60 protein-coding genes and 1 riboswitch (1 of these 61 running past the window's edge) are annotated in these 56522 nt (G+C 69.7%); of the genes, 52 read left to right on the forward strand and 8 right to left on the reverse strand.

What is annotated here, in order from left to right; genetic code table 11:
* The first annotated feature begins 129 nt into the window (after positions 1 to 129).
* From AB0A95_RS22765 to truA, 40 genes are all read left to right on the forward strand, one after another.
* Positions 130 to 4017, forward strand: coding sequence for a DNA-directed RNA polymerase subunit beta' (locus AB0A95_RS22765; RefSeq protein ID WP_357557762.1), 3888 nt, complete (start codon positions 130 to 132; stop codon positions 4015 to 4017).
* Between the two features lie 94 nt (positions 4018 to 4111).
* Entirely contained in the window at positions 4112 to 4480 is a 369-nt protein-coding gene (locus AB0A95_RS22770; protein WP_357080828.1) for a hypothetical protein, read from the forward strand.
* Between the two features lie 687 nt (positions 4481 to 5167).
* Positions 5168 to 5539 carry a hypothetical protein gene (locus AB0A95_RS22775; protein WP_357557822.1) on the forward strand — a complete coding sequence of 124 codons (372 nt, stop codon included), beginning with the start codon at positions 5168 to 5170 and terminating at the stop codon, positions 5537 to 5539.
* A 496-nt stretch (positions 5540 to 6035) separates the two neighbouring features.
* Positions 6036 to 6410, forward strand: a complete 375-nt coding sequence (gene rpsL, locus AB0A95_RS22780; RefSeq protein WP_007465318.1) for a 30S ribosomal protein S12 — start codon at positions 6036 to 6038, stop codon at positions 6408 to 6410.
* Between the two features lies 1 nt (position 6411).
* Positions 6412 to 6882 (forward strand): 30S ribosomal protein S7, encoded by a 471-nt coding sequence (gene rpsG / locus AB0A95_RS22785; RefSeq protein WP_030489583.1) that lies wholly within the window; start codon positions 6412 to 6414, stop codon positions 6880 to 6882.
* Between the two features lie 74 nt (positions 6883 to 6956).
* Entirely contained in the window at positions 6957 to 9053 is a 2097-nt protein-coding gene (fusA, locus tag AB0A95_RS22790; RefSeq protein WP_357557763.1) for an elongation factor G, read from the forward strand.
* A gap of 212 nt (positions 9054 to 9265) precedes the next feature.
* Positions 9266 to 10459, forward strand: coding sequence for an elongation factor Tu (tuf, locus tag AB0A95_RS22795; RefSeq protein WP_110563098.1), 1194 nt, complete (start codon positions 9266 to 9268; stop codon positions 10457 to 10459).
* Positions 10460 to 10809: 350 nt separating this feature from the next.
* Positions 10810 to 11118, forward strand: a complete 309-nt coding sequence (rpsJ, locus tag AB0A95_RS22800) for a 30S ribosomal protein S10 (RefSeq protein WP_007073037.1) — start codon at positions 10810 to 10812, stop codon at positions 11116 to 11118.
* Between the two features lie 11 nt (positions 11119 to 11129).
* Entirely contained in the window at positions 11130 to 11795 is a 666-nt protein-coding gene (gene rplC, locus AB0A95_RS22805; RefSeq protein ID WP_357557764.1) for a 50S ribosomal protein L3, read from the forward strand.
* Positions 11792 to 12442 carry a 50S ribosomal protein L4 gene (gene rplD / locus AB0A95_RS22810; RefSeq protein WP_357557765.1) on the forward strand — a complete coding sequence of 217 codons (651 nt, stop codon included), beginning with the start codon at positions 11792 to 11794 and terminating at the stop codon, positions 12440 to 12442. The genes rplC and rplD overlap by 4 nt, the downstream gene beginning before the upstream one ends.
* Positions 12439 to 12741 carry a 50S ribosomal protein L23 gene (gene rplW, locus AB0A95_RS22815; RefSeq protein WP_007465304.1) on the forward strand — a complete coding sequence of 101 codons (303 nt, stop codon included), beginning with the start codon at positions 12439 to 12441 and terminating at the stop codon, positions 12739 to 12741. The genes rplD and rplW overlap by 4 nt, the downstream gene beginning before the upstream one ends.
* A 12-nt stretch (positions 12742 to 12753) precedes the next feature.
* Positions 12754 to 13593 (forward strand): 50S ribosomal protein L2, encoded by an 840-nt coding sequence (gene rplB / locus AB0A95_RS22820; protein ID WP_357557766.1) that lies wholly within the window; start codon positions 12754 to 12756, stop codon positions 13591 to 13593.
* A gap of 12 nt (positions 13594 to 13605) precedes the next feature.
* A complete protein-coding gene (rpsS, locus tag AB0A95_RS22825) occupies positions 13606 to 13887 on the forward strand; it encodes a 30S ribosomal protein S19 (RefSeq protein WP_007465299.1) in 282 nt (93 codons plus the stop codon).
* A 41-nt stretch (positions 13888 to 13928) separates the two neighbouring features.
* Positions 13929 to 14387 (forward strand): 50S ribosomal protein L22, encoded by a 459-nt coding sequence (gene rplV, locus AB0A95_RS22830; protein WP_007465297.1) that lies wholly within the window; start codon positions 13929 to 13931, stop codon positions 14385 to 14387.
* On the forward strand, positions 14387 to 15256 hold the full coding sequence (gene rpsC / locus AB0A95_RS22835) for a 30S ribosomal protein S3 (RefSeq protein WP_007465294.1): 870 nt from the start codon (positions 14387 to 14389) through the stop codon (positions 15254 to 15256). Before rplV ends, rpsC begins: the two co-directional genes overlap by 1 nt.
* Positions 15257 to 15259: 3 nt before the next feature.
* Positions 15260 to 15685, forward strand: a complete 426-nt coding sequence (gene rplP / locus AB0A95_RS22840; protein WP_053653940.1) for a 50S ribosomal protein L16 — start codon at positions 15260 to 15262, stop codon at positions 15683 to 15685.
* Entirely contained in the window at positions 15685 to 15921 is a 237-nt protein-coding gene (rpmC, locus tag AB0A95_RS22845; RefSeq protein ID WP_007465283.1) for a 50S ribosomal protein L29, read from the forward strand. Before rplP ends, rpmC begins: the two co-directional genes overlap by 1 nt.
* Positions 15918 to 16196 carry a 30S ribosomal protein S17 gene (gene rpsQ, locus AB0A95_RS22850; RefSeq protein WP_030489590.1) on the forward strand — a complete coding sequence of 93 codons (279 nt, stop codon included), beginning with the start codon at positions 15918 to 15920 and terminating at the stop codon, positions 16194 to 16196. The genes rpmC and rpsQ overlap by 4 nt, the downstream gene beginning before the upstream one ends.
* 97 nt (positions 16197 to 16293) lie before the next feature.
* Positions 16294 to 16662 (forward strand): 50S ribosomal protein L14, encoded by a 369-nt coding sequence (rplN, locus tag AB0A95_RS22855; RefSeq protein ID WP_007073026.1) that lies wholly within the window; start codon positions 16294 to 16296, stop codon positions 16660 to 16662.
* On the forward strand, positions 16659 to 16979 hold the full coding sequence (gene rplX / locus AB0A95_RS22860; RefSeq protein WP_007465276.1) for a 50S ribosomal protein L24: 321 nt from the start codon (positions 16659 to 16661) through the stop codon (positions 16977 to 16979). Before rplN ends, rplX begins: the two co-directional genes overlap by 4 nt.
* Positions 16979 to 17545, forward strand: coding sequence for a 50S ribosomal protein L5 (gene rplE / locus AB0A95_RS22865; protein WP_110563094.1), 567 nt, complete (start codon positions 16979 to 16981; stop codon positions 17543 to 17545). The genes rplX and rplE overlap by 1 nt, the downstream gene beginning before the upstream one ends.
* 1 nt (position 17546) lies before the next feature.
* The gene (locus AB0A95_RS22870; protein WP_007465272.1) at positions 17547 to 17732 is read left to right on the forward strand and encodes a type Z 30S ribosomal protein S14; all 186 of its coding nucleotides are present in this window, start codon (positions 17547 to 17549) and stop codon (positions 17730 to 17732) included.
* Between the two features lie 116 nt (positions 17733 to 17848).
* Positions 17849 to 18256 (forward strand): 30S ribosomal protein S8, encoded by a 408-nt coding sequence (rpsH, locus tag AB0A95_RS22875; protein ID WP_007465270.1) that lies wholly within the window; start codon positions 17849 to 17851, stop codon positions 18254 to 18256.
* A 16-nt stretch (positions 18257 to 18272) separates the two neighbouring features.
* Positions 18273 to 18815, forward strand: coding sequence for a 50S ribosomal protein L6 (gene rplF, locus AB0A95_RS22880; RefSeq protein ID WP_266246314.1), 543 nt, complete (start codon positions 18273 to 18275; stop codon positions 18813 to 18815).
* The gene (gene rplR / locus AB0A95_RS22885) at positions 18812 to 19201 is read left to right on the forward strand and encodes a 50S ribosomal protein L18 (RefSeq protein ID WP_151488126.1); all 390 of its coding nucleotides are present in this window, start codon (positions 18812 to 18814) and stop codon (positions 19199 to 19201) included. Before rplF ends, rplR begins: the two co-directional genes overlap by 4 nt.
* Positions 19202 to 19234: 33 nt before the next feature.
* Positions 19235 to 19849 carry a 30S ribosomal protein S5 gene (gene rpsE, locus AB0A95_RS22890; RefSeq protein ID WP_007465263.1) on the forward strand — a complete coding sequence of 205 codons (615 nt, stop codon included), beginning with the start codon at positions 19235 to 19237 and terminating at the stop codon, positions 19847 to 19849.
* Positions 19849 to 20031 (forward strand): 50S ribosomal protein L30, encoded by a 183-nt coding sequence (rpmD, locus tag AB0A95_RS22895; RefSeq protein WP_007465262.1) that lies wholly within the window; start codon positions 19849 to 19851, stop codon positions 20029 to 20031. The genes rpsE and rpmD overlap by 1 nt, the downstream gene beginning before the upstream one ends.
* Complete coding sequence (rplO, locus tag AB0A95_RS22900; RefSeq protein WP_357557767.1) at positions 20031 to 20474, forward strand: 50S ribosomal protein L15; 444 nt, start codon at positions 20031 to 20033, stop codon at positions 20472 to 20474. Before rpmD ends, rplO begins: the two co-directional genes overlap by 1 nt.
* A 234-nt stretch (positions 20475 to 20708) precedes the next feature.
* Entirely contained in the window at positions 20709 to 22037 is a 1329-nt protein-coding gene (secY, locus tag AB0A95_RS22905) for a preprotein translocase subunit SecY (RefSeq protein ID WP_357253566.1), read from the forward strand.
* The gene (locus AB0A95_RS22910; RefSeq protein WP_007465256.1) at positions 22038 to 22691 is read left to right on the forward strand and encodes an adenylate kinase; all 654 of its coding nucleotides are present in this window, start codon (positions 22038 to 22040) and stop codon (positions 22689 to 22691) included.
* Positions 22692 to 22783: 92 nt separating this feature from the next.
* Entirely contained in the window at positions 22784 to 23635 is an 852-nt protein-coding gene (map, locus tag AB0A95_RS22915; protein ID WP_357557768.1) for a type I methionyl aminopeptidase, read from the forward strand.
* Between the two features lie 155 nt (positions 23636 to 23790).
* Entirely contained in the window at positions 23791 to 24378 is a 588-nt protein-coding gene (locus tag AB0A95_RS22920; protein ID WP_357557769.1) for a DUF1707 domain-containing protein, read from the forward strand.
* A 299-nt stretch (positions 24379 to 24677) separates the two neighbouring features.
* Entirely contained in the window at positions 24678 to 24899 is a 222-nt protein-coding gene (infA, locus tag AB0A95_RS22925; protein ID WP_007073013.1) for a translation initiation factor IF-1, read from the forward strand.
* 91 nt (positions 24900 to 24990) lie between these two features.
* The gene (gene rpmJ / locus AB0A95_RS22930; RefSeq protein WP_043965539.1) at positions 24991 to 25104 is read left to right on the forward strand and encodes a 50S ribosomal protein L36; all 114 of its coding nucleotides are present in this window, start codon (positions 24991 to 24993) and stop codon (positions 25102 to 25104) included.
* Positions 25105 to 25369: 265 nt separating this feature from the next.
* Positions 25370 to 25750 (forward strand): 30S ribosomal protein S13, encoded by a 381-nt coding sequence (gene rpsM, locus AB0A95_RS22935; RefSeq protein WP_030329917.1) that lies wholly within the window; start codon positions 25370 to 25372, stop codon positions 25748 to 25750.
* A gap of 89 nt (positions 25751 to 25839) precedes the next feature.
* Positions 25840 to 26247 carry a 30S ribosomal protein S11 gene (gene rpsK, locus AB0A95_RS22940; RefSeq protein WP_030329919.1) on the forward strand — a complete coding sequence of 136 codons (408 nt, stop codon included), beginning with the start codon at positions 25840 to 25842 and terminating at the stop codon, positions 26245 to 26247.
* A 13-nt stretch (positions 26248 to 26260) separates the two neighbouring features.
* Entirely contained in the window at positions 26261 to 26887 is a 627-nt protein-coding gene (gene rpsD, locus AB0A95_RS22945; protein ID WP_007465229.1) for a 30S ribosomal protein S4, read from the forward strand.
* Positions 26888 to 26985: 98 nt separating this feature from the next.
* A complete protein-coding gene (locus tag AB0A95_RS22950; protein ID WP_007465227.1) occupies positions 26986 to 28008 on the forward strand; it encodes a DNA-directed RNA polymerase subunit alpha in 1023 nt (340 codons plus the stop codon).
* Between the two features lie 33 nt (positions 28009 to 28041).
* Positions 28042 to 28599: a 50S ribosomal protein L17 gene (rplQ, locus tag AB0A95_RS22955; protein ID WP_357557770.1), complete on the forward strand. Its 558-nt coding sequence runs from the start codon at positions 28042 to 28044 to the stop codon at positions 28597 to 28599.
* Between the two features lie 68 nt (positions 28600 to 28667).
* Complete coding sequence (truA, locus tag AB0A95_RS22960) at positions 28668 to 29498, forward strand: tRNA pseudouridine(38-40) synthase TruA (RefSeq protein WP_357557771.1); 831 nt, start codon at positions 28668 to 28670, stop codon at positions 29496 to 29498.
* Between the two features lie 24 nt (positions 29499 to 29522).
* On the opposite strand, the gene AB0A95_RS22965 is transcribed toward truA, so the two are convergent.
* Positions 29523 to 30602 (reverse strand): hypothetical protein, encoded by a 1080-nt coding sequence (locus tag AB0A95_RS22965; RefSeq protein WP_357557772.1) that lies wholly within the window; start codon positions 30600 to 30602, stop codon positions 29523 to 29525.
* A gap of 103 nt (positions 30603 to 30705) precedes the next feature.
* Between AB0A95_RS22965 and AB0A95_RS22970 the strand changes: the two genes are divergently transcribed.
* Genes AB0A95_RS22970 through AB0A95_RS22980 form a run of 3 tightly spaced genes read left to right on the forward strand, consistent with a single transcriptional unit; the run spans position 30706 to position 34030 of the window.
* Entirely contained in the window at positions 30706 to 31311 is a 606-nt protein-coding gene (locus AB0A95_RS22970) for a methyltransferase (RefSeq protein ID WP_357557773.1), read from the forward strand.
* A gap of 40 nt (positions 31312 to 31351) precedes the next feature.
* Positions 31352 to 33031 carry an ATP-binding cassette domain-containing protein gene (locus AB0A95_RS22975; protein ID WP_357557774.1) on the forward strand — a complete coding sequence of 560 codons (1680 nt, stop codon included), beginning with the start codon at positions 31352 to 31354 and terminating at the stop codon, positions 33029 to 33031.
* Between the two features lie 36 nt (positions 33032 to 33067).
* Positions 33068 to 34030: an aldo/keto reductase gene (locus AB0A95_RS22980; protein ID WP_357557775.1), complete on the forward strand. Its 963-nt coding sequence runs from the start codon at positions 33068 to 33070 to the stop codon at positions 34028 to 34030.
* Between the two features lie 248 nt (positions 34031 to 34278).
* Here the strand turns inward: AB0A95_RS22980 and AB0A95_RS22985 are convergent, their stop codons facing one another.
* Complete coding sequence (locus AB0A95_RS22985) at positions 34279 to 34806, reverse strand: hypothetical protein (protein ID WP_357557776.1); 528 nt, start codon at positions 34804 to 34806, stop codon at positions 34279 to 34281.
* A 71-nt stretch (positions 34807 to 34877) separates the two neighbouring features.
* The gene (locus tag AB0A95_RS22990) at positions 34878 to 40712 is read right to left on the reverse strand and encodes a ThuA domain-containing protein (protein WP_357557777.1); all 5835 of its coding nucleotides are present in this window, start codon (positions 40710 to 40712) and stop codon (positions 34878 to 34880) included.
* A gap of 311 nt (positions 40713 to 41023) precedes the next feature.
* Positions 41024 to 41133: riboswitch (TPP riboswitch) on the forward strand.
* Here AB0A95_RS22990 and thiE point away from each other — a divergent pair.
* The 7 genes from thiE to thiC all read left to right on the forward strand — a co-directional run bounded on the left by thiE (position 41128) and on the right by thiC (position 47214).
* A complete protein-coding gene (gene thiE, locus AB0A95_RS22995; protein WP_357557778.1) occupies positions 41128 to 41754 on the forward strand; it encodes a thiamine phosphate synthase in 627 nt (208 codons plus the stop codon). It overlaps the preceding riboswitch by 6 nt.
* Positions 41751 to 42959: a glycine oxidase ThiO gene (gene thiO, locus AB0A95_RS23000; RefSeq protein ID WP_357557823.1), complete on the forward strand. Its 1209-nt coding sequence runs from the start codon at positions 41751 to 41753 to the stop codon at positions 42957 to 42959. Before thiE ends, thiO begins: the two co-directional genes overlap by 4 nt.
* Entirely contained in the window at positions 42950 to 43150 is a 201-nt protein-coding gene (thiS, locus tag AB0A95_RS23005) for a sulfur carrier protein ThiS (RefSeq protein ID WP_357557779.1), read from the forward strand. Before thiO ends, thiS begins: the two co-directional genes overlap by 10 nt.
* Positions 43147 to 43926 (forward strand): thiazole synthase, encoded by a 780-nt coding sequence (locus tag AB0A95_RS23010; protein ID WP_357557780.1) that lies wholly within the window; start codon positions 43147 to 43149, stop codon positions 43924 to 43926. Before thiS ends, AB0A95_RS23010 begins: the two co-directional genes overlap by 4 nt.
* A 134-nt stretch (positions 43927 to 44060) precedes the next feature.
* Positions 44061 to 44822 carry a thiamine phosphate synthase gene (locus AB0A95_RS23015; RefSeq protein ID WP_357557781.1) on the forward strand — a complete coding sequence of 254 codons (762 nt, stop codon included), beginning with the start codon at positions 44061 to 44063 and terminating at the stop codon, positions 44820 to 44822.
* A complete protein-coding gene (gene thiD / locus AB0A95_RS23020; RefSeq protein ID WP_357557782.1) occupies positions 44819 to 45604 on the forward strand; it encodes a bifunctional hydroxymethylpyrimidine kinase/phosphomethylpyrimidine kinase in 786 nt (261 codons plus the stop codon). Before AB0A95_RS23015 ends, thiD begins: the two co-directional genes overlap by 4 nt.
* Before the next feature lie 17 nt (positions 45605 to 45621).
* The gene (thiC, locus tag AB0A95_RS23025) at positions 45622 to 47214 is read left to right on the forward strand and encodes a phosphomethylpyrimidine synthase ThiC (protein ID WP_357557783.1); all 1593 of its coding nucleotides are present in this window, start codon (positions 45622 to 45624) and stop codon (positions 47212 to 47214) included.
* Between the two features lie 196 nt (positions 47215 to 47410).
* Here the strand turns inward: thiC and AB0A95_RS23030 are convergent, their stop codons facing one another.
* The 4 genes from AB0A95_RS23030 to AB0A95_RS23045 all read right to left on the reverse strand — a co-directional run bounded on the left by AB0A95_RS23030 (position 47411) and on the right by AB0A95_RS23045 (position 53021).
* Complete coding sequence (locus AB0A95_RS23030; protein WP_357557784.1) at positions 47411 to 50899, reverse strand: hypothetical protein; 3489 nt, start codon at positions 50897 to 50899, stop codon at positions 47411 to 47413.
* A gap of 78 nt (positions 50900 to 50977) precedes the next feature.
* Positions 50978 to 51286 (reverse strand): cupin, encoded by a 309-nt coding sequence (locus AB0A95_RS23035; RefSeq protein WP_088987605.1) that lies wholly within the window; start codon positions 51284 to 51286, stop codon positions 50978 to 50980.
* Entirely contained in the window at positions 51283 to 52233 is a 951-nt protein-coding gene (locus AB0A95_RS23040) for an LLM class F420-dependent oxidoreductase (protein WP_357557824.1), read from the reverse strand. The genes AB0A95_RS23035 and AB0A95_RS23040 overlap by 4 nt, the downstream gene beginning before the upstream one ends.
* 2 nt (positions 52234 to 52235) lie before the next feature.
* Positions 52236 to 53021, reverse strand: coding sequence for an ABC transporter ATP-binding protein (locus AB0A95_RS23045; RefSeq protein ID WP_357557785.1), 786 nt, complete (start codon positions 53019 to 53021; stop codon positions 52236 to 52238).
* Positions 53022 to 53290: 269 nt separating this feature from the next.
* On the opposite strand from AB0A95_RS23045, the gene AB0A95_RS23050 reads away from it, so the two are divergent.
* Together AB0A95_RS23050 and AB0A95_RS23055 are read left to right on the forward strand one after the other, a co-directional pair.
* Complete coding sequence (locus AB0A95_RS23050; protein WP_357557786.1) at positions 53291 to 54319, forward strand: ABC transporter substrate-binding protein; 1029 nt, start codon at positions 53291 to 53293, stop codon at positions 54317 to 54319.
* A 101-nt stretch (positions 54320 to 54420) separates the two neighbouring features.
* Positions 54421 to 55281: an ABC transporter permease gene (locus AB0A95_RS23055; protein ID WP_357557787.1), complete on the forward strand. Its 861-nt coding sequence runs from the start codon at positions 54421 to 54423 to the stop codon at positions 55279 to 55281.
* A 112-nt stretch (positions 55282 to 55393) separates the two neighbouring features.
* Here the strand turns inward: AB0A95_RS23055 and AB0A95_RS23060 are convergent, their stop codons facing one another.
* Positions 55394 to 56522, reverse strand: the 3' portion of a protein-coding gene (locus tag AB0A95_RS23060) for an ABC transporter substrate-binding protein (RefSeq protein ID WP_357557788.1). The gene runs 50 nt beyond the window's last position; only the last 1129 of its 1179 coding nucleotides appear in the window; the start codon falls outside the window, past its right edge — the gene reads right to left on this strand; its stop codon occupies positions 55394 to 55396.

Genomic DNA, 56522 nt, shown 5'->3' on the forward strand with positions numbered 1-56522 from the left:
TGGCGTCGGCGGCACCGGGACCAGGCCGTCAGCGCTTCGCGGCCCAGAAGACGTAGACCGCCCCGTACGGCACCCGGCCCCCGACCCCACCCGAGAATTAGCAGTACAGACGACGACATAGGGGACATAGTGCTCGACGTCAACTTCTTCGACGAGCTGCGCATTGGTCTCGCCACCGCCGACGACATCCGTCAGTGGTCGCACGGCGAGGTCAAGAAGCCTGAGACGATCAACTACCGCACCCTGAAGCCGGAAAAGGACGGGCTCTTCTGCGAGAAGATCTTCGGTCCGCAGCGGGACTGGGAGTGCTACTGCGGTAAGTACAAGCGCGTCCGGTTCAAGGGCATCATCTGTGAGCGCTGCGGCGTCGAGGTGACTCGCTCCAAGGTCCGTCGTGAGCGGATGGGGCACATCGAGCTCGCCGCTCCGGTGACCCACATCTGGTATTTCAAGGGCGTGCCGAGCCGGCTGGGTTACCTGCTGGACCTCGCCCCCAAGGACCTCGAGAAGATCATCTACTTCGCCTCGTACGTCGTGACGAGCGTGGACGCGGAGTCGCGTCACCGCGACCTCTCGACGATCGAGAACGAGATCCTGGCCGAGAAGCGGCAGTCCGAGAACAGCCGCGACTCGGAGATCGAGAAGCGGGCCGCCAAGCTCGAGGCCGACCTGGCCGAGCTGGAGGCCGAGGGTGCCAAGGCGGACGTCCGGCGCAAGGTCAAGGAGGGCGGAGAGCGCGAGATGCGCCAGATCCGCGACCGGGCCCAGCGCGAGATCGACCGCCTGGACGAGGTGCTGGACACCTTCCGCAAGCTGGAGCCGAAGCAGCTGGTCACCGACGAGCTGCTCTACCGCGAGCTGCGCGACCGGTTCGGTGAGTACTTCACCGGTTCGATGGGCGCGGAGGCGATCAAGGCGCTGGTCCAGAACATGGACCTCGACGCCGAGGCCGAGAGCCTGCGGGAGACCATCCGGTCCGGCAAGGGCCAGCGGAAGATCCGGGCGCTCAAGCGGCTCAAGGTCGTCGCGGCGTTCCTGAACACCCGCAACTCGCCGCTCGGCATGGTGCTGGACTGCGTCCCGGTCATCCCGCCGGACCTGCGCCCGATGGTGCAGCTCGACGGTGGCCGCTTCGCGACCTCGGACCTGAACGACCTGTACCGCCGCGTGATCAACCGGAACAACCGCCTCAAGCGGCTGATCGACCTCGGCGCGCCCGAGATCATCGTCAACAACGAGAAGCGGATGCTCCAGGAGGCCGTCGACGCGCTGTTCGACAACGGCCGTCGCGGCCGGCCGGTCACCGGTCCGGGTAACCGCCCGCTCAAGTCGCTGTCCGACATGCTCAAGGGCAAGCAGGGCCGGTTCCGCCAGAACCTGCTGGGCAAGCGCGTCGACTACTCCGGCCGTTCGGTCATCGTGGTCGGCCCGAAGCTCAAGCTGCACCAGTGCGGTCTGCCCAAGCAGATGGCGCTGGAGCTGTTCAAGCCGTTCGTGATGAAGCGGCTTGTCGACCTCAACCACGCACAGAACATCAAGTCCGCCAAGCGGATGGTCGAGCGTCAGCGCCCGGTCGTGTGGGACGTGCTGGAAGAGGTCATCGGCGAGCACCCGGTGCTGCTCAACCGGGCGCCGACCCTGCACCGCCTGGGCATCCAGGCCTTCGAGCCGCAGCTGGTCGAGGGCAAGGCGATCCAGATCCACCCGCTGGTCTGCACCGCGTTCAACGCCGACTTCGACGGTGACCAGATGGCGGTGCACGTGCCGCTGTCCGCCGAGGCGCAGGCCGAGGCACGGATCCTGATGCTGTCGTCGAACAACATCCTCAAGCCGGCCGACGGCAAGCCGGTCACCATGCCCACCCAGGACATGGTCATCGGTCTCTACCACCTCACCCACCTCACCGCCGGTGAGAAGGGCGAGGGCCGGGCGTTCAGCTCGGACGCCGAGGCGCGGATGGCCTTCGACAACGGCGAGCTGCACCTCCAGGCGCCGGTGAAGATCCGCCTGCGTGCCGTGGTCGGTGTCGACAACGGCGCTGGCGCCGAGGCGTGGACCGCCCCGGAGGGCTGGGTCGAGGGTGACCCGCTGACCGTGGAGACCACCCTGGGTCGGGTGCTGTTCAACGAGACGCTGCCGCAGGGCTACCGCTTCGTGAACTACGAGATCCGCAAGGGTCAGCTCTCCGCGATCGTCAACGACCTCGCCGAGCGCTTCCCCAAGGTGGCGCTGGCCGCCACCCTGGACGGGCTCAAGGAGGCCGGTTTCCACTGGGCCACCTGGTCCGGCGTGACGATCGGCATGGAGGACGTCATCGCGCCGCCGCGCAAGGCGGAGATCCTGGCGCGGTACGAGAAGGAAGCCGACCAGATCGACAAGCAGTACCAGCGTGGTCTGATGACCGCCGAGGAGCGTCGCGGCGAACTCATCACGATCTGGACCAGGGCGACCAACGAGGTCGCCAAGGAGATGGACACCGCGCTTCCGCAGGAGAACCCACTGTGGAAGATGATCAATTCGGGTGCCCGCGGTAACCTGCTCCAGCTCCGCCAGATCGCCGCGATCCGTGGTCTGGTGGCCAACCCGAAGGGCGAGATCATCCCGCGGCCGATCAAGGCCAGCTACCGGGAGGGTCTGTCCGTGCTGGAGTACTTCATCTCCACGCACGGTGCCCGTAAGGGTCTCGCCGACACCGCGCTGCGGACCGCCGACTCGGGTTACCTGACCCGTCGTCTGGTGGACGTCTCGCAGGACGTCATCATCCGCGAGGAGGACTGCGGCACCGACCGGGCGATCCCGATGCAGATCGGCGAGAAGCTCGACGGCAAGCTCGTCGTCCACACCCACGCCGAGACCAGCGTGCACGCCCGGACCCTGGCCGACGACATCAAGGGGCCGGACGGCACCGTGGTGGCCGAGCGCGGTCAGGACATCAACTCCATCGGGGTCGACAAGATCGTCGCCGCCGGCGTGGAGACGGTCCGCGTGCGCAGCGTGCTCACCTGTGAGTCCAAGCTGGGCGTCTGCGCGGCCTGCTACGGCCGGTCGCTGCCGACCGGCAAGTCGGTCGACATCGGCGAGGCGGTCGGCATCATCGCCGCCCAGTCCATCGGTGAGCCCGGTACGCAGCTGACGATGCGTACCTTCCACACCGGTGGTGTCGCGGGTGAGGACATCACCCAGGGTCTGCCGCGTGTGCAGGAGATCTTCGAGGCTCGGGTCCCGAAGGGTAAGGCGCCCATCGCCGACACCCCCGGTCGGATCCGGATCGAGGACGGCGAGCGCTCGCGCAAGATCATCGTGGTGCCGGACGACGGCAGCGAAGAGATCGTCTACGACAAGATCTCGAAGCGGGTCAAGCTCCGTACCCACGACGGCGGTCACGTCGCGGTCGGCGAGAAGCTGACCGAGGGCACCATCGACCCGCACGAGCTGCTGCGGATCATGGGTCCGCGGGCGGTCCAGGTCCACCTGACCAGTGAGGTCCAGGAGGTCTACCGCTCGCAGGGTGTGCTCATCCACGACAAGCACATCGAGATCATCATCCGCCAGATGCTCAAGCGGGTGACGGTCATCGACTCCGGCTCGACCGAGTTCCTGCCGGGTGTGCTCGTCGACCGGGCGCTGTTCGAGTCGGAGAACCGCCGGCTCGTGTCGGAGGGCGGCGAGCCCGCCGCCGGTCGTCCGGTGCTGATGGGTATCACCAAGGCCTCGCTGGCCACCGACTCCTGGCTCTCGGCGGCCTCCTTCCAGGAGACCACCCGGGTGCTGACCGACGCTGCGATCAACTCGCGCAGCGACTCGCTCGTCGGCCTCAAGGAGAACGTGATCATCGGAAAGCTCATCCCGGCCGGTACGGGCATCAGCAAGTACCGCAACGTCCGGGTCGAGCCGACCGAGGAGGCCAAGGCCAAGGTCTACTCGATGACCGGGTACCCGGAGACCGACTACGGCTTCGGGCCGGCCAGCGGGCAGGCTGTGCCGCTTGACGACTTCGACTTCGGGTCGTACCGCTAGGCACCAAGCGCACGACGAGGCCCCCGGTATCCGCCGGGGGCCTCGTCGTGTCCGGACCCACCCAGCCCTGGTCCGAGTTCGGCATGATGGGGGGATGACGACCGCACCCGGGCAGGTGTCCGTCGCGCAGCAGGGGCTGCGCCACCCGCTGGACCCGGATCCGGCCCGTGCCACGAAGGCTCGGGCGGTTTTCGCTCTCGGGCTGCTCGGCCTGCTGACCGGGTTGTTCATCGGCGGGGTGGTGCCGGCGACCGTGGCACTGCAACTGGCCCGGCAGGCGCGCCGTGAGGCGTACTCCTCCGGGGGTTTCCTGACCGGCGGCGTCTGGCTGCGGCGGGGGGAGCGGATGGCGTGGGCTGGTCTGGTCCTGGTCGCGGTCAGCGTGGTGGCCATGGTGGTGATCGGCGTGGTGCGGTTGGCCGGCTCGCCGTTCGGCCACGACTACCCGGCGAACATGGACTGAGCCACCGCGCCCGGCGCGGGTGCCGGCGCTCTCGGCGGTAGCCTGGCCGGTGTCCGTCGCGCGGGGGTGGCGGCCTTTCGACAGGAGGACCTCGTGACGGATCCGGCGCGGCCCCCTGCGGACGAACCGGCCGACCAGCCGGCTGCGCCGGCTCCGTCCGAGCCGACTGACTGGGCGCAACCGGGCCCGAGCAGCGAATTGCATCCCCTAACGCCCACGCCGGAGTGGGGCAGGCCGCACCCCGACTGGGGTACGACGGGTCCGTCCGGCTCCGGTCAGCCCGACCCGGTCTCCGGGGTGCCCACCCCGACACCGCCGGGGTGGGGTGCGCCGGCGTCCGCGCCTGCTGTGCCGCCGCCGTCGTCCGGGGCGGGCGCGGCGCCGGGTTGGGGTCCGCCGCAGCCTGGGCCTGGTGTGCCGCCGGGTTGGGGTCCGCCGCACCCGGGGCCTGGTGTGCCGCCGGGTGGGGGTCCGCCCTCGTCTGGGCCTGCTGTGCCGCCCGGGTGGGGTCCGCCGCCCTCTGGGCCTGCTGTGCCGCCGGGGTGGGGTGCGCCGCAGTCCGGGCCTGGTGTGCCGCCCGGCTGGGGTGCGCCGTCCGGTCCCGCGCCCGTCGGGGCGGGAATGCCGGGCCGTCCGGTGCCGCCGCCCACCGACGAGCAACGCCGGCCGCCGAAACGGGTGGAGTCGGTGCCCGGTACGCCGTTCGGCATCGTGCACCTGGACGTGGCACCGGTCACGTCCGGGTTGGCCATCGGGTCGCTGGTGGCCGGGATCGCGTCGGTCCTGGTGTCGCTGTTGGTGATCTGCTTCGGGGTGGCCTTCGCGAACGACGGCGGGGCCTGGGCCTCCGGCGCGTTCGCCGCACTCGGGTTGCTGGCCGGCGTGGCGGCGGTCGTCACCGGCCTGCTGGGTCGGCGGCAGATCCGCCGTCCGGCCGCGCCCCCCGCGGTCCGGTTCACCGGTCGAGGGCTCGCGCTGGCCGGGATCAGCTGTGGCGGGGCGGGAGCGCTGCTCAGCCTCCTGGGTCTGGGCCTGGCGCTGCTACTGGCCCTGACCTGAGGTAGGTCGCCGTTCGACCGGGCTCTCGCCCCCTGGTCGCTGCCCCACTCGGGGGCGACGGGTGGTTCCGCGGGGAAGCCGGTACACTTGTGTTCGTAGGTGCCCATCGCGGGCGACGGGGCAGAACGAGATTCGGCCGGCGGGTGTGCGACAGCCGCCGGGCCCTTCCGTTTTGACCTGGGCGGTTGTGGTAGGTACTCTTTCCCCTTGTGCCCGGGCATGCCCGGGCAACTCGTGCGTGCGCTGTTTCCGGATCCCGGGCGGCGGCACGGCAACGCAAGGATCCGGGGCGGGGCGACCCGCGTGCCGGTGACACAAACCCGATCGCACGCGCAAGCGTCCGCAACGGGACCGTGGGCAGGGCGACACGCCCGACCGCGGGTGCCGGGGTCTCCGTAAGGTGGCCCTGGTCGGAATGTAGGAGAGCCGGTCAGCAGGCCGGTTAACGAGCAGACGGCGCGGCCGCGAATGCGGCCGAAGGGAGCGGAGAAACCCGGTGCCCACCATTCAGCAGCTGGTCCGAAAGGGCCGTCAGGCCAAGACGACCAAGACCAAGACCCCGGCGCTCAAGGGGTCTCCCCAGCGGCGCGGCGTGTGCACCCGCGTGTACACCACCACCCCGAAGAAGCCGAACTCGGCGCTGCGCAAGGTCGCTCGTGTGAAGCTCAGCAGCCAGATCGAGGTGACCGCCTACATTCCGGGCGTCGGTCACAACCTGCAGGAGCACTCGATCGTGCTCGTCCGCGGCGGCCGGGTGAAGGACCTCCCCGGCGTGCGTTACAAGATCGTTCGCGGCTCGCTGGACACCCAGGGTGTCCGCAACCGCAAGCAGGCGCGCAGCCGTTACGGCGCGAAGAAGGAGAAGAGCTGACATGCCGCGTAAGGGACCCGCTCCGCGGCGGCCACTGGTCGCTGACCCGGTGTACAACTCGCCGCTGGTCACCCAGCTGGTGAACAAGATCCTGCTGCGCGGCAAGCGCCAGCTCGCCGAGACCATCGTGTACGCGGCCCTCGAGGGCTGCCGCGAGAAGTCCGGCACCGACCCGGTCGTCACCCTCAAGCGGGCGATGGACAACGTCAAGCCGACCCTCGAGGTGCGCAGCCGTCGTGTCGGTGGCGCCACCTACCAGGTGCCGGTCGAGGTCCGCCCGACCCGGGCGACCACCCTGGGCCTGCGCTGGCTGGTCACCTACTCCCGCGCCCGGCGCGAGAAGACCATGGTCGAGCGGCTGATGAACGAGCTGCTGGACGCGAGCAACGGCCTCGGTGCCGCCGTCAAGCGGCGCGAGGACACGCACAAGATGGCCGAGTCGAACAAGGCCTTCGCGCACTACCGCTGGTAACACCCTGGTTCCGGCGCCTCCGGGCGCCGGAACCGCCACCAGTTGAGTCGAGACGACGATAAGTAGGGATTGAAGTGGCCGCCGCAGACGCGCTCGCCAAGGTACGCAACATCGGCATCATGGCGCACATCGATGCCGGTAAGACCACGACCACCGAGCGAATCCTGTTCTACACCGGCATCACGTACAAGATCGGTGAGGTCCACGAGGGCGCTGCCGTCATGGACTGGATGGAGCAGGAGCAGGAGCGTGGTATCACCATCACCTCCGCTGCTACCAAGTGTGAGTGGAAAGACCACACGATCCAGATCATCGACACGCCCGGTCACGTCGACTTCACGGTCGAGGTCGAGCGGTCGCTGCGGGTCCTGGATGGTGCGGTCGCGGTCTACGACGGTGTCGCCGGCGTGGAACCGCAGACGGAGAACGTCTGGCGGCAGGCCGACAAGTACAACGTCCCGCGGATGTGCTTCGTCAACAAGCTCGACCGGACCGGCGCCGACTTCTTCCGCTGCGTGCAGATGATGATCGACCGGTTGAACGCCACCCCGCTGGTGCTCCAGATCCCGATCGGGCTCGAGGGCGACCACATCGGTGTCGTCGACCTGATCGGCATGCGCGCGCTCACCTGGCGCGGGGAGACCCAGAAGGGTGAGGACTACGCGGTTGAGGAGATCCCGGCCGACCTGGCCGACTCCGCGGCCGAGTGGCGCGAGAAGCTGATGGAGACCCTCGCCGACGTCGACGACTCGGTGATGGAGAAGTACCTGGAAGGCGAGGAGGTCTCCGTCGAGGAGATCAAGGCCGCCATCCGGCGTGCCACCATCGCCGGCAAGGCCAACCCGGTGCTCTGTGGCTCGGCGTTCAAGAACAAGGGCGTTCAGCCCATGCTCGACGCCGTTGTCGACTTCCTGCCGTCGCCGCTGGACGTTCCGGCCATCGAGGGCACGGCTCCCGACGGCGAGACCCCGCTGCTGCGTAAGCCGTCCAACTCGGAGCCGTTCTCCGGCCTGGCGTTCAAGATCCAGACGGACAAGCACCTGGGCAAGCTCACCTACGTGCGGGTCTACTCCGGCACGCTCGATTCCGGTTCCCAGGTGGTCAACTCCACCAAGGACCGCAAGGAGCGGATCGGCAAGATCTACCAGATGCACGCCAACAAGCGCGAAGAGCGTCCGTCGGCGCAGGCCGGCGACATCATCGCCGTGCAGGGTCTCAAGCAGACCACCACCGGCGACACGCTCTCCGACCCGGCGAACCCGGTCATCCTGGAGTCGATGACGTTCCCGGAGCCGGTCATCTCGGTGGCGATCGAGCCGAAGACCAAGTCCGACCAGGAGAAGCTGGGCACCGCGATCCAGCGCCTGGCCGAGGAGGACCCGACCTTCCGCGTCCAGCTGGACGAGGAGACCGGTCAGACGGTCATCTCCGGCATGGGTGAGCTGCACCTGGACATCCTGGTCGACCGGATGCGCCGCGAGTTCAACGTCGAGGCCAACGTCGGCAAGCCGCAGGTGGCGTACCGCGAGACCATCCGCCGCAAGGTGGAGAAGGTCGAGTACACCCACAAGAAGCAGACCGGTGGTTCCGGCCAGTACGCCCGCGTGATCGTGAGCGTGGAGCCGCTGCCGCTGGACAACGAATCGCCGACCTACGAGTTCGCCAACGCCGTCAGCGGCGGCCGGATCCCCCGGGAGTTCATCCCGTCGGTGGACGCCGGTGCGCAGGACGCGCTGCAGTACGGCATCCTCGCGGGCTTCCCGCTGGTCGGCGTGAAGCTGACCCTGCTGGACGGCCAGTACCACGAGGTCGACTCGTCGGAAATGGCATTCAAGATCGCCGGCTCGATGGTGATGAAGGACGCGGCCCGCAAGGCCGACCCGGCGTTGCTCGAGCCGATGATGGCCGTTGAGGTCACCACTCCCGAGGAGAACATGGGTGACGTCATCGGCGACCTCAACTCCCGCCGCGGCATCATCCAGGCGATGGAGGAGCGCAGTGGCGCCCGCATCGTGAAGGCTCTGGTGCCGTTGTCGGAGATGTTCGGCTACGTCGGCGACCTGCGGTCGAAGACCCAGGGCCGGGCTAGCTACAGCATGCAGTTCGACTCCTACGCCGAGGTTCCGCAGAGCGTCGCGAAGGAGATCATCGCGAAGGCAACGGGCGAGTAACGCCCTGAGCAGGTGATTCGTGGTTGGTCGCGGGAGGTTCAACCCGCCCGCGACCACCACGATCGAATCGCGTGAGACCGGGCCTGTAGGCTTCATCGCCGCAGAACCCACAATGGCTTCCCGGCCGTCAGGCCGGAAAGGCTGTCGACAGAGTCCTAAGCGCCGACCGGCGCGCCGGGCGTACGAACCAAGAAGTCCACAGGAGGACACCAGTGGCGAAGGCTAAGTTCGAGCGGACTAAGCCGCACGTCAACATCGGCACCATTGGTCACATCGACCACGGTAAGACGACGCTGACGGCGGCCATCACCAAGGTCCTGCACGACCAGTTCCCGGACCTGAACCCCTACACGCCGTTCGACGAGATCGACAAGGCGCCGGAGGAGAAGGCCCGCGGCATCACGATCTCGATCGCGCACGTCGAGTACCAGACCGAGGCGCGGCACTACGCGCACGTCGACTGCCCCGGCCACGCGGACTACATCAAGAACATGATCACCGGTGCCGCGCAGATGGACGGCGCGATCCTGGTGGTCGCGGCGACCGACGGCCCGATGCCGCAGACCCGCGAGCACGTGCTGCTGGCCCGTCAGGTTGGTGTGCCGTACATCGTCGTGGCGCTCAACAAGAGCGACATGGTCGACGACGAGGAGCTCCTGGAGCTCGTCGAGCTCGAGGTCCGCGAGCTGCTCTCCTCGCAGGAGTACCCGGGTGACGACCTGCCGGTCGTTCGGGTTTCGGCGCTGAAGGCCCTCGAGGGTGACCCCGAGTGGACCGGCAAGCTGCTGGACCTGATGACCGCTGTCGACACCTCGATCCCGCAGCCGGAGCGCGAGGTCGACATGCCGTTCCTGATGCCGGTTGAGGACGTCTTCACGATCACCGGTCGTGGCACCGTCGTCACCGGTCGCGTGGAGCGCGGCGTTCTCCTGCCGAACGAGGATGTCGAGCTCGTCGGTATCAAGGAGAAGAGCTTCAAGACCAAGGTCACCGCGATCGAGATGTTCCGGAAGACCCTGGACGACGCTCGCGCAGGCGAGAACGTCGGCCTGCTGCTGCGTGGCACCAAGCGCGACGAGGTCGAGCGCGGCATGGTCGTCGTGAAGCCGGGCTCGAACACCCCGCACACGGAGTTCGAGGCGACGGTCTACATCCTCTCCAAGGAGGAGGGCGGCCGGCACACCCCGTTCTTCCAGAACTACCGCCCGCAGTTCTACTTCCGGACCACGGACGTCACCGGTGTCGTCACCCTCCCCGAGGGCACCGAGATGGTCATGCCGGGTGACAACACCACCATGTCGGTGAAGCTGATCCAGCCCATCGCCATGGAGGAGAACCTCAAGTTCGCGATCCGCGAGGGTGGCCGCACCGTCGGCGCCGGGTTCGTCACCAAGATCATCAAGTGAACTAGGTAACCCCGATTAGACCCGCCGCCGGTCGTGCGGCATACTAGTCAGGTTGCGTAACGACAGTTCGTCGCCTGTGTTCGGCTTTCGCTGAACCTCCGGGTGGCGAGGCAGTCGAGCGTAGGGTGGTTGGCGGCCCAGTCGCCAACCACCCTCGCACGGCGTTCAGGTCGCGGTAATGCGATCGGCGCCTTGACCCACCGCGCGGTCAGCACCACTCCGGAACCACGGGGCGGAGCCCGGCCCGAGGGCGCGACACGCCCGACCGCGGGGGTCGGCGAAGTGGGCCTGTGCCAGCCGGTACAGGCGCCCGCAACACAGCGGCATCGAGAGAAGGAACAGAAGCCACCATGGCGGGACAGAAGATCCGCATCCGGCTCAAGGCCTATGACCACGAGGTCGTCGACTCCTCGGCTCGGAAGATCGTCGAGACGGTGACGCGCACCGGGGCGCAGGTCGCGGGCCCGGTGCCGCTGCCCACGGAGATCAACCGTTTCTGCGTTATCCGCTCGCCGCACAAGTACAAGGACTCGCGCGAGCACTTCGAGATGCGCACGCACAAGCGGCTGATCGACATCATCGACCCGACCCCGAAGACGGTCGACTCGCTCATGCGCCTCGACCTGCCGGCTGGCGTCGACATCGAGATCAAGCTGTAGGGACCGGACAAATGGACAGGCAAGTCAAGGGGATCCTGGGCGCCAAGCTCGGCATGACCCAGGTCTGGGACAACAACAAGGTTGTTCCCGTGACCGTGGTCGAGGCCGGCCCGTGCGTCATCAGCCAGGTTCGTAGCGCCGAGAAGGACGGTTACTCCGCGGTCCAGCTGGCCTACGGCACCATCGACCCGCGCAAGGTCAAGAAGCCGATCAGCGGGCACTACGCCAAGGCGGACGTGGCGCCGCGCCGGCACATCGTCGAGCTGCGCACCACGGACGCCGGGGAATACTCGCTCGGCCAGGAAGTCACTGTCGAGGAGTTCCCGGCCGGCGTCACCATCGACGTCACCGGCAAGACCAAGGGCAAGGGCTTCGCCGGCGCGATGAAGCGGCACGGCTTCCACGGTCTGGGCAGCAGCCACGGTGTCGAGCGCAAGCACCGCTCGCCCGGTTCCATCGGCGCCTGCGCCACCCCGGGTCGTGTCTTCAAGGGCACCCGGATGGCCGGTCGGATGGGTGGCGTTCGCTACACCGTGCAGAACCTGACCGTCCAGGCGGTCGACACGGAGAACAACCTCCTGCTCGTCCGGGGTGCCATTCCTGGCCCCAAGGGCGCGCTGGTTCTGGTCCGTACCGCGGCCAAGATCAAGGTGAAGAAGGGCGGTGCGGCCAAGTGACCACCGTTGACGTGCGCACCGTCGAAGGCACCACCAGCGGCTCCGTCGAGCTGCCGGCGGACATCTTCGACGTGCAGGCCAACGTCGCGCTGATGCACCAGGTCGTGGTGGCCCAGCTCGCGGCGGCCCGACAGGGCACGCACAAGACCAAGACCCGCGCCGAGGTCGCTGGTGGCGGCAAGAAGCCGTACAAGCAGAAGGGCACCGGTCGCGCCCGGCAGGGCTCGATCCGCGCGCCGCAGTTCGCCGGCGGTGGCGTCGTGCACGGTCCCGTGCCGCGCGACTACAGCCAGCGGACCCCGAAGAAGATGAAGGCCGCCGCTCTGCGGGGTGCCCTCTCCGACCGGGCCCGCGCCGGGCAGGTGCACGTCGTCGAGGCGTTCGTCTCGGGCGAGAAGCCGTCGACCAAGGCGGCCCTGGCCACGCTGACCAAGCTCACCGAGGCCCGTCGGGTCCTGGTCGTGCTGAGCAGCACCGACGAGCTGAACTGGGTGTCGCTGCGCAACGAGCCGCGCGTGCACCTGATCGAGTCCGGCCAGCTGAACACGTACGACGTGCTGGTGGCCGACGACGTGGTCTTCACCAAGGACGCCCTGGACGAGTTCCTGGGCGTGCCCGCCGAGACCACCGAGGAGGGTGGCAAGTGAGCACGATCGCCGACCCGCGCGACATCATCGTGGCGCCGGTCGTCTCGGAGAAGAGCTACAGCGAGCTGAACCGGAACTGGTACACCTTCCTGGTGCACCCGGACGCGAACAAGACCGAGATCAAGATCGCTATCCAGCAGATCTTCAACGTCCGCGTCCTGACGGTCAACACGCTCAACCGCCAGGGTAAGCGCAAGCGCACCAAGACCGGCTTCGGTCAGCGCAAGGCGACCAAGCGGGCGATCGTGAAGCTGGCTGACGGTGACCGCATCGAGGCCTTCGGCGGCCCGGTCAGCTGAGGGGTGTAGACAATGGCTATCCGTAAGTACAAGCCGACGACGCCGGGCCGACGTGGCTCGAGTGTCGCTGACTTCGCCGAGATCACCCGGTCCACGCCGGAGAAGTCGCTGCTGGTTCCGCTGCCGAAGAAGGGCGGGCGTAACGCCCACGGCCGGATCACCACGCGGCACCACGGCGGCGGTCACAAGCGCCAGTACCGTCTGATCGACTTCAAGCGGGTCGACAAGGACGGCGTGCCGGCGAAGGTCGCTCACATCGAGTACGACCCCAACCGCACGGCGCGCATCGCGCTGCTGCACTACGCCGACGGCGAGAAGCGGTACATCATCGCGCCGAAGGACCTGAAGCAGGGTGACCGCGTCGAGTCCGGTCCGGGCGCCGACATCAAGCCGGGCAACAACCTGCCGCTGCGCAACATCCCGGTCGGTACCACGATCCACAACGTGGAGCTGCGTCCGGGTGGCGGGGCCAAGCTGGCCCGTTCCGCCGGTGTGGGCATCCAGCTGCTCGGCCGCGAGGGCGCGTACGCGACCCTGCGTATGCCGTCCGGCGAGATCCGGCGGGTGGACGTGCGCTGCCGCGCCAGCATCGGCGAGATCGGCAACGCCGACCAGTCGAACATCAACTGGGGCAAGGCCGGCCGGATGCGGTGGAAGGGCAAGCGCCCGACCGTCCGTGGTGTCGCCATGAACCCGGTCGACCACCCGCACGGTGGTGGTGAGGGTAAGACCTCCGGTGGTCGCCACCCGGTCAACCCGCAGGGTAAGCCCGAGGGCCGCACCCGCCGTAAGGGCCAGCCGAGTGACCGGCTGATCGTCCGCCGTCGCTACGCCACGCGTAAGCGCGGCTGAGGGAGATAAGACATGCCTCGCAGCCTGAAGAAGGGCCCGTTCGTCGACGACCACCTGCTCAAGAAGGTGGAAGTACAGAACGACAAGGGCTCCAAGAACGTGATCAAGACCTGGTCGCGGCGCTCGACGATCATCCCCGAGATGCTGGGGCACACGATCGCCGTGCACGACGGACGCAAGCACGTCCCGGTGTTCGTGACCGAGGCGATGGTCGGGCACAAGCTCGGCGAGTTCGCGCTGACCCGCACTTTCAAGGGTCACGAGAAGGACGACCGGAAGAGCCGTCGGCGCTGACGCCGCGGGCATACGGATAGAGGGAACAAGGGGTTACAGCGATGCCAGGAAAGGGCGACGCTCCGGTGCTTCCGGGCGCGCGGGCGGTTGCGCGGCACGTGCGCATCTCGCCGATGAAGGCGCGCCGGGTGGTCAACCTCGTCCGCGGCCTGCCCGCGAAGGAGGCGCTAACGGTGCTGCAGTTCGCGCCGCAGGCTGCGAGCGAGCAGGTGTACAAGGTGCTCGCTAGCGCGATCGCCAACGCGGAGAACAACGAGCGGCTGGACCCCGACGCGCTGCTCGTCAGCGAGGCCTTCGTGGACGAGGGCCCGACGATGAAGCGGTTCCAGCCGCGGGCGCAGGGTCGGGCGTACCGAATCCGCAAGCGCACCTGCCACATCACCGTGGCGGTCGAAGCGGTCGCGCCGGCAGCGCCGAGGAAGGCCGCGGCGAAGAAGGCCGCCCCGGCCACGGAGGCCGCACCGGCCGAAGCGCAGAGCAAGACGGAGGACGCCGAGTAATGGGTCAGAAGGTTCACCCCACTGGGTTCCGGCTCGGCATCTCGACCGACTGGAAGTCCCGCTGGTTCGCGGACAAGCTCTACAAGGACTACATCGGCGAGGATGTCAAGATCCGCCGCATGATGTCCAAGGGCCTCGAGCGTGCCGGGATCTCCAAGGTCGACATCGAGCGCACCCGCGACCGGGTCAGGGTCGACATCCACACCGCCCGGCCGGGCATCGTCATCGGCCGTAAGGGTGCGGAGGCCGACCGGATCCGCGGCGAGCTCGAGAAGCTCACCGGCAAGCAGGTTCAGCTGAACATCATCGAGGTGAAGAACCCCGAGTCGGACGCTCAGCTCGTCGCGCAGGGCGTGGCCGAGCAGCTGTCCAGCCGGGTCAGCTTCCGTCGGGCGATGCGCAAGGCCATGCAGTCGGCGATGAAGAACCCGGTCTGCAAGGGCATCCGGGTTCAGGTCTCGGGTCGCCTCGGCGGCGCCGAGATGAGCCGGACCGAGTTCTACCGTGAGGGCCGGGTTCCGCTGCACACGCTGCGGGCCAACATCGAGTACGGCTTCTTCGAGGCCCGTACCACGTTCGGCCGGATCGGTGTGAAGGTCTGGATCTACAAGGGCGACGCCGTCCCGGGCCGGGAGGCTCCGGCCGAGGCCGGTCCGTCCCGCCCGCGTCGTGGTGAGCGTGGCGACCGTCCCGAGCGTCCGCGTCGTGGCCGGTCGGGTTCGTCCGGCACCACGGCCGGTGGCACCGAGGCCGGGCGGGCTGCTGCGACCACCATCGCGCAGCAGGCCGAGACGCCGAGCGGCGAGCCTGTCGACAGCGCAGCTGTCGCGGCCGCGGCTGCTCCGGCAGAAACGCAGCAGGAGGGCTGACAGATGCTGATGCCGCGCAAGCCCCCGAAGGGCTTCCGCAAGCCGCACCACCCGGACCGCAGTGGCGCGTCCAAGGGTGGTAACCGGGTGGTGTTCGGCGAGTTCGGGATCCAGGCTCTCGAGCCGGCGTACGTGACGAACCGGCAGATCGAGTCGGCACGTATCGCGATGACTCGCCACATCAAGCGTGGTGGCAAGGTCTGGATCACGATCTTCCCGGACCAGGCCCTCACCAAGAAGCCTGCCGAGACCCGGATGGGTTCCGGTAAGGGTTCGCCCGAGTGGTGGGTCGCCAACGTCAAGCCGGGGCGGGTTCTCTTCGAGATGTCCTTCCCCAACGAGCAGACCGCGCGAGAGGCCATGCGTCGCGCGATCCACAAGCTCCCGATGAAGTGCCGCATTGTTACGCGCGAAGTGGGTGAATCCTGATGGCAGCGGGCGTTAAGGCGACCGAGCTGCGTGAGCTCTCCGAAGAGGAGCTGGTCACGAAGCTGCGGGAGGCCAAGGCGGAGCTGTTCAACCTCCGCGTGCAGGCCGCAACCGGGCAGCTGGACAACAACCGGCGGCTGCAGGTCATCCGTCGGGAGATCGCCCGGATCTACACGATCATGCGTGAGCGCGAGCTGGGGCTCTCGGCCGCGCCGACTGAGGTGACTGCATCATGACCGAAGAGACCGCCACCGCCGCCGCGCGGTCGCGCCGCAAGGTCCGCGAGGGCCTGGTGATCAGCGACAAGATGGACAAGACCGTCGTCGTCGAGGTCGAGGACCGGGTTCGGCACGCGCTGTACGGCAAGATCATGCGCCGTACGGCCAAGCTGAAGGTGCACGACGAGCAGAACGCCGCTGGCACCGGTGACCGGGTTCTCATCATGGAGACCCGGCCGCTGAGCGCCACCAAGCGTTGGCGGATCGTGGAGATCCTGGAAAAGGCCAAGTAGCGAAGGCTCGAGCTCGCCCGGCGTTGCGTCGGGCGTAGGTTCCGCCAGGCTCCGGCCGCTACGGCGGCCGGAGAACCGGCAGACATAGGAGATAGACGTGATTCAGCAGGAGTCGCGACTGCGCGTCGCCGACAACACGGGTGCTCGGGAGATCCTGTGCATCCGGGTTCTCGGTGGCTCGGGTCGGCGCTACGCGAGCATCGGCGACGTCATCGTGGCCACGGTCAAGGACGCGATCCCGGGTGCCGGTGTGAAGAAGGGCGACGTCGTCAAGGCTGTCGTCGTTCGCACGGCCAAGGAGAAGCGTCGGCCGGACGGCTCGTACATCCGCTTCGACGAGAACGCCGCCGTCATCATCAAGGACGGTGGGGACCCGCGTGGTACCCGCATCTTCGGCCCGGTGGGTCGGGAGCTGCGGGACAAGCGGTTCATGAAGATTATTTCCCTCGCGCCGGAGGTGTTGTGACCGTGAAGGTCAAGAAGGGCGACACGGTCGTCGTCATCGCCGGCAAGGACAAGGGTGCCAAGGGTAAGGTCATCGCGGCCTACCCGCGGCAGGACAAGGTCCTGGTCGAGGGCGTGAACCGGGTCAAGAAGCACACCCGCATCAGCACCACCCAGCGTGGCGCCAAGACCGGCGGCATCGTCACTCAGGAGGCCCCGATCCACGTCTCGAACGTGCAGGTCCTGGACTCCGACGGCAAGCCGACCCGCGTCGGTTACCGGATCGACGACAACGGCCAGAAGGTCCGCATCGCGCGTAGCACCGGTAAGGACCTGTGATGACCACGGCTACCGAAAAGACCCTGCCGCGCCTCAAGGAGCGGTACCGCAACGAGATCGTGGCCCAGCTGCGCGAGCAGCGCAGCTACGGCAACCCCATGCAGGTGCCGCGGCTGGTCAAGATCGTCGTCAACATGGGTGTCGGCGAGGCTGCTCGCGACGCCAAGCTGATCGACGGCGCGGTCCGCGACCTCGCCACGATCACCGGCCAGAAGCCGCAGGTGCGGCGGGCAACCAAGTCCATCGCGCAGTTCAAGCTCCGCGAGGGCATGCCGATCGGTGCGAAGGTGACCCTTCGCGGCGACCGGATGTGGGAGTTCCTGGACCGGCTGCTGTCCATCTCGCTGCCGCGTATCCGCGACTTCCGCGGCCTGGACGGACGCAAGCTGGACGGGCACGGCAACTACACGTTCGGTCTGACCGAGCAGTCGGTGTTCCACGAGATCGACCAGGACCGGATCGATCGCCAGCGGGGCATGGACATCACGGTGGTCACGACCGCCACGACCGACGACGAGGGCCGGGCGCTGCTCAAGCTCCTGGGCTTCCCGTTCAAGGAGAACTGAGATGGCCAAGAAGGCGCTGATCATCAAGGCGGCCGCGAAGCCGAAGTTCTCGGTTCGCGCGTACACCCGCTGCCAGCGGTGCGGGCGTCCGAAGGCGGTCTACCGCAAGTTCGGGCTCTGCCGGGTCTGCATCCGGGAGATGGCTCACCGCGGTGAGCTGCCGGGCGTGTCCAAGGCTTCCTGGTAAGGGCGACCGCGTCCCGGCCGTCGGCCGGGAACTCCTGCACCGATTAGGTATTGCTCTTCGCCGTAGGCCCGGGGCTGATGCCCCGGGAACCCCGGCGAGAAAGGCTGACGAAATCCATGACGATGACCGACCCGATCGCAGACATGCTCACGCGTCTGCGTAACGCCAACCAGGCGTACCACGATCAGGTGAAGATGCCCTACTCCAAGATCAAGGCGAACATCGCCGAGGTCCTGAAGGCCGAGGGTTACATCGCCACCTGGTCGGTCGAGGAGCCCGAGGAGGGTGCCGTCGGCAAGCGACTGGTCGTCGAGCTGAAGTACGGCCAGAACCGCGAGCGGAGCCTGGCCGGCATCAAGCGCGTGTCCAAGCCCGGTCTCCGGGTGTACGCCAAGTCGGACGGGCTCCCGCGGGTGCTCGGTGGGCTGGGCGTGGCGATCATTTCGACGTCCCAGGGGCTGCTGACCGACCGGCAGGCCCGCAAGCGGAGTGTTGGCGGGGAAGTCCTCGCCTTCGTCTGGTAACGGGAGACTGGTAGAAATGTCGCGAATTGGACGTAAGTCGATCCCGGTACCAGCCGGCGTCGACATCACGATCGACGGGCAGACCGTCAAGGTCAAGGGCCCCAAGGGCCAGCTTGAGCACACCCTCGCCGAGCCGATCACGGTCGAGCGGGCCGAGGATGGGCAGCTCAACGTCAACCGGCCGAACGACGAGCGCAAGGCCAAGGAACTCCACGGCCTGAGCCGTACGCTGGTTGCCAACATGATCGTCGGGGTCACCGAGGGCTACCGCAAGAGCCTGGAGATCGCCGGCACCGGTTACCGGGTCACCGCCAAGGGCTCGGACCTCGAGTTCGCGCTCGGGTTCTCGCACCCGGTGGTCGTCCCCGCCCCGGCGGGCATCACCTTCACGGTGGAGCGGCCGACCCTGTTCCACGTGGCTGGCATCGACAAGCAGCAGGTCGGTGAGGTCGCCGCCAACATCCGGAAGATCCGCCCGCCGGAGCCCTACAAGGGCAAGGGCGTGAAGTACCAGGGCGAGGTCATCCGCCGCAAGGCCGGAAAGGCAGGTAAGAAGTGAGCGCCACGCTGCTCAAGCGCCGCCGCGGCGTCGCCGCCAAGCGCGCCGTTGGGCGTGCGCGTCGGCACTTCCGCGTCCGCAAGAACGTCAGCGGTACGTCCGAGCGTCCGCGCCTGGTCGTCACCCGTTCGCTGCGGCACATGGTCGCCCAGATCGTCGACGACACCAAGGGCCACACCCTGGCGTCGGCGTCGACCCTGGACGCCTCGCTGCGCGGTGCGGAGGGCGACAAGAGTGCCCTCGCCGGCAAGGTGGGCGCGCTGCTCGCCGAGCGGGCCAAGGCCGCCGGCGTCTCCAAGGTCGTCTTCGACCGCGGCGGCAACCGGTACGCGGGGCGAGTCGCCGCGCTTGCCGACGCCGCCCGCGAAGCCGGGCTCGAGTTCTAACAACCCCGTCACGAGAGATAAGGAAGGCTGCTGATGCCAGGTCAACAGCGCCGTGGCGGCGGGTCCGGTGGCAACGAGGGTGGTCGCCGCGACAACCGCCGTGAGGGCGGCCGCGGAAACGCGCCCGTCGAGAAGACCCCGCACCTTGAGCGGGTCGTCGCGATCAACCGCGTCGCCAAGGTCGTGAAGGGTGGTCGTCGCTTCAGCTTCACCGCCCTGGTGATCGTGGGCGACGGCGACGGCACGGTCGGCGTGGGCTACGGAAAGGCCAAGGAGGTGCCCGCGGCCATCGCCAAGGGCGTCGAGGAGGCCAAGAAGCACTTCTTCAAGGTCCCGCGGATCGGTCAGTCGATCCCGCACCCGGTGACGGGTGAGGACGCCGCTGGCGTCGTGCTGCTCAAGCCGGCCTCGGCCGGTACGGGTGTCATCGCCGGTGGTCCGGTGCGCGCCGTGCTGGAGTGCGCCGGGATCCACGACGTGCTCTCGAAGAGCCTCGGCTCCTCGAACCCGATCAACATCGTGCACGCCACAGTGGCGGCCCTGAAGGGGCTTGAGTCCCCCGAGCAGGTCGCGGCGCGTCGTGGCCTGCCGGTGGAGGACGTCGCGCCGGCCGCCATGCTGGCGTCGCGTGCGGGGGTGGCGCGCTGATGGCACGTCTGAAGGTCACCCAGCTCCGGTCCGGTATCGGGACCAAGCACAACCAGCGTGAGTCGCTGCGTTCGCTCGGTCTCAAGCGGATCAACGACGTGGTGGTCAAGGAGGACCGGCCCGAGATCCGCGGCATGATCTTCACTGTGAGCCACCTCGTGAAGGTCGAGGAGGTCGAGTAATGACGATCAAGGTGCATCACCTGCGCCCGGCGCCCGGTTCCAAGACCGCGAAGACCCGTGTGGGTCGCGGTGAGGGTTCCAAGGGCAAGACCGCTGGTCGCGGTACCAAGGGTTCCAAGGCCCGTAAGAACATCTCGGCGGCGTTCGAGGGTGGGCAGATGCCCATCCACATGCGCCTGCCGAAGATGAAGGGCTTCAAGAACAGGTTCAAGGTGGTCTTCCAGGTGGTCAACCTGGACCGACTGGCTGAGCTGTTCCCGAACGGTGGTCAGGTCGGCCCGCTGGAGCTCGTCGAGTCCGGCGCGGTCCGCAAGGGTCACCCGGTCAAGGTCCTCGGCACCGGGGACCTCGGCGGTGTGTCGCTCCAGGTGTCAGCGCACGCGTTCAGTGCGTCGGCCAAGGAGAAGATCGCTGCCGCCGGTGGCTCCACCACCGAGCTGTAAGGCGTACCACACCATGGCGCCCGTCCAGTTGTGAGCAACTGGCGGGCGCCATGGTCTGCCTGGGCTTCGTTCGCCCGGTAATATCGGAATCGATTTATGTAGTCGGGCACATCTGCCCGGACCGGGCCGGGGCTGTTAGAGTCCCATCCCAGCCATGGATTGCGGGCACTCGCCCGTGATCCACCCCCACCCGCCAGGGTTCACCGGCGGCCCGCCTCGCGCAGGAGGAAGAAGTTGCTGTCCGCCTTTCTCAGTGCGTTCCGTACGCCTGACCTGCGCAAGAAGCTGCTGTTCACAGTAGGCATCATCGCGGTCTACCGGCTGGGTGCGACGCTCCCCAGCCCGGGCGTCTCGTACGGCAACGTGCAGAAGTGCCTCGACTCCATCTCGGGTGACACGACGGGCCCGCTGAATCTGCTCAACCTCTTCTCCGGCGGGGCGCTGCTCCAGCTCTCGGTCTTCGCGCTGGGCATCATGCCCTACATCACCGCGTCGATCATCCTGCAGCTGCTGACCGTCGTGATCCCGCGCCTGGAGCAGCTCCGCAAGGAGGGCCAGGCCGGCCAGGCGAAGATCACGCAGTACACCCGCTACCTGACCCTCGGTCTCGGTGTGTTGCAGGCCTCGGCGTTCGTGGCGCTGGCCCGCTCGGGGCAGCTCTTCCAGAACCGCTGCGACCAGTTCCCGATCATCCCGACCGGCACCGGCATCCCGGACTGGCTGACCCTGACCATCCTGGTGATCACCATGACCGCCGGCACCGGCATGGTCATGTGGCTCGGTGAGCTGATCACCGACCGGGGCGTCGGCAACGGCATGTCCGTGCTGATCTTCACCTCGATCGCGGCCCGGCTGCCCGGCGAGGGCTGGCAGATCAAGACCAGCCAGGGCTGGGGCAAGTTCGCCCTCGTCATCGCGCTGGTCCTGGTGGTCATCACCGCTGTCACGTTCATCGAGCAGGCGCAGCGCCGGATCCCGGTGCAGTACGCCAAGCGGATGATCGGCCGGCGGATGTACGGCGGCACCTCGACCTACATCCCGCTCAAGGTCAACCAGGCGGGTGTGATCCCGGTCATCTTCGGCTCGTCGCTGCTCTACCTCCCGCAGCTGGCCCTGCAGTTCTTCGACCAGAACGACCCGGGCAAGGTCCAGGCGTGGATCCAGAACAACCTGGTCGCTCCGAACAGCCCGATCTACATCTCGGTCTACTTCCTGCTGATCATCTTCTTCACGTACTTCTACGTCTCGATCACGTTCAACCCGACCGAGGTCGCGGACAACATGAAGAAGTACGGCGGGTTCGTGCCGGGCATCCGGCCGGGCAAGCCGACTGCCGACTACCTGGACTTCATCCTCAGCCGGATCACCCTGCCGGGCGCGCTCTACCTCGGCATCATCTCGATCCTGCCGAACTTCTTCTTCATCTGGCTGGACAGCCAGCAGTACCAGAACTTCCCGTTCGGTGGCACCGCTGTGCTCATCATGGTTGGCGTCGGTCTGGAGACCGTGAAGCAGATCGAGAGCCAACTCATGCAGCGGAACTACGAAGGGTTCCTGCGGTAGATGAGACTCGTTCTGGTTGGCCCGCCGGGTGCGGGTAAGGGCACGCAGGCAGAGTTCGTCGCCGCGCACCTGTCGGTACCCAAGATCTCGACCGGAGACATCTTCCGTTCGAACGTCACCCAGGGCACGCCGCTCGGCGTCGAGGCGAAGCGGTACATGGACGCAGGCGAGCTGGTTCCGGACGAGGTCACCATCAACATGGTCCGGGACCGGCTGGCCGAACCCGACGCCAGCGAGGGCTTCCTGCTCGACGGCTTCCCGCGGACCACTCCGCAGGCGGCCGCCCTGGACAAGCTCCTCGCCGACCTGGGCACCGCACTGGATCTGGTCCTGGAGTTGGTGGTCGACGACGACGAGGTGATCCGGCGGCTCTCCGGTCGGCGCACCTGCCGGGGCTGCGGCAAGATCTGGCACGTCGAGTTCGACGCCACCACCCGGCCGGGCATCTGTGACAGGTGTGGCGCCGAGCTGTTTCAGCGCGACGACGACAAGCCGGAGACGATCGCCACCCGGCTTCGTGAGTACAGCGAGAAGACCGCGCCTCTGGTCGACTACTACGGCGCCCAGGGCAAGCTGGTCGGGATCGACGCCACCGGCCCGGTGGAGGACGTCACCACCCGGGCCATCGACGCACTGCGGTCGTACGGCGGCTGAGGTCCCGCCGGACCACGGCGGATAGAGTGCGAACAGCGGGGTACGCGTGACGTGCCCCGCTGTTCGGCTCGGCAACGAAAGGTAATCGCTCCATGCGTCGTCCCCAGCTGGACATCCAGCTGAAGACCCCGGACCAGATCGAGAAGATGCGGGCCGCCGGGCTGGTGGTGGCTGAGGCGCTTCGCCGCATGCGGGAGGCTGTCGCCCCCGGTGTGAGCACCGCCGATCTGGACGCCATCGCCGAGTCGACAATCCGCGAGGCGGGTGGTGTCCCGTCGTTCAAGGGCTACCACGGTTTTCCGGCGTCGATCTGCTCCTCGGTCAACGAGCAGATCGTCCACGCCATCCCGTCGCCGAACCAGGTGCTCCAGGCCGGCGATCTGATCTCCATCGACTGCGGCGCGGTGCTGGACGGGTGGCACGGCGACTCCGCCATAACCGTCGGGGTCGGCGACGTCGACCCGGCACTGCTGAAGATGGCCGAGGTCGCCGAGGATGCCATGTGGGCCGGCATCGCCGCTGCCGCCCGCGGCGCGGCCAGCGGCAAGGGCCGGCTCACCGACATCTCGCACGCTGTGGAGACGGCTGTCCGTAAGGGCGGCCGGTACGGCATCGTCGACGGCTACGGCGGGCACGGCATCGGCACCGAGATGCACCAGGACCCGCACGTGCTCAACCACGGCCGGCCGGGCAAGGGCCCGCGACTGGTCCCTGGCATGGCGTTGGCCATCGAGCCGATGATCACGATGGCGTCGCCGCGTACCGTCGAGTTGGCCGACGGGTGGACGGTGGTGACCCGGGACGGCTCGGTGGCAGCGCACGTCGAGCACTCGATGGCCCTGCTGCCCGACGGCGTCTGGGTGCTCACGGCCTTCGACGGCGGCCGCGCCCGCCTGGGCGACCTGGTAACCGCCCGCCAACCAGCAGCCTCAACCACCCCCTAAACCCCACCCACCCGGTCCCACCCTGCCCCGTTGATCATGGGGTTAGCGGCGCGACACGCCGTTGTTTCCAGCCATAACCTCATGATCGACGGCGGCCCGGGGGCCGGCGGGCCGGTGGGGCGTGGGACTGGCATGGGAGTGGCATGCTTGCCGGCATGGACGGGCGCGACGGAATGCGAGCCGCGGACGCGGACCGTGCGGCGGTGGCCGACCGGCTGCTGGTCGCCCTCAACGAGGGTCGACTGGACCTGCACGAGTACGACGAGCGGTTGCAGCGGGCCTACGCGGCCCGCACGTACGCCGAGTTGGAGGCTCTGCTCACCGATCTGCCGCCGGTGACGCCGTCGCAGTCGTCGGTCCTGGCGCCGGCCTCGGCCGGTGGACCGGCGGTCAGTCCGCTTGCCGGCCAGCCCGATCAGGTGCCTACCAACGGCGTGACCGCGCGGTGGTTGGGTGAGGTGTGGCTGCCGTACCTGAGGGTGATCGCCCTCGTGGTGACCATCTGGGCGGTGACGTCGCTGTTCAGCCAGCAGTTGCTCTACTTCTGGCCAGGCTGGGTGGCGGGGCCCTGGGGTGCGGTGCTGGTGGTGCGTACTGTCGCGGGGTTGACCGGGGGAGAGCCCCGGCGTCAGGCGATCGAGCGGGCGCGTCGGCGCGAGCGCAAGCGGGCGAAGCGGGAACGCCGGCGGGAGCTGCGTTCCGGCGAGTCGGACGAACGGGACGATCCGCAGCCGGCTGGCTGACCACCGCCGGCGCCGCCGAGGGTCGGGAGCGGCCGGAGCCAGGAGATCGACAGGTAGATCATCTGGCCCTCGGGCGGGCTCCATATCCGCCCCGGCAGCGTGTTGGGTGGCCGGTTTGGCTACCGCCCGCAGGTCGGCGTACACTTTCAGATCGGCGCACAGCGTCCACTCCGGCATGCCCACCCTGCGCTTCGGTGGGAGCTGGAGCCGCGGCTGGCGCGGTCTTCTGATTCTGATCAGATTTCCGTGTAAGACGTTGTGGGCCGCCCGGAGCAATCGACGTCAGGACAGCGGAGGACATGCCGAAAAAAGACGGAGCCATTGAGATCGAGGGTCGGGTCATCGAGCCCCTGCCGAACGCCATGTTCCGGGTGGAGCTCGCGAACGGCCACAAGGTGTTGGCTCACATCAGCGGCAAGATGCGGCAGCACTACATCCGCATCCTTCCGGAGGACCGGGTCGTCGTCGAACTCTCGCCGTACGACCTGACCCGCGGGCGCATCGTCTACCGCTACAAGTAGTCCTGACGACGGCCGGGAAGTCCCGTGTCCGTCTTCGACGTCCGGTGTCGCGCAGAGCGCGTCCCCGGGCCAGATGGGAAGTAAGGCAACCGTGAAGGTCAAGCCGAGCGTCAAGAGGATCTGCAACAAGTGCCGGGTTATCCGCCGGCACGGCCGGGTCATGGTCATCTGCAGCGACCCGCGCCACAAGCAGCGCCAGGGCTGACTCAGCCCGTCCGGCCGTAACCGGCCGGGTGGCGTTGGTCCGGGCAGATCCCCAGCGACACACACATCACACATGCTCGTCCCAGCCGCGAGTGGTACGCGAGTCGTACTCCTTCGTGGCTGACCCCCGGTCGGAGGCCGGGGCCCGCTCGGGCAGCGACCGATCCCGGTCGCCGGCGCGCACCGCGTCGGAAAGACGGGACGGCCGGTAGCGGGGTGGGACGGGTCCACACCTCCGCCACACATCACGAGGAGTACGCCCGCACATGGCACGTCTAGTCGGCGTGGATCTCCCCCGCGAAAAGCGGTTGGAGATCGCGCTCACCTACATCTTCGGGGTCGGTCGCACCCGCGCCCTGGAGACACTCGCCGCCACCGGCATCTCGCCGGACAAGCGCGCTCGGGACCTCACGGACGAGGAGCTCGTGCAGCTCCGCGACCACATCGAGGGCAACTACAAGGTTGAAGGCGACCTGCGCCGCGAGGTCGCCGCTGACATCCGCCGCAAGGTTGAGATCGGCTGCTACGCCGGCATCCGGCACCGCCGGGGCCTGCCCGTGCGTGGCCAGCGGACCAAGACCAACGCACGGACCCGCAAGGGCCCGAAGCGGACCGTCGCCGGCAAGAAGAAGCCCGGCAAGAAGTAGATTTTGACCGGAATTCGGGTCGTTGTCGGGTCCAGGAAGACCGGACCGTCCGGCCCGATCCGGAAAGTCAACTAGGAGCGCACAGACTTATGCCACCGAAGGCTCGTGCCGGAGCCGCTGTAAAGAAGGTCCGGCGCAAGGAACGCAAGAACGTCGCCCACGGGCAGGCGCACATCAAGAGCACGTTCAACAACACCATCGTGTCCATCACGGACCCGACCGGTGCGGTCATCTCCTGGGCCTCCGCTGGCCAGGTGGGCTTCAAGGGCTCCCGCAAGTCGACTCCGTTCGCCGCGCAGCTGGCCGCCGAGGCTGCCGCGCGTCGCGCCATGGAGCACGGCATGCGCAAGGTCGACGTGTTCGTCAAGGGCCCCGGCTCCGGCCGGGAGACCGCCATCCGTTCGCTGCAGGCCGTGGGCCTCGAGGTCGGCCAGATCGCCGACGTCACCCCGCAGCCGCACAACGGGTGCCGTCCGCCGAAGCGTCGCCGGGTCTGAGAGGTAGAGAGAGATGGCTCGTTACACCGGTGCAGACTGCCGCCGTTGCCGGCGGGAGAAGATGAAGCTGTTCCTCAAGGGCAGCAAGTGCGATGGTCCGAAGTGCCCGTTCGAGTCCCGGCCGTTCCCGCCCGGGCAGCACGGCCGCGGCCGCACCAAGGAGACGGAGTACCTGCTCCAGCTCCGTGAGAAGCAGAAGGCCCGTCGGGTTTACGGCGTGCTGGAGAAGCAGTTCCGCGGTTACTACGAGGAAGCCGTTGGCAAGCAGGCCAAGACCGGTGAGGTCCTCCTGCAGATCCTCGAGTCGCGGCTGGACAACGTCGTTTACCGGGCCGGCTACGCCCACTCGCGGGACATGGCCCGCCAGTTGGTCAAGCACGGTCACTTCACTGTGAACGGCAAGAAGGTCGACATCCCGTCGTACCGCGTCAAGGAGCACGACATCATCGAGGTTCGGGGCAAGAGCAAGGAACTCACCCCGTTCGTCGTCGCGCAGGCTCAGGCCGGCTCGAAGACGGTTCCGGCGTGGCTTGAGGCCATCCCGAGCCAGATGAAGGTGCTCGTGCACTCCCTCCCGGCCCGGCAGGTCATCGACACGCAGGTCCAGGAGCAGTTGATCGTGGAGCTCTACTCCAAGTAGTCCGAGCTCGTTCGGTGGCCCGCCCCTCGGGGCGGGCCACCGGAACAGTTTGTGTCGTGGGCGTCAAATAGCGGGCGTCCCGGAAGAGAAGAGAAAAGATGCTCATCAGCCAGCGACCCTCCCTCTCCGAGGAGTCGATCAACGAGACCCGGTCGCGGTTCGCCATCGAGCCGCTGGAGCCGGGCTTCGGCTACACCCTGGGCAACTCGCTGCGGCGTACGCTGCTGTCGTCGATCCCGGGCGCGGCCGTCACCTCGATCAAGATCGACGGTGTGCTGCACGAGTTCACCACGATCCCCGGTGTCAAGGAGGACGTGGTCGAGCTCGTCATGAACATCAAGGAGCTGTGCGTCAGCTCCGAGCACGACGAGCCGGTCAGCATGTACCTGCGCAAGCAGGGCCCGGGCGACGTGACCGCGGGCGACATCCAGCCGCCGGCCGGCGTCTCGGTGCACAACCCGGATCTCAAGCTCGCCACCCTCAACGGCAAGGGCCGGCTCGACATGGAGCTGACCGTCGAGCGGGGCCGGGGCTACGTGACGGCGGCACAGAACAAGCAGTCCGGCGCGGAGATCGGCCGGATCCCGGTCGACTCGATCTACTCGCCGGTGCTGAAGGTGACCTACCGCGTCGAGGCGACCCGTGTCGAGCAGCGCACCGACTTCGACCGGCTGATCATCGACGTCGAGACCAAGCCGTCGATGGGTCCGCGTACCGCGCTGGCCTCCGCCGGTTCGACGCTCGTGGAGCTGTTCGGGCTGGCCCGGGAGCTGGACGAGACCGCCGAGGGCATCGACATCGGGCCGTCCCCGCAGGACGCCCAGCTGGCGGCGGACCTCGCTCTGCCGATCGAGGAGCTGGACCTCACCGTCCGCTCCTACAACTGCCTCAAGCGCGAGGGCATCAACTCCGTTGGTGAGCTCATCGGGCGTACCGAGGCCGACCTCCTCGACATCCGCAACTTCGGTCAGAAGTCGATCGACGAGGTCAAGATGAAGCTCGCCGGGATGGGTCTCGGGCTGAAGGACTCGGCTCCGAACTTCGACCCGGCGCACGTCGTGGACACCTTCGGCGAGGCCGACTACGACACCGACGACTACCGCGAGACCGAGCAGCTCTAGTCCGCGCTGCCGCCACAACTGAGGAGCACCAAAATGCCCACGCCCACCAAGGGCCCCCGCCTCGGCGGCAGCCCCTCGCACGAGCGGCTGATGCTCGCCAACCTGGCGACCGCGCTGTTCCAGCACGGCAAGATCCAGACCACCGAGACGAAGGCCCGGCGGTTGCGTCCGTTGGCCGAGCAGCTCATCACCAAGGCCAAGCGCGGTGACCTCGCCTCGCGGCGGCGGGTGCTGGGTGTCGTCAAGGACAAGGACGTGGTCTACGCCCTGTTCGACCAGATCGCACCTCGGTACTCCAACCGCCCCGGCGGTTACACCCGGATCGTGAAGACCGGTCCGCGCAAGGGTGACAACGCGCCGATGGCCATCATCGAGCTGGTGGAGGAGCTTCAGGTCGCCGAGCCGAAGGTGAACAAGAAGACCGCCGCCCGCAAGGCCGCGCAGCAGGACAAGGTCGAGGCGCTCGCCCCGGCCGACGAGGCCCCGCAGTCGGCGCAGGCCGACCAGGACTCCGAGGCGCCGGTGTCGGCGTCCGGTGACACCGACGCCGCCCGCGAGGACAGCGACGAGGCCACCGAGAACAAGGCCTGATCAAGGGCAACGTCGGGCCCGGCACCCCCATCGGGGTGTCGGGCCCGACCCATGACAGGAGGTACGAGGTGGACGAGCGGATCCGGCTGCGGCTGGACGTCTCGTACGACGGCACCGGCTTCTCCGGCTGGGCACCCCAGCCGACCCGGCGCACCGTCGCGGGGGTGCTCGTCGAGACCCTGGACCTGATCCTCGGTGCCGGCGCGGTCACCGGGCTGACGGTCGCCGGTCGCACCGACGCGGGAGTGCACGCCACCGGGCAGGTCTGCCACCTGGACCTACCCGTCGACGTGTGGCGGGAACACGAGGGTCGGCTGCTGCGCCGCCTGGCCCGGCTGCTCCCCACCGACGTTCGTGTCCGCGCGATGACCGAGGTGCCTGCCGACTTCGACGCCCGGTTCTCGGCCACCTTCCGCCGCTACGAGTACCGGGTCACCGATGCGCCCTTCGGCGCGGAGCCACTGCGCCGGCACGAGGTGCTGGCCTGGCCCAAGCCGCTCGACCTGGCCGCACTGAACGCCGCCGCGACCGGCCTGGTGGGCGAGCACGACTTCGCCGCGTACTGCCGGCGCAAGGAGAACGCGACAACGTTGCGCGAGGTGACCCGGTTGGACTGGCGTCGCGACCCGGACGGCATCCTGGTCGCCACGGTGCAGGCCGACGCATTCTGCCAGGCGATGGTGCGCAGCCTGGTGGGGGCGATGCTGGTGGCCGGGGACGGCCGCCGCCCGGTCGAGTGGCCGGGCAGCCTGCTCACCCGGCAGGACCGCTCCAGCGAGGTGACAGTGGCTCCCGCGCGTGGGCTGACCCTGGTCGCCGTCGGCTACCCCGCCGATCCGACCGAGTACGCGCGCCGCGCCGACCTCACCCGTCGACTGCGGGTCCCGATCGAGGGTTGACCGCCTGCGGTGTGTGCCGGAGGCTCACTCGCCGGGCAGATCGCCGTCGCCGCTGGCGGAGGATTCCGGCGTCGGTTGGGCGGCGGTGCCACCCTCGGCCCGCTGTTGCAGGACGCCCCGGCTGAGGTGCAGCTCGATCATGTCGAACAGGATCTCGCGGACCGTGGCGTCGCCCGCCTTGATCGTCGCCCCGTCCTCGCGGACCACCAGCGCGTACGCCACGTAGTGACCACGCACCTGCCAGCCGACCCGTGCGGGCGCGCTGCTCAGCGCGTCGGTGCCGTCGCCGGCGGCGAGGCCACGGAAGCGGCCCTTCCGCTCGTCGAGCAGTGGGCGGATCCGGTCCCGGGCCCGTTCCGCGCTGACCTTGTCGGTCAGGTTGAACAACCCGGCGGTGACCAGATGGTCGCCCTTCGGCGTCCGTAGCGTGGCCCGGACGACCTGGTTGCAGCCGAGGAGGGCCAGCAGGTCGGCGACCTCGCCGGTGGCGGCGACGGCGCAACTGCCGCTGGACTGGGTCTTGAGCACCTGGTAGCTCGGCTGGCCGGCGGTGAGCGTCAGCTCCTTGCCGGGGAAGAGTTCCTTGGCGGTGAGCGGGGCCCGGTCGGATTCTCGGGAGTCGAGGGCCAGTCGTTCCGGCGCGGCGGACGTCGGCGCGGCGGTGGGCGGGGATGTGGGGCCGGCCGCAGGTTGCTCGTTGCGGTCGATCAGCGCGGCGGCGCCGAGGCCGCAGAGTGCGAGCAGCACCAGGACGGCCGCGCCGCCGACCAGCACCTGCCACAGCCGGCCACCGCCGCGTCGGGAGTTGGGCTCCATCGCCGTGGCCGAGGTGTAGACCTGGCTGCCCGACGCCGCGGGCGGAACGTCGGCACGGGTCGGCAACGGCTGCTCGGCACGGGTCGGCGGCGGAAACTCGGTACGGGTCGGCGGCGGCTGCGTCGACGGCAGGGAGAGCTGGTTCGGCCGGGGCAGCGACGGCGCGGGGAAGCGTGACGGAGAGGGCCCGGCCGGCGGGGGCGGACCGGCGCCGAACACCGACAGGTCGGACCCGGGCTCCGGGTACTCCTCGAAAGCGTCCTCATCGGACTCGTACCGATACACCATGTCGCCCAGAGTAGGAGCGATTATCCCTTTAGGGGGTAATATCGGGGAAATGTGCGCGTGGGCCGTGTCCCGGCCGCCCCGGGTCGGTGCGAGAATTGCCGGCGTGACCGGCGACCACTACTTCACCGCTCAACCCGCCAGCGACGCTCCGCCGCGCGAGGTCGAGTTCTCCGTCGCCGACCGCGACTACCGGCTCGTCTCCGCAGGCGGCGTGTTCTCAGCCAGTCGGCTCGACCCGGGCACCGCCGTGCTCCTGCGCAAGGCCGACCTGCCCGCCGCCGACACCGCCGGTGACCTGCTCGATCTCGGCTGTGGGTTCGGCCCGATCGCGTGCGTGCTGGCCGACCTGGCGCCGGCGAGCACCGTCTGGGCGGTCGACGTCAACGCCCGTGCCCGCGAGTTGACCGCCGCCAACGCGGCCGCTGTCGACGCGGCCGACCGGGTCCGGGTCCACGCGCCGGACGACGTGCCGGCCGACCTCCGGTTCGCCCAGATCTGGTCCAACCCACCCATTCGGATCGGCAAGGACGAACTGCACGAGCTGCTGCTGCGCTGGCTGCCCCGACTCGCACCGGACGGCGTCGGCTGGCTTGTCGTCGCCCGGCACCTCGGCGGCGACTCGCTGCAACGCTGGCTCACCGAGCAGGGCTGGCAGGTCGAGCGGTACGCCAGTCAGAAGGGCTTCCGGGTGCTGCGGGTCACCCGGTAATTGGATGTCCCTCCCGCCCGCACTGGGGCAGGATCCCGGCGTGGGATACGTGGACGTGGCAGCGGTCGGGCACATCCTGCCCGACGGTCGGGAACTCTTCGCCGACGTGTCGTTCCGGGTCGGTGAGGGCAGCAAGGTGGCCCTTGTCGGGCCGAACGGCGCGGGAAAGACGACGCTGCTGAGGATGGTCGCCGGCGACCTGCCGGTGCGCAGCGGTGCCATCGCGCGGGCCGGCGGTCTGGGCGTGATGCGGCAGTTCATCGGCATGATCGGCGACGAGTCGACGCTCGCCGACCTGGCGCTGTCGCTGGCCCCGCCGTCGCTGCGCGACGCCGGCCGCCGGCTCGCCGAGACCGAGGCGGCAATGCGCGCGACCGAGGCCCACGGCAAGTTCAGCAACGCCGCCGGCAAGGCCCAGTTGGCGTACGCCGACGCGCTCGGGGCCTGGGGCGAGGCCGGCGGGTACGACGCCGAGGTGCTCTTCGACACAGTGGCGACAATCGTGCTGGACCGAACCTGGGACGCGGTGCGGGACCGGCCGGTGCGCACCCTCTCCGGCGGCCAGCAGAAACGCTTCGCGTTGGAGTTGCTGCTGCGCGGCCCGGACGAGGTGCTGCTGCTCGACGAACCGGACAACTTCCTCGACGTGCCCGGCAAACGGTGGCTGGAGGCGCGACTGCGCGAGTCGACGAAGTCGGTGCTCTACGTCTCGCACGACCGTGAGCTGCTCGCCCAGAGCGCCGACCGGGTGGTGGCCGTCGAGGGCGGCAGCGCCTGGGTGCACCCCGGCGGCTTCGCGAGCTGGCACTCCGCGCGGGTGGCCCGGCACGCCCGCCTCGACGAACTGCGTCGGCGCTGGGACGAGGAGCACCAGAAGCTGCGCGAGCTGATGCTGATGTACAAGCAGAAGGCCGCGTACAACGACGGGTTGGCCTCGCGTTACCAGGCCGCGCAGACCCGGCTGCGTAAGTTCGAGGAGGCCGGGCCGCCGCCCGTACCCCCGAAGGACCAGGACATCCGGATGCGCCTGAGCGGCGGGCGGACCGGCAAACGCGCGGTCGTCTGCGAGCAGCTGGAACTCGACGGCCTGACCTTCCCCTTCGACCTGGAGATCTGGTACGGCGACCGGGTGGCGGTGCTCGGTGCCAACGGCACCGGCAAGTCACACTTCCTGCGGCTGCTGGCCCGGGGCGGCACCGACCCGGACCCGGCCAACGGGCCTGTCGACGGGGCGCTCGGGCTCGCTCCGGTGGCGCACGACGGCACGGTGCGACTCGGCGCCCGGGTCCGCCCCGGGCACTTCTCGCAGACCCACGACCGGCCGGAGCTGATGTCGAAGACGCTCGTCGAGATCCTCTGGCGGGGCGACGAGCACCGCACCGGGATGGACCGGCAGGCGGCGATGGGGGTGCTCAGTCGCTACGAGCTGGCCGCACAGGGCGACCAGCGCTTCGGCACGCTCTCCGGCGGGCAGCAGGCCCGGTTCCTGGTGCTGCTGCTGGAGTTGTCCGGCGCGACGCTGCTGCTGCTCGACGAGCCCACCGACAACCTCGACCTGGCCAGCGCGGAGGCCCTCGAAGCGGGCCTGAACGCGTTCGCGGGGACGGTGATCGCGGTCACCCACGACCGCTGGTTCACCCGCTCCTTCGACAGGTTCGTGCTGTTCCGCGGCGACAGCGAGGTGGTGGAGACCCCGGAACCGGTCTGGGACGTCGGCTGAGCAGTCCCCGGGCCCGCTGCGCCCGGCCGGCATAGGGTGGATCTCGTGACTGAGATGACCTATCGCCGGCTGGGCGACTCCGGGCTCGTGGTGTCCGTCGTCGGCATCGGCTGCAACAACTTCGGCCGTAAGCTCGACCTCGACGGCACCCGCGCGGTGGTGGACGCCGCGCTGGACGCCGGGATCACCCTCTTCGACACCGCCGACATCTACGGCGAACCGCAGGGCGGCTCCGAGGAACTGCTCGGGCAGGCGCTCAAGGGCCGCCGGGACGACGTTGTGGTGGCCACCAAGTTCGGCATGGACATGAACGGCCTCAACGGGCCGGACTACGGGGCCCGGGGCGCGCGACGCTACATCGCCCGCGCCGTCGAGGCGTCGCTGCGCCGGCTCGGCACCGACCACATCGACCTCTACCAGATGCACGAGCCCGACCCGGGCACCCCGGTCGACGAGACCCTCGCCGCCCTGGACGACCTGGTCCGCGACGGCAAGGTGCGCTACCTGGGCAACTCCAACTTCGCCGGCTGGCAGATCGCCGACGCGGACTGGGTGGCCTCGTCCAACGGCCGGTCCCGTTTCATCAGCGCGCAGAACCACTACAGCCTGCTGGAGCGCTCGGTGGAGACCGAGATCATCCCGGCGTGTGAGCGGTTCGGCCTCGGCATGCTGCCGTTCTTCCCACTCGCCAACGGGCTGCTCACCGGCAAGTACAAGCGCTCGGAGCAGCCGCCGGCCGGCAGCCGGCTCTCCGGCGGTGGCCGGTACGCCGAGCGGCTCGCCGCGGCCGACTGGGACACCATCGAGGCGATCGAGGCGTACGCGGCCGAGCGGGGTCTGACGATGCTCCAGGTGGCGATCGGTGGGCTGGCCGCCCAGCCGGCGGTGACCTCGGTGATCGCCGGTGCCACCACGCCCGAGCAGGTACGCGCCAATGCCGCCGCCGGCACCTGGGAGCCCAGCGACGAGGATCTGGCGGCACTGCGCGCCATCCTCTGAGCGAGCCGCGACGCACGCGGTGGCCTGATCCGTGCGTCACCTGGTGATCCACTCGCGTTTCGTGAAACCGGGGTGACCCGAGGCCCGGGACGCCCCCATTTTCGGGATACCGAGTCGATCACGGGCCGTGCGGCGGTCGCGGGGCTGTGCGCGGCGGTCACGGGCCGCGCGGCGGTCGGGGGCCCTCGCGGGACGGAGACGGGCCGGGTCGCTTGTGGCGGCCCGGCCCGTCTGGTGAAACGTGTCGGTCAGGTGGTGCGGCGGCGGCCGAACAGCATGGCCACCCCCATCGCCGCGGCGACCAGCACGAGCCCGGCCGCGGCGAACGGCCACCAGCCGGCACCCGCCCCGCTCCCGCCGGCGGCCGGCTTGTTGACAGCTACCGGCTTGGGCGGCGGGGGTGACTGCGCCGGGCGGGCCTGCACAGTGGTGGTGGCCTTGGCCGGCAGGGGAGCGGGGGAGTCCACTGTCACCTTCCACGCGCCGGCGGACAGCACCGGGCCGCTGGTGTAGAAGCCCTGCCCCTCGGGCTGCGGCTCCAACTGCACCGGCCCGACCTTCTGCCCGTCCGGGCCGGTGGCGGTCAGCACCAGGCGCACCACCCGGTCCAGTCGGCGGCCATCGGCGTAGGTGGCCTGGATGGTGACCCCCTGAGCCCCGTCGCCGGCCACCGTCAGCTTGAGTTTGTCGGCCCGGGCGGCCGCCGGGGCAGCGGAGAGCAGGGTCAGGGCCAGTCCGGCGAACACGGCGGCCAACACCTTGCGGATACCCGTCACGGACATCTCCTCGCTACGAATGGGGGAGGCCCCTCCCCGACGCCACGGCGTCGGGGAGGGGCCTCGTCGGATCAGAGCTGGCGACCGGGTGCGAGCCGGGTGACATCGCCACCGAGCCGCCCGGTGCCCTTGACCGATTCGCCGTCGTTCGCCTTGACGCCGGCCTTGCTGGCCGCGCCGCCGAGCCGAACGATCATCGCGTCGGTGTCCCGCACCAGGACATCCCGGACCTCCGCCTCAGCCACCACTGTGGCGTCGGCGGCGAGCGTGCGGAACGCGGTCAACTGCTTGATCGCCTTGTTGTCGTTGCCGGCAGCCTCGGCCTGACGGGCCGCGTCGAGCTTCGCCGTCAACTGCTTGTGCGCCTTGGCCGAGAGCCGACCCGTCGCCTTGAACCGGTCCAGCAGGTTCTGCATGTCCCGGAACGAGGTGGTGACGAAGAACCGGACAGTCGAGGTGGTCTCGTTGCCCGCCTTGTCGGTCGCGGTCACTGTCAGCTCGTGCAGGCCGAGCGGCAGCTCGTACATGGCCTGCAGAGTGCCGCTGGCGTACGCCTGGCCGTCCAGCTTGCCGACCACTGTCGCGATGCCCGAGGTCGGGTCGACGGCCTGCCAGGACACCCGGACGTCCTGGCTGTCTCCGTAGAGCTGGCCGTCGGCGATCCCGGACACCAGCAGCGTCGGCTTGGTGCCGTCGATGCGCAGCACCGCCGACTTGAGCGTCTCGACGTTGCCCGCCTTGTCGGTCGAGCGGAACAGCAGCTCGTGCTGCCCGTCGCCGGTCACCTCGACCGGCGTCGTGTACGGCGTCCACGTGCCACCGTCCAGCGACCACTCCACCGTCTTGACGCCGGAACCGGCGTCGGTCGAGGTCAGCACGACGGGGATCGTCCCGTTGTGCCAGCCGGCGTCGTTCGCCGGAGCGAACGTCGCCGTGGTCACCGGCGCGGTGGCGTCGATCTTGACCGAGACGGTCTTCGTCGACTCCACGTTGCCGGCCTTGTCGGTCGAGCGGTACCGCAGCTCGTGCTCGCCGTCGCCGCTCACCGCCACCGGAGCGGTGTACGCCGTCCAGGTGGTGGCACCGTCCAGCTGGTACTCCGTACCGGCGAGGCCGCTACCGCCGGCCTCGTCGGCAGCGGTGAGCGTGACGGTCACCGGCTCGGTGTACCACCCCTCGGTCGGGGTGCCGGAGACCGCCGCGGTGGTGACCGGCGCGGTCTCGTCGGCCACCTTCGTGCTCAGCCGGAAGTAGTCGAACGAGGCGGTCTTCGACGCCGTCTGGTTGGCGCCGAGGGTGAACAGCCCGACCTTCGGGGTGGCCCCGACCGCGCTGTTGGTAAGCGCCTCCAACGCGGTCCAGGTCGTGCCGTCCGCCGAGTACGACGCGGTGAAGGTGTCACCCGTGCGGGCCAGCCGCAGGTGCCACACCGCCGAGGTGAGGCTTGTCGCCTCCGGCTGCGGGCTCTGCACCACCCCGGCGATCTCGCTGCGGAACTCGATCCGCCGCGTCACCGCCTGGCCGGCCTGGTTGTCCGCGATGAAGTCCAACTTCAGGTAGTTGTCGTCATCCGCCTGCACGAGCAGACCGGCCTGCTGGTACTGCTCGTTCAGCAGGCTGCCGTCGACCTTCGTCTCCAGGGTCCAGTCGCCCGACGGCGCGGTCTGGAGGATGAAGTTCTTCGGCCCGGTGTTGTCGGTGCCGTAGATGTCACCGTTGGGCACGTCGATCCGCAACGCGCCGTCGTTCACCCGGTAACCGGCCGGGTCCTCCCGCGTGACGGCGTCCCACCGGCACTTGTCCAGCGAGCTGCCGGTGAACTCGTCCGACGGGTCGACCGGCCCGGCCGGAGCGTCCGGCGTGACCACGAACGAGTCGAAGGCAGCGTCGACAACAGGTGCCTCGGTGCCGCCGTTGAGGGCGAAGACCCCGATCCGCGGGTTGGTGATGCCGGCGAGCGCGGCCGAACGGCCGACCGGGGTGAAGGTCTGCCCGTCGCCCGAGGCGGACGCGGTCAGGTTCGTCCCGTCGCTGGTGATCCGCAGGTACACGGTGTCACCCGCCGGTGCGTTGGTGGCGTCGGCGGCCTCGTTGCGCGGCGTGGCCGCGGTCTCCCGGATGAACTCCACCCGACGGCTGCCGTTGTAGAGCAGGTCCACCTTGGCGTAGTTGTCGTCGTCGCCGTACACCAGCAGGCCGGCCTGCTGGTAGTTGGCCGTCACCGGGAGGGTGACCTTGGTGGTCATCTCCCAGGCGCCGGTCGGAGCCGCCTGGAGCACCAGGTTGGTGGCGTCGTTGCGAGCCCCGTAGAGGTCACCCACCCCGGTGGGCAGCCGCAGCGCGCCGCCACTGAGCGAGTAGAGCTGGTTCTCCCGGACCACGCTGGTCCACCGGCCCTTGTCCAGGGTGTTGCCGTTGAAGTCGTCCGAGCGCGCCCCGAGGCAGGACGTGTCCGGAGCGTCCACCCGCACCGGCACCGTGGCATAAGCCCTGGCGCCCTTGCTGTCGGTCACCGTGAGGGTGGCCGTGAAGGTGCCCGCGTTGGTGTACGTGTGGCTGGCGTCCAGGGTCGTCGCCGTGCCTCCGTCACCGAAGTCCCAGGCGTACGTCAGCGGGGTGTTGCCCTCGGCGTCGGTCGCCGTGCCGTCGAAGGCGACGGTGACCGGCGCGGTGCCGGTGGCCGGGGTGGCCGTGGCACTGACCGCCGGCGGCGCGTTCTCGGTGACACCGCGGCCGACGAAGTCCATCCAGTTGACGTTGAACAGCGAACCCGTTCCGCCGTTCGGATCGCGGGCCACGAAGAACAGCGAACCGCTCGCGGGCCCGGTGACCGGTGCGCTCACGTCCGTGTACGTCTGCCACGCGCCGGTCGTCGGCACGACGGCCGTGGCGACCACCGGTCCGTCGACGGCACCCGCGTGGACCTCGATCCGACCGCCAGCGGCGGCCGAGGCGGCCCGGAACCGGATCTCGGTGATGTTGGTCAGGTTCGCCGGAGCGACCGACCACCAGTCACCGTCCTCGATGAACGCGATGCTCTGGCCGCCACCGGCGGTGTCGGCCCCGGCCTCCCGCTGCACGCCGGCGTCTCCGCCGCCGGTGCTCACCGGCGTCCGCCCGGTGGCGGTGAAGTACTCGGCCTGCTTCTGCTTGGGCTGGAGGATCTCGATCTGCCGACCGGTGAGCGCACCGGCGCCGCCGGCACCACCCTCGTCGGTGTAGGTGGCCTCGAAGACCGCGAACACGTTCGCCTCGGCGCCGTGCCCGGAGGCGAGCGACGTCTGGACGGTGCCGGTGCAGCCGGTGTGCTGCTCCAGCGGGTGGGCGTGCTCGTCGTGGCCGAGCAGCACCTGGAGGTTCACCTTGGCGCAGTCGATCTGCCCGTCCTCGGGGTCGGTCACCTTGATCGTGTACTTGACCTGGTCACCCCAGTTGAAGAAGCCACCGTCCGGCGGGAACTCGATGGTGACCGTCGGTGCGGTGTTGCCCACGGTGATCGGCACGTTGGCCACCGCGGTACGGCCCTTCGGGTTGGTCACTGTGAGCTGGGCGGTGTAGTTGCCCGCCGTCGTGTAGGTGTGCGTCGGGTTCGCCTCGGTGGAGGTCTGCCCGTCGCCGAAGGTCCAGGCGTAGGTGAGCGTGCCACCGTCCGGGTCCCGGGAGCCGGCGCTGGAGAACGTGACTGTCAACGGCGCCGGACCCCAGCTGGGGTTGGCGGACGCCGCCGCGATCGGCGCGCGGTCACCGGCGGTGTAGTCGATCCGGTAGATGCCGGAGTTGTCGTTGTTGCCGCCGAAGCCGCTGCCCCACTCGATCAGGTACAGCGCGCCGTCCGGGCCGAACTCGAAGTCCATCGGCCGGATCATGCTCATCCCGGTGAGCAGCTGGTTGATGTCCACAAGTGACTTGCCGTCGGCGGTCACCTGCATCGTGTACATCTTGTTCTGGTTCCACTCGCCGAGCAGCGCCTTGCCGTCGTAGTAGGCCGGCCACTTGCGGGTGGAGTTGAGGTTGGGGTCGTACCGGTAGGCCGGGCCGCCCATCGGCGCGCCGCCGCCACCGATCTCCGGGTACCGCGCGTCACCGGCGTAGCCGTAGTCGACGGTGGCCGGGACGACCGGGGGGAGGTTGGTCAGGCCGGTGTTGTTCGGCGAGTTGTTCACCGGCGCGGCGCAGTCGAACTTCGGGCCGCTCGGGCCGGACGGGAACGTGTAGTCGTTGTACGCCTCGTTCGTGCCAGTGCAGTACGGCCAGCCGTAGTTGCCGGGGGTGACGATGTTCCACTCGACCAGACCGCGGGGGCCCCGGTCCGGGTTGTTCGAGTTGGCGTCCGGCCCGTAGTCCCCGACGTACAGCGTGTCGGTCTTCGGGTCGGTGCCGATCCGGAACGGGTTGCGGAAGCCCATCGCGTAGATCTCGGGACGGGTCTTCTCGGTGCCCGGCGCGAAGAGGTTGCCCGTCGGAACGGTGTACGTCCCGTCGTCCTCCGGGTGGATCCGGATCACCTTGCCGCGCAGGTCGTTGGTGTTCGCCGAGGTGCGCTGCGAGTCGTAGTCCTGACGGCCCGGGCGCTCGTCGAGCGGCGCGTACGCGTTGGACTCGAACGGGTTGGTGTTGTCACCGGTGGCCAGGTAGAGGTTGCCGGCGCTGTCGAACGTCATGCTGCCGCCCGCGTGGCAGCAGGTGTTGCGCTGCGTGTCGACCCGCAGCACCTGCTTCTCGCTCGCCGGGTCGATGGTGTCGCCGGTCACGGTGAACCGGGACAGCAGGTTGCGCGTGACGTTGTCGTTCGGGGCGTAGTAGAGATACACCCACTTGTTGGTGGCGAAGTCCGGGTCGAGCCGGATGCCGATCAGACCGTCCTCGTTGCCGGTGAAGACGTCCAGGTCGACGGCGGTGACGGTGTTGCCGGTGTCCGGCTTGATGATCTGCACCCGGCCGTCGCGCTCGATGTAGAAGACCCGCCCGTCGGGGGCGATGTCCAGCTCCATCGGGTTGCTGGTGTTGCTGTCCAGGGAGACCTTCTCGAAGTTCGAGGTCTTCGTGGCACCGCAGTCGGCGTCCGCGACACCGGCCGCGGTCCGGATGCCGCCGAGCAGGTGGGACAGGAACTCGGGCTCGGCGAACGACTCCCGGGTGTGCCCGCCGCCGGTGTACCAGGAACGACCGCCGTCGAAGTCCTGACACCAGGAGGTCGGGTGGTCGGCGCCCATCGCGCCCGCCCCCGGGGTGTAGCTCTTCTCGTCCAGGCTGGCCAGCACGTGCACGTCCGGCCGCGGGTTGGTCTGGAAGTTGTACCACTCGTCGAACCGGGACCAGCGGTCCGGCAGCTCGGCCGTGGACGGGTGGGCGTGGTCCTCCACCTTGACCGTGGCCTGCTGGTTCTGCGGGTGGTTGGCGAAGTACGCGCCGACCAGGTCGCCGTACCAGGCCCAGCTGTACTCGGTGTCCGACGCGGCGTGGATGCCGACGTAACCGCCGCCGGCCTTCACGTAGCGCTCGAACGCCGCCTGCTGCTCGGCGTTGAGGACGTCACCGGTGGTGGAGAGCCAGATCACGGCCTTGTACTTCGCCAGGTTGGCGTCGCTGAACGCGGCACCGTCCTCGGAGGCGTCCACTGTGAATCCGTTCGCGGCGCCGAGCTGCTGGATGGCGGCGACACCGGTGGGGATGGAGTCGTGCCGGAAGCCGGCCGTCTTGGAGAAGACCAGGACCGAGAAGGGATCGTCGGCGGCCTTCCTGGGCGCCTTCGGCGCCACCTGGGTGACCGGGGTTCCGGCCGCTGCCTCCCGTGGAGGGACCTGTGCGGCGGCCTGTGCGGAGGTGCCGAACAGGGTCGTCGAGGCGAGGGCGAGGGAGATGAGGGTTGCGGTGATTGGTACGCGGGCACGACGAGAACGGGACACGCCGCCTCCTGTGTCGTAGTGACGGAGATCGCGGGAGTCGGCTCGCCGAAGGCCGTCCCTGATGGAGCCGGTGGTCACACCCTGCGAGGGTGCCCCCACCGACATTTTGTCGAATCGCTGAACAAATTAATTCGACTGGTTCAATGTCCGGCAAGATGCCGGCGGGTAACGGTTCTGCAACGGCAGGCGACATTCCGAACAGGACCGCATGAACCGCCCCACAGATCTAGCTCGATTCGGTGCGTTCCGGCCCACCGGCCGCCGCCGAGCCCCGCCTTGGCAGACCGGCGGATCTGTCGTACGGTGACACGCAAGTAACCCACGGGAGCCCGGTGTACCGGGCTGAGAGGGGGGCTGACAGCCCCCGACCGTCGAACCTGATCCGGGTAATGCCGGCGCAGGGAGGAGAGTTGCCGTGCCGTCCCTGGGGCGACTGCATCTGATCACCGACACCCGACCCGGTCGGGACCCGCTCACCGTGGTCCGGGCCGCCCTCACTGTGGCCCGCGCCGACCTGGTCGTGCAGGTCCGGGTCGAGGACTCCGCCACCGACCGCGAGGCGTACGACCTGGCCCGGCGGGTGCTGGCGCTCTGCCTGCCGTACGAGGCGACCTGCCTGGTCAACGACCGACTGCACGTGGCCTTGGCGGTGGGTGCCGCAGGCGGCCACGTCGGAGCTGACGACCTGCCGGTCACCGCCGCCCGTCGGGTGCTGGGCCCCGACGGCGTGCTGGGGGCCACCGCCCGCGCGCCGGAAACGGCGACCGCGGCAGTCGCGGCGGGGGCCAGCTACCTGGGCGTCGGCCCGTGCCACCCCACCAGCACCAAGTCCGGCCTGCCGGACCCGATCGGGCCCGCCGGGGTACGCGCCGTCACCGACGCCGTCGACGTGCCGGTCATCGCGATCGGTGGCGTGACCGCCGCCCACGTCCGGGAGCTGCGGGCCGCCGGGGCGTACGGGGTGGCGGTGGTCGGCGCACTGTCCGCCGCCGCCGATCCGGCGCAGGCTACCGCCACGCTGATCGAGGCCCTGACGTGCTGACCGGCCGGTCCGAGTCGGCGTCCTCCGACGACCGGGCCCGGCCGGACGTTGCGGTGATCGGGGCCGGGCCGATCGGGTTGGCGATCGCCTGGCGCTGCGCCGCGCGGGGGCTGCGGGTGGTGGCGCACGATCCGGCACCCGGCTCGGGGGCGTCGGCGGTGGCCGCCGGCATGCTCGCCCCGGTCGCCGAGGCGTACTTCGGTGAGCGGCAGCTGACCGAGTTGCTGCTGGCGTCCGCCGCCCGCTGGCCCGGGTTCGCCGCCGAGCTTGCCGAAGCGACGGGCACCGACATCGGCTACCGGACCGAGGGCACCCTGCTTGTCGGGTTGACCCGCGACGACCTGGCCGAGGCACGCCGGCTGTGGGCGTACCAACAGGGGTTGGGTCTGCCGGTGACCCCCCTGCGCCCCAGCGAGCTGCGCGACCTCGAACCAGCGCTCGCCCCCCGCGTGCGCGGCGGCGCGCTCGCGCCCACCGACCACCAGGTCGACCCCCGGCTGCTGGTGCCGGCGCTGCGCACGGCCGCGCTGCGGGCCGGCGCGGTGCTGGTGCCGCGGCAGGTCACGCGGCTGTCCGAAGTGGACGCGCGAGTCACAGTGGTCGCCGCCGGCTGCGGGGCCGCCGCACTCACCGGGCTGCCCGTGCGGCCGGTGAAGGGCCAGATCCTCCGGCTACGCGCGCCCGACGGCGTCGCGCCGGGCTTCCGGCACGTGATCCGGGGGTACGCCGACGGCGAACCCGTCTACCTGGTGCCCCGCCCCAACGGCGAGGTCGTGCTCGGCGCGACAGTCGAGGAACGATCCGACACCACAGTCACCGCCGGTGCCGTGCAGCGCCTGCTCCGCGCCGGAGTCGACCTGCTGCCCGAGCTGGCCGAGTACGACCTGGTCGAGGCGGTCGCCGGGCTGCGTCCGGGCACCCCGGACAACGCACCGATCCTCGGGCCGCTGCCGGGCCGACCGGACGTCCTGGTCGCCACCGGCCACCACCGGCACGGCATCGTGCTCACCCCGGTCACCGCGGACCTGATCGCCGACCTGGTGTGCACCGGCGAGCCCGATCCGCTGCTCGCGCCCTTCCGGCCGGACCGGTTCGTCGGCGTGGCGGCCGACCGGTTCGTCGGGGTGGCGGCGGCGGACCGGTTCGTCGGGGCGGCGGCGGACGGCGAGCCCGAAACGACGATGAAGGGGGACCTGTGGAGTTGACGGTGAACGGGGCCGGGCGAAGCGTCCCGGGCGAGGTGTCGGTGGCCGACCTGGTCCGTGACGTCGCCCCGCAACCACGTGGGGTGGCGGTCGCGGTCAACGGCGAGGTGGTGCCGCGGGCGGGTTGGGCGACCACGGCGCTGCGCGACGGTGACCAGGTCGAGGTGCTCACCGCGGCGCAGGGCGGGTGAGCGGGATGTCGTTCGAGCTGGGTGGGGAGACGTTCACCTCGCGGCTGATCCTCGGCACCGGTGGTGCCGCGAACCTGCACGTGCTGGAGCAGGCGATCCGGGCCTCCGGCACCGAACTGGTCACCCTGGCCCTGCGCCGGGTGGACACCGCCCCGGGCACGGCCGGCGGGCTGCTGGACCTGCTGGACCGCTGCGGGGTACGCCTGCTGCCGAACACCGCCGGCTGTCACACCGCTGTCGAGGCGGTGAAGGTGGCCCGACTGGCCCGGGACGCGTTCGACACCGACTGGGTCAAGCTGGAGGTGATCGGCGACGAGCGGACGCTGCTGCCCGACGGGGTGGAGTTGCTCCGCGCCGCCGAGGAGTTGGTCGCCGACGGTTTCACGGTCCTGCCGTACACGAGCGACGACCCGGTGCTCGCCCGCCGACTCGCCGACGTGGGCTGTGCCGCGGTGATGCCGGCCGGCTCGCCGATCGGCTCGGGGCTGGGCATCGGCAACCCGCACCACATCCGGCTCATCCGCCAGGGTGTCGACGTGCCGGTGATCCTCGACGCCGGCATCGGCACCGCCTCCGACGCGGCCCTGGCGATGGAGCTGGGCTGCGACGGGGTGCTCCTGGCCAGCGCGGTGACCCGGGCCGCGGACCCGGTGGCGATGGCCACCGCGATGCGCTACGCGGTCGAGGCCGGGCATCTCGCGGCCGGCGCCGGCCGGATCGCCCGCCGCTTCCACGCGCTGGCGTCCACCCCCGACGAGGGAAGACCCAACCTGTGACCGGCCCACCACCGCCCCCCGCACCACCACCGCTGCCCGCACCACCACCGCTGCCGGCAGCGCCGCCCCCGGTAGATCTTGGAAGGAAAACGCCCCTGGAGGGGCACATTCCTTCCAAGATCTCGTGGGGGAGGGTGCCGTCGGGGGTTGTTGTTCTGACCGATCGGTTTGTTGCTCTTGGTGGACTTGAGCGGGTTGTCGCGGGAGCGGTGGCCGGGGGAGTGCGCTGGGTGGTGCTGCGGGAGAAGGACCTGCCCCGCGCCGAGCGCGCCGCCCTCGCCACGGACCTGCGCGCGATCCTCGCCGACGTCGGCGGAACCCTCGTCGTGGCCGGTCCCGACCCACTGGGCGGCGACGCCGTGCACCTGCCCGCCGCCGGCCCGTACCCGCCGCCGACCCACCGCCTGGTCGGCCGCTCCTGCCACGACGAGAACGAGCTGAACCGCCTGACCACCGAGCACTACGCCACCATCTCCCCGGTCTACCCCACCAGGACAAAACCGGGTTACGGCCCACCCCTGGCAACCGAAGGGCTGCGCGAGCTGATCAGGATCAGCCACGTACCGGTACTGGCCCTGGGCGGTGTCGAAACCCCGGACCAGGTAACCGCCTGCATCAAGGCAGGAGCCGCAGGAGTGGCGGTGCTGGGCGCGATCATGCGAGCACAAGACCCCGCCGAAACAGCCACCGCCCTGACCAGCGCTTATGTCCAGGCGGTCACCCCGGTGCTGACCCAAACCCGGCACGGAGCCACCAGGTCTCCACGCACGGGGCTGCGGCCGACAGTGCCCACGCAGGGATCAAGCCTGACCGCCCGGAGTGGGCACTGTCGGCCGCAGCCCTCAACCGCAACCACAAACGGCCCACCCCAAACCGCAACCAAGGAGGAGAAGTGACCCCGAGCACCATCCTCACCATCGCCGGCTCCGACTCCGGCGGCGGCGCGGGCATCCAGGCCGATCTCAAGGTCTTCGCGGCGCTCGGCGCGTACGGCACGAGCGTCCTCACCGCGGTCACCGCGCAGAACACCCGGGGCGTCGACGCCGTGCTGCCGATGCCGCCGCGGACGGTGACCGAGCAGCTGGACAGCGTACTCGTGGATTTCACAGTGCGCGCGGTCAAGACGGGGATGCTCGGCACCCCGGCTGTCGCGGACGTGGTCGCCGAGGCCGCCCGGGACGGCCGGCTGCCGCAGCTCGTCGTCGATCCGGTGCTTGTCGCCACGAGTGGACACCGCCTCGGCGTGGTCGGTGCGGTGGAGCGGCTGCTGCCGTACGCCAGGGTGGCGACGCCGAACTGCGCGGAGGCCGCGGCGATCACCGGACGCGGAGTGGACGACGTGTCCGCGATGGTCGTGGCCGCCGAGGCCCTCGCGGCCGGCGGCCCGGAGTACGTCGTGGTCACCGGCGGTGACCTGGGCGGCGGCGAGGCGGTCGACGTGCTGCACGGCGGCGGCGTCACCACCCTGCTGCGCGCCCACCGGGTGGACACCCGGCACACCCACGGCACCGGGTGTTCGTTCTCGGCGGCGATCGCCGTGCGGCTCGCGCTTGGCGATCCGGTGCCGGACGCGGTGGGGGCCGCGAAGGAGTACGTGCTCCGTGCGCTGACCGGCGCACGGAGTTGGGAGCTGGGCGCGGGACGTGGACCGCTGGATCACTTCGGCTGGTCCGCCTGATCACCAAGGGAGTTGTCATGCAGGCACGAGGCAAGGTTTACGTCGAGGGTTCGCGGCCCGATGTCCGGGTGCCGTTCGCGGAGGTGGAGCTGACCGGGGACCTTCCGCCGGTGCGGCTCTACGACACGTCCGGCCCGGGGTCGGACCCATCGGTGGGGTTGCCAGCGTTGCGGGGTCCGTGGATCGCCGAGCGGGGTGACGTGGCACCGGTGCGAGGTGCGGGTACGCCGCTCGCCGGCGCGGACGGACGTCGTCCCACCCAGCTCGCGTACGCGCGGGCGGGTGTGGTGACGCCGGAGATGGAGTTCGTGGCGATCCGGGAGAACGTCGACCCGGAGCTGGTGCGCGCCGAGATCGCCGCCGGTCGGGCGGTGTTGCCGCTCAACGTCAACCACCCGGAGTGCGAGCCGGCGATCATCGGAAAGGCGTTCCTGGTCAAGGTGAACGCCAACATCGGCACCTCGGCGGTCAGCTCGTCGGTCGCCGAGGAGGTGGAGAAGCTGACCTGGGCCACCCGCTGGGGCGCGGACACCGTGATGGACCTGTCCACCGGTAAGCGGATCCACGAGACCCGCGAGTCGATAGTGCGCAACTCGCCGGTGCCGATCGGGACGGTGCCGATCTACCAGGCACTGGAGAAGGTCGGCGGCGACCCGGTGAAGCTGAGCTGGGAGGTGTTCCGGGAGACCGTGATCGAGCAGGCCGAGCAGGGCGTGGACTACATGACTGTGCACGCGGGGGTGCTCCTGCCGTACGTGCCGTTGGCCGTGGACCGGGTCACCGGGATCGTCTCCCGGGGCGGTTCGATCATGGCGGCGTGGTGCCTGGCGCACCACGAGGAGAACTTCCTCTACACCAACTTCGAGGAGCTGTGTGCGCTGCTCGCCCGCTACGACGTGACGTTCTCCCTCGGCGACGGGCTGCGGCCCGGCTCGATAGCGGACGCCAACGACGAGGCGCAGTTCGCCGAGCTGCGTACGCTCGGTGAGCTGACGAAGATCGCCTGGGCGCACGACGTGCAGGTGATGATCGAGGGCCCCGGTCACGTGCCGATGCACAAGATCAAGGAGAACGTGGACCTCCAGCAGGAGTGGTGCCACGAGGCGCCGTTCTACACGCTCGGTCCGCTGACCACCGACATCGCGCCCGCGTACGACCACATCACCTCGGCGATCGGCGCCGCGATGATCGGCATGTTCGGCACGGCGATGCTCTGCTACGTCACCCCGAAGGAGCACCTCGGCCTGCCGGACCGGGACGACGTGAAGGCCGGCGTGATCGCGTACAAGATCGCCGCCCACGCGGCGGACCTGGCCAAGGGTCACCCCGGCGCGCAGGACTGGGACGACGCGCTGTCGAAGGCGCGGTTCGAGTTCCGCTGGGAGGACCAGTTCAACCTCTCGTTGGACCCGGAGACAGCGCGTTCGTACCACGACGCGACGCTCCCGGCCGAGCCGGCGAAGGCGGCACACTTCTGCTCGATGTGCGGCCCGAAGTTCTGCTCCATGAAGATCACCCAAGAGCTCAAGGAGTACGCGGCGCGCGGCATGAAGGACAAGTCGGAGGAGTTCGTCTCCGGCGGCGGACGGGTCTACCTGCCGCTGGCCTGACCGTCGCCTCGCGTGCGCCCGGGGTGGCCTGACCGTCCCCTCGCGTGGCCTGGACCGTCCCCTCGCGTGCGCCCCGGGATGATCCACTCGGGTTCACTGAAGTCGCGGTATCCGCGCGGGCGGGACAGCCCGATTTCAGTGAACCCGAGTGGATCAGTGCGCTACCCGAGCAGCCACTGACCCGCCGGCCGGTGGGTCAGTCGCGGTGGTGCCGGCCGGTCGAGCGCAGCGAGCGTCGACCGCTCTCCTGCTGCGGCTCGTTGTCCGACACCGGCTTGCCCAGACCGGCGACCCAGTCGACGAACTCCTCGTCCTGCGTCGGCAGGGCCTCTGTCATGTTCGACGCCTCGGCGCTCTTCTCCTCGCCCCGGGACCGGTTGCGGCGGAACAGACCGCCGAGCCGCCCACGCCGGGAGGGCTGCTCGGCCACCGTCGCGGACGCCGTAGCGGCCCCTGTGGGGTCGGTGCTCGCCGGCTCGTCGGTGCCTGCCCCGTCGCCGGTGGCGCTGTCAGTGGTGGTGGCGCTGTCAGTGGTGCTGCTGGTGCTGCCCGTGCCGGTGCCGATGCCCGTGCCGGTGCCGGTGCTGGTAGCGGGGCCGTTGCCGGTGGGCGTGCCAGCTCCGTCCGGCACGGTCGGAGGCTCCGTCGAACCGGGGTGTCTGGCCCCAGCGGCCAACTCGCTTGCCGTGGCCGGGCCGGTCGGGGCAGTCCACGTCGCCGAATCGTCCGGCGACTCCGTCGGCTCGCTGCGGCGAGAGGTGTCGAACGCGTTCCAGGTGGCAACCCGGCTCAGGTCCGGCAGCGGCACCCGGTGCCGGGCCCTCGGCGTCTGCCCGGTTGACTCGTCCGGTCCGGTCGGCGGCTCCGACGCCGTCGCCCCCGGCTCGGATGCCTGCGGTGGGACCGTCCAAGCCGGGGTGACCGGCCAGGCCGACGGTGCGGGCGTCCACCGGACCGCGTCCGGGTCGCTGGCGGCGGTGACCCCGAAAAGCCCGCCGGTGTGATCGTCCTCGGTGGTGGGCCGCGCGCTCTTCGTCTCGCCAGCCCCGGCGGCCGCAGATTCGCTGGCCGAGTCGGCCAGCCGCGCCGTGGAGGCAACGCCGGGCCCGTCCGGGGTACGCGACGAATCGTCCGCCGCCGCCTTCGTACCGGCCGGGGTGGCCGCTGCTCCTGCCGGACCGGTGACGGGTTTGGGTGTTCTTGGCGGGCCGGCGGTGGTGGGGGTGGGTGCTTTGGGTGGGCCGGCGGTGGTGGGGGTGGGTGCTTTGGGTGGGCCGGCGGTGGTGGGGGTGGGTGCTTTGGGCGGCCCCGCGCTCGTGGTCGGCGTGGGTGTTCTCGGTGGGCCGGCGGTGGTGGTGGTGGTGGGGGTTGGTGTCCTCGGTGGGCCGGCGGTGGTGGTCGGCGTGGGCGTTCTCGCTGGGCCGGTCGTGGGGGTCGGGGTGATGGGGGTCGGGGTGACGGGGGTCTTCGTCCGACCGGTTCTGGTGGTCGGGGCCACTGCGCTCGCGGGGATTGTGGAGGTCGGGGTGGCGTCGGTGGCCGGGCCGGACTCGGAGCCCTGACCCTCGGTGTCGGGCACGTCGGTGCCGGCGGCCGTCGCGTCGGTGCTCGTCGACCCCGATGCCGACGCACCCTCCGCCGGGTTGGTGGTGGCGAGCGGGCTGGCCTTCGGCTTGCGGGCCCGGCGGGGCTTGACCGTCAGCGGTGCATCCGCCCCGTCCGTGCTGGTCCCGTGCGTGCTCACCCCGTGCGTGCTTGCCCCGTCCAGGTTGGCGCGGCCCGCGCTGACCTCGTCCCCACTGGCTGTCCCCGTGCTGGCGGCGGCCGGGCCGGTCGTCCCCGTGCTGACCTTGTCCCCACCGGCAGTTCCCGTGCTGGCGGCGGCCGGGCCGGTCGTCCCCGTGCTGACCTTGTCCGCACCGGCTGTTCCCGTGCTGACCTTGTCCGCACCGGCTGTTCCCGTGCTGGCGGCGGTCGCGACGGCGGGGTTTGTGCTGGCGGCGGCCGGGCCGGCTGTCTCCGTGCCGACCGTGTACGCACCGGCCGACCCAGTGCCGACCTTGTCCGCACCGGCCGTCCCCGGGCTGGTTGCGCCCGTGCCGGCTGCTGCCGTACTCGCCATGCTCGCGTCGGCTGCTGCCGTGCTGCCCGTGCTGCTCGTGCCCGTCACGCCCGCATCGGCTCCTGCCGTGCTCGTGCTGCTCGTGCTCGTGCTGTCGGTGCCGGCGTTGGGTCCCTCCGAGCCGGTCGGGGCGGCGGTGCGCCCGCCGGTCGGCCTTACGCTGGTGCTCGTCGCGGTCGGCTCGTCGGCCGCCGGACCAGCTGTCGGAACGGCGGCATCGGCGCGTCCGGCTGTGGTGCCGACAGAGCTGGTGCTGGTCGAGCTGGTGGTGGCGGGGTTGGCCGAGCGCGTGGTCTCGGCCGGGGAGATGACATCGTCCCGGCCCAACGAGGGCATCCGCCGTCTGGCGGTGAACTCACCGGTCGGATCGGTCAGCCAGCTCGCGGGCTCCGCCGGAGCGGCGGGAGTCGCACCGTGCTGGCCGCTGGCGGCGGTCGCCGGCCAGTCCCAGTGCGCCGGGACGGTGCGTACACCATCGGAGCCGCCGGCGGCACGCGGACCTGGCGCGGCGGCGGCCAACTCCCCGACCGATGGCGACCCGACGGACAGCGGCGCTGCGGCTGACGACCCGGCGGGCGTCGGCGTGTCGGTCCGGTCGGCAGTGGCCGTGTCGTTCGCCGGGCTCGTCGACGCGGCGTTGGGCAGGGCGGGGCCGGTGGGCAGCGCGCCCAGGATGTCGCTGGGCTCGATGGCCGTGGATTGAGCGGTGCGGGCGCGCGACGGCCAGCGCAGCAACGCGGCGGCGGCCGCGCCGAGCGCGCCGGCGAGGATCGCGATCAGAGCGCCGTAGTACGGATTCACCTGGTAGCGGTCCACGGAGTCACCCGGGCCGGCGGTCAGGTAGGCGAACGCCACGAGCACCGGACCGGCCACCCCGGTCGCCCCGCTGATCAGGGGCTCCTGCCCCCGCCAGCGAGCCAGCCCGGCGGTCGCGGCCCCGGCCAACAGCGCCACGATGGGCAGCAGGAGCAGTGCCAGCCGTTGCGCGACGGCGTCGTCCAGCCAGCTCGGCTCGAGCACGCCGAGGCGGACGGTCGGCAGCGGCCCGGCCGTGCCGAGTGACGGCAGGACGGAGATCAGCGCCAGCAGCCAGATCGCGCCGGCCACCGCCGCCATGTTCCAGCCCAGCTCGGGTCGGAGCAGGACGGCGGTCGCCGCGCCCGCTCCGATCACCGCGCCGAGTACGGCGCAGATGCCCACCGCCCAGACCGGGTCAACGGAGATCAACTCCGCGGCGCGGGCGGGCTGCATGCAGAGCGGGGCGATGACCGTGGCGCCGAGTGCGGCGGCGCCGCCGATCGCCAACTGCCGGCCGGTGCTGGCTGCCGGCGCGTCGCTGCGAGCGAGGCGTCCGGTCAGGACAGCGCCGACGACTGCGGCGTTCGCGGCGAACCAGCCCACCCAGACGAGCTGGGCGGGCCACTGGTTGACTGTCGTACCGGTGAAGGCGCCGGTCAGCCGGACGATGCCGAAACCGTACGCGACGCCGAGCTGGCCGGCTCCGGCCAGCACGCTCACCCCGAGCGCCGTGAGCAGCAGTCTGCCCCAGGTCCGAAAGGCCATGTCCGGCACGTTACGCACCCCGCACACCGGACCGCCACCGGCACGCCGCGCGGCGTGCCGGCTCGCCGCTCGGCGGGTCTACTTGAGTTCGACCAGTCGAGCCAGGTAAGTCGTGTCTCCGACATTGGTGAGCATGTGTACGGCTCCCGGGTCCCGGTAGACCACTCCGCCGGTGGGCTCGTCGGCGTCGATCCGGGTGCCGTCGATTGTCTGCACGACGTTCTTCGCGCCCTCGATCGCCACCACCAGGTACGGGTGATCATGCCGGTGCAGCGGCTGCCGCTCACCCGGCTCAAGCCGGATGTGCCAGACCCGGACCCTGTCGTTCTCGAACACGATCTCCTGGCCCACCGGCCCGAGTTCGGTTCCGTCGATCACGTCGGTCATCGTTCTCCGTCCAGTTGCGGAAGCACCTCGGCGGCGATCAGCTCAAGGTGGTCGAGGTCTGCGAAGTCGATCAGGCGCAGGTGTACGCGGGTGGCGCCGATCGCGGCGAACTCGCCGATGCGCTGCGCGAGCTGCGCGGGTGAGCCGACCACCGGGTCCTCCGGCGGCAGCGCGCTCTTCTCGTGCAGAGGCGCGGCCCGCCGCTGGGCCTCTGCGTCGGTCCGTCCGATGGCCACGACGAGCCCGGCGGAGAGCACCAACGGCGCTCGACCGGACTCCGTCCGACCGATGCGCTCGCACGCCTCACGCACCCGGTCGAAAGCCTTGGCGGTGTCGGCCACGGACTTGAACGGCATGTTGAACTCGTCGGCGTACCGGGCGGCCAGTTCGGGGGTGCGCTTGGGGCCGCGCCCGCCGACGATGATCGGCGGTCCGGGCACCTGCACCGGCTTGGGCAGGGCCGGCGCGTCGACGAGGCGGTAGTGGTCGCCGTTGAAGCTGTAGGTCTCGCCGGACGGGGTCCGCCACAGCCCGGTGATCACCTCAAGCTGCTCGGCCAGCCGGTCGAAGCGTTCGCCGACCGGCGGGAACGGAATGCCGTACGAGGTGTGCTCGCGCTCGTACCAGCCGGCGCCGATGCCCAGGTCGACCCGGCCGCCGCTCATCTGGTCGACCTGCGCGACCATCATCGCGAGAGGGCCGGGCAGGCGGAAGGTTGCCGACGTCACCAGGGTGCCGAGCCTGATCCGCTCGGTCTCCCGGGCCAGCGCGGCGAGGGTCAGCCAGGCGTCCGTGGGGCCGGGCAGACCCGGGTCGGCGCCCATCGACTGGTAGTGGTCGGCGCGGAGGAAGCCCTCGTAGCCGCAGGCCTCGACCAGTCGGGCGAACCGGAGCTGCGTGTCGTAGGTGGCGCCTCGGTTCGGCTCGGTGAAGACCGACACCCGCATGGTCATCGTCCTTCCGCGCCGGCCGCGGCCGGCTTGTCGCGTTCCATCAGCAGTTCGTGCAGGTCGGCGCTGACGCGGGCGACATCGGCCAGGTGGGCGTTGCGGCCCAGGGTGCGGGGTCGGGGGATGGCGACGTCCACCACCTTGCGGATCCGGCCGGGGCGGGGACTCAGCACGACCACCCGGTCGGCGAGCAGCACCGCCTCGTCGATCGAGTGGGTGACGAAGACGATCGTCGGCTTGTTCTCCATGTGGACCCGTTGGAGTTCGCCGGAGAGTTCCTCGCGGGTGAGCGCGTCCAGCGCGGAGAACGGCTCGTCCATCAGCATCACCCGGGGCTCACCGATCAACGACCGGCACAGCGACACCCGCTGTTGCATGCCGCCGGAGAGCTCGTGCGGGAGCCGCTTCTCGAACCCGGCCAGCCCGGCCACGTCGAGCAGTTGCCGGGCCCGCTCGCGGTGCTTGGCGCGGCTCCAGCCGAAGATCTCCACCGGCAGCAGGACGTTGTCCAGCACTGTGCGCCAGGGCAGCAGCGCCGGCTTCTGGAACAGCATGGCGATGTCCTGGCGGGGACGGGAGATCGGCGTACCGGCCACGGTGATCTGACCGGCGGTCAGCGGGAGCAGGCCGGCGATCAACCGCAGCAGTGTGGACTTGCCGCACCCGGAGCGACCGAGCACGGCGACGAACTCACCCTCGGCGACGTCGAGGTCGATGCCCCGCAGCGCCTCCACCCGGCCGGATCGGCCCTCGAAGGTACGGGACACCCCGGTCAGTCGGATCATCTCCGGCGCACCTCCGCTGAGTGGTCGGTCAGGAATCCGACAAAGGCTAGCGGCGTGTCTGCCTATCGAACCGTCCGGGGTGGTCATGAGGTTGTTTCCGATCCGCAACCCGATACGTCTGGCGTCGCAACTGTGCCTTTCTCGTACGCTGTGCCCGCGAAGAGTCCCCCCACGACGGCGGCGTCCGGCTCCACCCCTCCCGCCGGCCCGTCATGACAACCCCCTCCGGCGGCCCGTCGGCCCCGGCTGGAAAGGACATGGTGCTACTGATGAGAAGGCTGACCCGTACGGTCGCTACGGCCGCGCTGGCCACTGCCCTCGCTCTCGTTTCCGCCTGCAGCAGCGGGTCGGACTCGTCTGACGCCAAGGGCGGCAAGGGCGGGGCGCTGGAGAAGGTGACCTACCTCACCTCCTTCGGCAACTTCGGCCGTGACTCCTACGCCTGGGTGGCGAAGGAGAAGGGCTACTTCAAGGACGCCGGCTTCGACGTCGAGATCAAGCCTGGTCAGGGCACCGGCGGCGTGATCCAGACCATCGTCGGTGGCCAGGCCACCTTCGGCCCGGTCGACCTCACCGGCAGTCTGCTCCAGGTCGGCAACGGCCAGGCGAAGGACTTCACAGTGGTGGCCGCGATCCAGCAGCGCACCATGGCCGGCATCGCCTCGGTCGAGGGCAAGAACATCGCCTCGCCGAAGGACCTGGAGGGCAAGAAGCTCGCCGACACCCCCGGCTCGGTGGTCCGCAACCTCTTCCCGACGTACGCCCGGCTGGCCGGCGTGGACGCGAGCAAGGTGACCTGGGTCAACGGTGAGGCGCAGGCCCTGATCGGCACGCTCGCCTCCGGCGCCGTGGACGGCATCGGCCAGTTCGTCGTCGGCCAGCCGACCATCGAGGCGGTGGCCAAGAAGAAGGCCGTCATGCTGCCGTACAGCAACGTGATGCAGGACCTCTACGGCAACGTGCTGATCACCTCCTCGAAGATCGCCAAGGAGAAGCCCGAGATGGTGAAGCGGTTCACCACTGCGCTGCTCAAGGGCCTCGAGTACAGCCTGGCCAACTCCAAGGAGGCCGGCGAGATCCTGAAGAAGAACGTCGACGCCGCCAACCCGGTCGCCGCCGCCGCCGAGCTGGAGCTGATGGCCGCGTACGTCCGGTCCGGCAACACCGGCACCGCGATCGGCACCCTGGACAGCGGCCGGGTCGCCAAGAGCATCGCGATCCTCCAGGGCGCCGGCGCGCTCAAGCAGAACATCACCCCCGAGCAGATCATCGACTTCAGCCTCGCGCCGAAGGCCTGATCGTCCGGTCGTCACCGGGGGTACGTCTCGCCGATTTCCGGTGGGGCGTACCCCCGTCGCTCGTCGGCCCCCCGGGGCCGTGGGATTTCGAGGAGGACAAGATGACCGACGTCCGGTCGGTGGACCCGGCGGTGGCGGCATCCCCACCCGTGGGTGTCGGACCCGAGGCGGGGCGAGCAGGTCGAGGCGCCGGTCTCGGCGCCGGGGCCGGGGCGGCGCTGCTGCCCGCGGCCGGCCTCCTGGTGGCCCTGGCGGCGTGGTGGCTGATCGCCCGGCTGGAACTGGTCCATCCCGCGGCTCTGCCACCGCCTGGCGACGTGCTCACCGCGTTCGTCGACAAGCCCGCACAGATGCTGGAACACACCTGGGACACCCTGCTGGAGATCCTTGTCGGCTTCGCGCTGTCGGCGGCGGCCGGCATCCTGATCGGACTCTCGCTGGCCAGCTCCCGAACGGTGGAGCGGATGTTCACCCCACTGTTGGTCGCGGTGAACGCGGTGCCGAAGATCACGCTGGGCCCGCTGTTGGTGGTGGCGCTCGGCTGGGGTCAGAAACCGATCCTGACGATGGTGTTCCTGCTCTGCTTCTTTCCGATAGTGCTCTCCACCGCGACCGGGCTCACCACCACGCCGGCCGACCTGGCCGAGCTGGTGCGTTCCTGGAACGCCTCCCGCTGGCAGGCGTTCCGCAAGGTGCGCTTCCCGGCCGCGTTGCCGCAGATCTTCGTCGGGCTCAAGGTGGCCATGCCACTGGCCGCGATCGGCGCGGTGATCGGTGAGTTCCAGGCCGGCGAGAGTGGCCTCGGCTACGTCATCACGCAGTACGCGGGCGTCGGTGACACCGCCACCGCGTGGGCGGCGATCATGTTGGTGGCGTTGGTGAGCATCCTGCTCTACTCGGCGCTCGTGCTGACCGAACGGATCGCGCTGCCCTGGGTCCGCGAGACCACCAGCAGTCGCTGACCACCCGAGAAACGTGACGGGCCGGCCTCCCCATCGGGAGGCCGGCCCTTTCTCGTCGGACCGTCCCAGTCACCGCACAATCAACAACGTTTTGTTGATCATGCGGATAGCGCTAACCCGCCAGGCGCCAGCGGCCGTTGCGGGCCACAAGCGTGGTGAGCGCCTGCGGCATCAGACCGCTGTGGTTGTCCGGCGTCATTCGGATCGGGCCCGACAGGCCGTCCATCTGGGACGTTTCGAGCACGTCCCGAATGCCGGTACGGTTCACCTTCCCGGCCTCACCACCGGCGCGAAGTTCCGCGTCGGCGATCAACTGGATGGCGTCCGCCGCGAAGGACGAGGACCCGTTGTATCCGCCGTAGCGCGCGGTGTAGTCCTGGAACCACTGCCGCCGAGCCGCCTTGGCCGGGGTCGTCGCGATCACGTCGTCGATCACCATCGTCTGGGTGAAGATCAGCGTGGCCCGCTCGGTGGCCCTGGCCGCCGCACCGAGGAAGAGGTCACCGGCCGCACCCGCGTCGAAGAAGAGGGACCCGCGGAAGGTGGTCTGCTGAGCGCTGGTGGCGGCCAGCGTCGCCTGCTCCGGCGGGGTCCAGAAGACCAGCGCGTCGAGCTTGGTCGCCGTGAGCTGTTGGATCTGCTGGCTGACGTCGGTGTCGGTGGTCTTGGCCCGCTGCTCGCGAAGCGTGATGTTGGCCTTGGTCAACTCGCTCCGGAGCGCGGCCGCGCCCTCCCGGCCGTAGTCGTCGTCGCTGAAGAGCGCACCCACCTTGCGGATGTTGTTGCGACGCAGTTCCGTGGTGAGCGCGGCAGCGCTGTCCGGGGCGTTGGGGCCGAGCTTGAACACGAAGCGCCGTTCGGCGGCCGGGCGGGCGATGGCGCCGGAAGCGGCGAGCGCAATGGTGGGAATCCGCTTCTCGTTGATGGTTCCAACCGCACCGACCGCGCATTCGTTGCAGCCACCCATGATGATGGCGCTGACCTGAGAATCGCTGCTTAAGTCGACGATGTTGCGAAGTGACTCGGCCGGGTCGGAACGGTTGTCCTTCACCTTCAGCACGATCTTCCGGTTGTTGAGTGCCCCGGAGGAGTTCAACTGGTCCCTCTTGAGTTCCAGCGCGCGCTGGTATGCCCGCCCGACGGGGGCGGCGGCGCCGGAGAGTTCGAGGTCGGCAGCGATCACGATCGGACTCGTGTCCTGCTCCGCCCCGCCGAACTGGCAGCCGGTGAGCGTGGTGGCC

Source organism: Micromonospora sp. NPDC049230 (assembly GCF_040647875.1).
Lineage (GTDB): Bacteria > Actinomycetota > Actinomycetes > Mycobacteriales > Micromonosporaceae > Micromonospora.

Excerpts from the sequence above, each read along its gene's own strand:
- rpsG (WP_030489583.1), top strand. The coding sequence starts at position 6,412 with ATGCCGCGTAAGGGACCCGCTCCGCGGCGGCCACTGGTCGCTGACCCG.
- rplF (WP_266246314.1), top strand. The coding sequence starts at position 18,273 with ATGTCGCGAATTGGACGTAAGTCGATCCCGGTACCAGCCGGCGTCGAC.
- rpsE (WP_007465263.1), top strand. The coding sequence starts at position 19,235 with ATGCCAGGTCAACAGCGCCGTGGCGGCGGGTCCGGTGGCAACGAGGGT.
- rplP (WP_053653940.1), top strand. The coding sequence starts at position 15,260 with ATGCTGATGCCGCGCAAGCCCCCGAAGGGCTTCCGCAAGCCGCACCAC.
- rplV (WP_007465297.1), top strand. The coding sequence starts at position 13,929 with ATGCCAGGAAAGGGCGACGCTCCGGTGCTTCCGGGCGCGCGGGCGGTT.
- rpmC (WP_007465283.1), top strand. The coding sequence starts at position 15,685 with ATGGCAGCGGGCGTTAAGGCGACCGAGCTGCGTGAGCTCTCCGAAGAG.
- AB0A95_RS23030 (WP_357557784.1), bottom strand. The coding sequence starts at position 50,899 with ATGGCCTTTCGGACCTGGGGCAGACTGCTGCTCACGGCGCTCGGGGTG.
- rplC (WP_357557764.1), top strand. The coding sequence starts at position 11,130 with ATGGACAGGCAAGTCAAGGGGATCCTGGGCGCCAAGCTCGGCATGACC.
- rpsC (WP_007465294.1), top strand. The coding sequence starts at position 14,387 with ATGGGTCAGAAGGTTCACCCCACTGGGTTCCGGCTCGGCATCTCGACC.
- AB0A95_RS22950 (WP_007465227.1), top strand. The coding sequence starts at position 26,986 with ATGCTCATCAGCCAGCGACCCTCCCTCTCCGAGGAGTCGATCAACGAG.
- AB0A95_RS22870 (WP_007465272.1), top strand. The coding sequence starts at position 17,547 with ATGGCCAAGAAGGCGCTGATCATCAAGGCGGCCGCGAAGCCGAAGTTC.
- rpsM (WP_030329917.1), top strand. The coding sequence starts at position 25,370 with ATGGCACGTCTAGTCGGCGTGGATCTCCCCCGCGAAAAGCGGTTGGAG.
- infA (WP_007073013.1), top strand. The coding sequence starts at position 24,678 with ATGCCGAAAAAAGACGGAGCCATTGAGATCGAGGGTCGGGTCATCGAG.
- AB0A95_RS23055 (WP_357557787.1), top strand. The coding sequence starts at position 54,421 with ATGACCGACGTCCGGTCGGTGGACCCGGCGGTGGCGGCATCCCCACCC.
- rplE (WP_110563094.1), top strand. The coding sequence starts at position 16,979 with ATGACCACGGCTACCGAAAAGACCCTGCCGCGCCTCAAGGAGCGGTAC.
- rpsK (WP_030329919.1), top strand. The coding sequence starts at position 25,840 with ATGCCACCGAAGGCTCGTGCCGGAGCCGCTGTAAAGAAGGTCCGGCGC.
- map (WP_357557768.1), top strand. The coding sequence starts at position 22,784 with ATGCGTCGTCCCCAGCTGGACATCCAGCTGAAGACCCCGGACCAGATC.
- rpsS (WP_007465299.1), top strand. The coding sequence starts at position 13,606 with ATGCCTCGCAGCCTGAAGAAGGGCCCGTTCGTCGACGACCACCTGCTC.
- AB0A95_RS23050 (WP_357557786.1), top strand. The coding sequence starts at position 53,291 with ATGAGAAGGCTGACCCGTACGGTCGCTACGGCCGCGCTGGCCACTGCC.
- rplO (WP_357557767.1), top strand. The coding sequence starts at position 20,031 with ATGACGATCAAGGTGCATCACCTGCGCCCGGCGCCCGGTTCCAAGACC.
- AB0A95_RS23035 (WP_088987605.1), bottom strand. The coding sequence starts at position 51,286 with ATGACCGACGTGATCGACGGAACCGAACTCGGGCCGGTGGGCCAGGAG.
- rplQ (WP_357557770.1), top strand. The coding sequence starts at position 28,042 with ATGCCCACGCCCACCAAGGGCCCCCGCCTCGGCGGCAGCCCCTCGCAC.
- rplB (WP_357557766.1), top strand. The coding sequence starts at position 12,754 with ATGGCTATCCGTAAGTACAAGCCGACGACGCCGGGCCGACGTGGCTCG.
- rpsD (WP_007465229.1), top strand. The coding sequence starts at position 26,261 with ATGGCTCGTTACACCGGTGCAGACTGCCGCCGTTGCCGGCGGGAGAAG.
- AB0A95_RS22920 (WP_357557769.1), top strand. The coding sequence starts at position 23,791 with ATGGACGGGCGCGACGGAATGCGAGCCGCGGACGCGGACCGTGCGGCG.
- AB0A95_RS23040 (WP_357557824.1), bottom strand. The coding sequence starts at position 52,233 with ATGCGGGTGTCGGTCTTCACCGAGCCGAACCGAGGCGCCACCTACGAC.
- AB0A95_RS23045 (WP_357557785.1), bottom strand. The coding sequence starts at position 53,021 with ATGATCCGACTGACCGGGGTGTCCCGTACCTTCGAGGGCCGATCCGGC.
- thiC (WP_357557783.1), top strand. The coding sequence starts at position 45,622 with ATGCAGGCACGAGGCAAGGTTTACGTCGAGGGTTCGCGGCCCGATGTC.
- rpmD (WP_007465262.1), top strand. The coding sequence starts at position 19,849 with ATGGCACGTCTGAAGGTCACCCAGCTCCGGTCCGGTATCGGGACCAAG.
- AB0A95_RS22770 (WP_357080828.1), top strand. The coding sequence starts at position 4,112 with ATGACGACCGCACCCGGGCAGGTGTCCGTCGCGCAGCAGGGGCTGCGC.
- AB0A95_RS22965 (WP_357557772.1), bottom strand. The coding sequence starts at position 30,602 with ATGGTGTATCGGTACGAGTCCGATGAGGACGCTTTCGAGGAGTACCCG.
- rpsJ (WP_007073037.1), top strand. The coding sequence starts at position 10,810 with ATGGCGGGACAGAAGATCCGCATCCGGCTCAAGGCCTATGACCACGAG.
- AB0A95_RS22910 (WP_007465256.1), top strand. The coding sequence starts at position 22,038 with ATGAGACTCGTTCTGGTTGGCCCGCCGGGTGCGGGTAAGGGCACGCAG.
- rpsH (WP_007465270.1), top strand. The coding sequence starts at position 17,849 with ATGACGATGACCGACCCGATCGCAGACATGCTCACGCGTCTGCGTAAC.
- rpsQ (WP_030489590.1), top strand. The coding sequence starts at position 15,918 with ATGACCGAAGAGACCGCCACCGCCGCCGCGCGGTCGCGCCGCAAGGTC.